This window comes from Pseudomonas veronii (assembly GCF_001439695.1).
GTDB lineage: Bacteria > Pseudomonadota > Gammaproteobacteria > Pseudomonadales > Pseudomonadaceae > Aquipseudomonas > Aquipseudomonas veronii.
In genome coordinates, this window is record NZ_JYLL01000002.1 from 170,523 (window position 1) to 227,060 (window position 56,538).

A 56,538-nucleotide genomic window follows, 5' to 3' on the forward strand; every position below is an offset into this window, starting at 1 on the left:
GCCTGCCGATATTCCGGGGTCCATGCGCGTTCGCGGTCCACCAACAATTGTTGCATTTTCTGCGCAAAGTCAGGGGCGTGGCGTTGTTGCACAGCGTCGATGAACTGCGCCTGCCAGCGGGCGCGGTTGCCGATCCACTGTTGGTTCTGGTCACCCAGCTCCGCAGACCAGGCCACCACCCGTTGCTGCTGGCTGGCGCTGAGCGGCCCGATCCACGCATCGAGGCGCTTGCTCATGCGCTCGGCGCGCGCCTGGATCTGTCGCGGCAGGGGCGGTTTCAGGTATTCGTCCTGGCGCTTGCGCAGGTCTTTGGCCAGGGCGTCGTTCATGTCCTTGACCTGCTGGTCGTCCAGCCCGCGCAGCAAGTGGACCGCCGACGGCGTGATCGCGCGCGCGATCTCGCTCACCGCCTGTTTGGCTTCGTCGGTACGGCTCTGCAAGGCGTTGTCGCTGACCTGATGGTTGTCGACCATCTGTTGCAGGCGGTCGAGCCAGTCCAGATAACCCGGTAACTGCGTGGTGCAATGCCAGGCCAGGTGTTGCTGGAGGGTGTCGTTGAACCAGCGCTTCTGCCCGGCGTTCATGTCCAGGTAGTCACTGAGGGTCCACGGGATGATCACGTCGAGATTGCGGTAGGCCAAACCCACGCGGTTGCAGCCGCCAAGCACCAGGCTCAGGATCACGAATGGCAGCAGAAAATTGAGCCGGCTCAGCATGGGCGGGTCCTTGCGCAGAGGGGGTTAATGCATGTGAACCCGCGCTGGGTGCGACAGTTCAGCCCATCAATAAAACGTCCGCGCTGCCTTCAAGGTCAACAGCCCATCGCATTGCGAATTGTGTCCGGAGTAGGCCGAGCAGTCGCCGCCGTTGAGGCTGGAGTCGCTGTAGATCAAGTCAAGGTCAACGCCCATCCACGCCCGTGAGAATTGCACCGACCAGTCGCTGAAACTGCGGATCGAACCGCCGTCCACCGAGACCGGGCTGCCCAGTTGATGCGTGGTGTACTTCATGCTGACGCCGATGCCGAACGGCTGTGTGCCGCCAAGGTCGGCGAACAGGGTGCTGTCCTGGCGGTCGGGGTCGTTGCTGAAGGACGCGCCGAAGCGATTGCCCAGCAGGTTCAGGCCGCCATAGAACTCCTGGCTGTCAAGGGGGCTGAGCGAGGGATAGCTGTAGTGGATCAACCCTACTTCGTAGCCGAGCGTCTGGTCGAAGGGGTGTTTGAACCCCATGTACGAGTCGATTTCAAGGTTGCTCGCCGAAGACAGGCCCATGTTCGGTGAGAACTGGCCGACGTACAGGCCGCTGTCGTGGCTCAGGTCGAGGCCGCCGTGGAAGGCGTCGCTGCCCGGCGATGTCGGCTTGACCAGGCCCTGGGCCATGCTGCGGCTGGGCGTGGTGCCCAGTTTCAGATCGAAGTCGCCCAATTCGCGCTGGAAAATCTGCGCTTCGGCCAAAGGGCTGGCGGCGAGGGCGGCGATCAGGAAAATACAGGTTTTGAGCATGCTTCACTCCATGAAAAGCGAGGAGCAGTAACGGAAGGTATCAGGCAGATGCCCGTGCTAGACGTGTGCAAGCATACCGGCGAATGCCAGGCGGTGAGGTCCGTTGGTCGATTTTGTGTCGCGGGAGAAGCAATGGGGTGTTTCGGGCTCTAGTCCTAGCGCCTTGCTGGCAAGACGCTTAGGGACCAGGTGTGTTGCGCGGTCAGCTTACTTTTTGCCCAGGCTGATCTGCTTGGACGGGCCGAAAGTCTGGCCGCTGACGCCCTTGGCAATCTGCTGGATTTCGCCACCGGACTTGAGGAACGCAGCGATCTGGCTGTTGATCGACTCGCTGGTTTCGACGGCGGGAGCTGGCTTTGCTTTGCTGTTGGATGCTTTTACGCGCATGGCGGCCACTAACCTGTAGAAAATTAACTTGGCCAGGCATCGTACAGGAAATGCTTGACAATTGCTTGGTAAATATCCCCTTGTATTTGGTGCGCTGGCTGAAACCGGCAAAGTTCGTCGTCGAAATAAGCCTCTAACTTACTGTTTTAACTCGAAACCACGCGGTCTGTCGGGCGCCGCCGGCGCGGCGGAATTCAGCCGATTGATCAGACGAGCGGGGCGGTGCCGGTAGAATGCTATGCGAACCCGCGAATTTTCAGGCGTGCGCGCGTGCCGGACGCAACTCGGGTAGAATGCCGCCCACGCAATGAGGGTATTGGAAATGGCTTTAGTCGGGCGCTACAACAGCTTGCAAGTGGTTAAACACACTAACTTTGGTTTGTACCTGGATGGTGCGCAAGACGGTGAAATCCTCTTGCCTAATCGGTATATCCCCAAAGATATTCCCAGTGAAGATGAAGACTGGCTTAACGTATTCATTTATCTGGACAGCGATGACAAACTTATCGCCACCACTGAAAAACCAAAAGTTCAAGTTGGCGAATTTGCCAGTTTGAAAGTTGTGGAAGTCAACAGCATCGGTGTCTTCCTCGATTGGGGCTTGCCCAAGGATCTGTTGCTGCCGTATTCGGAAGAAAAGCGTCAATTGACCGCTGGCGAATATTGCGTGGTGCATGTCTATCTCGACAAGCACACCAAGCGCATCACCGCCACCGCGCGCCTTGACCGCTACCTGGACAAGACGCCCGCCAACTACCAGGTTGGCCAGGAAGTCGACCTGCTGGTGGCCGAGGCCACGGACATGGGCTTCAAGGCGATCATCAACAACAAGCACTGGGGCCTGATCCACAAGAACGAAGTGTTCAAGTTCCTGCGCCCGGGCAAGGAAGAGAAAGGCTTTATCAAGGAAATCCGCGCCGACGGCAATATCAGCCTGAGCCTGCAACCGGTCGGCCAGGAAGCGGCTTCCAGCCTCAACTCGAAGATCCTCGCCAAGTTGCGCGAAAACAACGGCAGCCTGCCGGTCAGCGATAAAAGCGACCCGGCGGTGATCAGCAACTTGTTCGGCGTCAGCAAAGGCAACTTCAAGAAGGCCATTGGTGCGCTCTACAAGCAAGGCCAGATTGTGATTCATGCCGATCGCATTGAACTGAGCTGAGTGCGGTTTGCTCTTCTGTAGGAGCGAATCGCTCCTACAGAAGCTGTGCCGATGCCCCGTAAATCCTTGTTCTGTCGGCCTACGGCGCAGATGACCTGAGCAACTTGAACACATTCCTCAGCGCCGCCTAGTGCGCAGTCAGGCACCTGTGTGCACAACGGGTGTGCAAGTGATTGTGTACAGGATTAAGGCGTGCACCGTTGCTGAGCGGTATACACCGATCTAACTCTCGATACATCCTTTGGTACCCCGGCCAGTGGGGATTGTGTGCCATTGGCACGCATTCTGCTGACTCTTTCGTATACAAACCGTGCCGCCTTCCGTATGCATCCCGTTACGGCAGCGCAGGCGGGTATTTCGAGGAGCCAAGCGATGACCGAACAATTGCCCAAAGGCTACAGCCCGCGCCTGTACAACCAGGACCTGGGCCCACTGCCGCAGAAGTGGACCTGGTACAACATCTTTGCCTTCTGGATGAGCGACGTACACAGCGTCGGCGGCTATGTCTTCGCCGCCAGCCTGTTCGCCCTCGGGCTGGCCAGTTGGCAGGTGCTGATTGCGTTGCTCGCGGGCATTTGCATCGTGCAATTGATCGCTAACCTGGTGGCCAGGCCGAGCCAGCAAGCGGCCGTACCGTACCCGGTGATCTGCCGACTGGCGTTTGGTGTGTTCGGTGCGAATATTCCGGCGGTGATACGCGGCTTGATCGCGGTGGCGTGGTACGGGATTCAGACGTATCTGGCGTCGAGTGCGCTGATCATCGTGGTGCTGCGCTTTTTCCCACAGATGGCCGTGTATGCAGAGCCGCACTTCGCGGGCCTGTCCTACCTGGGCTGGTTTGGTTTCCTCAGCTTGTGGGTGGTGCAGGCGGCCGTATTCTGGGCGGGCATGGAGTCTATCCGGCGCTTTATCGACTGGGCCGGGCCGGTGGTCTATGCGGTGATGTTCGCCTTGGCCGGCTGGATCGTGTGGAAGGCGGGCTGGGCGAATATCAGCTTTACCCTGGCGGAAAAGTCCTTGTCGGGCTGGCAGGCTTTTGGCCAGGTGATTGTGGCGACGGCGTTGGTGGTGTCGTACTTTTCCGGGCCGACGCTGAACTTCGGCGATTTCAGCCGCTACTGTCGCAGCATGCAGGATGTGCGTCGCGGTAATTTCTGGGGGCTGCCGGTGAATTTCCTGGCGTTCTCCCTGGTGACCGTGGTGATCGTCTCGGGCACCTTGCCGGTATTCGGTGAAATGCTCCACGACCCGATCGCCACCGTGTCGCGTATCGACAACAGCATGGCCGTGTTGCTGGGCGCCTTTGCTTTTGTCACGGCCACGATCGGCATCAATATCGTCGCCAACTTCGTGTCCCCGGCGTTCGACTTCGCCAACGTTGCGCCGAGCAAAATCAGCTGGCGCGCCGGCGGCATGATTGCAGCGGTGGCTTCAGTCTTTATCACCCCGTGGAACCTGTTCAACAACCCGCTGATGATCCACTACACCCTGGACATCCTCGCCGCGTTTATCGGGCCGTTGTTTGGGATTTTGCTGGTGGATTTCTACCTGATCAAAAAACAGCAGATCGACGTGGATGCGCTGTTCGATGACAGCCCGAGCGGGCGTTATTACTTCGACGGCGGCGTGAACTGGACGGCGGTCAAGGCTCTGTTGCCGGCGACGCTGGTGGGTGTCGCGATCACGTTCACCCCGGCCTTGCAGGGCATGGCCAACTTCGCTTGGTTCACCGGTTGCTTCCTGGGTGGGCTGTTTTTCCTGGTGCTCGCTCGGCGCGAACAGGCTCGCGTGCCAACGCCGCTGATGGCTGGCTGACTGCCGCGGCCGGGCGCAGCAACAGCGCGCCGGCCAATAACAACCCGCAACCGGCGATCACCAGCGCCGGTTGCAGGCCGCCGCTCAGGTGGCTGCTCACCGACGCGAGCAATGGGCCGCTCAGTTGTCCGATGGCAAAGCTCGCGGTCAGCACCCCAGTGCTGCGCTGGTAGCCGTGGGGCGCCACCTCGCGCAAGCGTGCCATCACCAACTGCATACACGCCAGAAACGGTGCGCCGCAGAGCAATACGCCCAGCGCCAGGCCCCAGCCGTTGCCGAGCAAGCAGGTAAATACGCCCGCCGCTTGCAACCATAAGGTTGTCATCAGCCAGCGGCGGGTTGTGTTCGCGGCCTTGCGGCGCAGGCTCGCCACGACCACCCCGAGCGCAGCCGCCAGGCCAAAGCATGGCCAGAACAGGTCTGCCTGCCAGGCGCCCTTGAACTGCGCGCTGGCCATCTGGGACAGAAAGGTCGCCGGGATGATGTAGCCGAGGCCGTAGAGGAAATAAACCCAACCCAGGTGCGCGATGCTCGCATTGCTGCTCGCGTCGCTGACGGGCGTGTCAGTGACGCTCGGTTGAGGCAGGAAAGGCAGGATCGCCAGCAGCATCAGCAGCGCCACCCCGCCGTAGACCAGCCACAGTGTTGCGGAGCTTTGTCCCAGCAGGTTCGAACCCAGCGCGAGCAGGCCGGTCAACAGAATCCCCAGGCCCGGCCCGGCAAACACCAGGGCGCCCAAGCGCGGCCGCCCGGCGGCAATCGCCAGCGGTTGGCTGAGGCTGGTGATCATCACCAGCGCCCAGGCGCTGGCCACGCCGGTGCCGAAGCGCAACAGCAGGTGCGGCCAGAACCCATGGGCCCAGTACGACGCCAGGGTCAGCAGCACGCACAACCACAACCCGCCGTACAAGCGACCGCGTACAGGGTGATGGCTGCGCGCGAAAATCGAATCCACCGCGCCGACGAAGTAGCCCAGGTAGTTGGCGGCGGCGATCAGCCCGGCACCGGTCAGATCAATCTGCCCCTCGCTGAGCAGATGTGGCATTTGCGGGGTGAGGGCGAAGCGGCCAATGCCCATGGCCATCATCAGGGCGATAAAGCTGGCGAGGAGGCGAGTCAACGGCGACATGTGCAAGGTTTCCTGCGGGAAAGCGAATGACATGCAGGCTAAGGCGGATTGACTTTCTGTAAAAATGAATAATAGTGAGCAACTTGTTCAGTTTTGGAGAAAGGTATGGAGTTCAGTCAATTGCGCATTTTCCAGGCCGTGGCGGAAGAGGGCTCCATCACCCGCGCTGCCGAGCGCTTGCACCGCGTGCCATCGAACCTGTCGACCCGGCTCAAGCAGATGGAGGAGCAACTGGGCGTCGAGTTGTTCGTTCGTGAACGTCAACGCCTGCAGCTTTCCCCTGCGGGCAAAGTGTTGCTGGACTACAGCACCCGTCTGCTGGCGCTGCACGACGAAGCCCACGGTGCCGTGCAAGGCGGGCAACCGGCCGGTGACTTTGTGCTGGGCAGCATGTACAGCACCGCCGCGATTCACTTACCGAAACTGTTGGCGCGCTATCACAAGGCGTATCCGATGGTGAATCTGCAGGTGCAATCGGCGCCCAGCGGCGAGCTGCTCGAAGGCTTGATCACCGGGCGTCTCGACGCGGCGCTGGTCGACGGCCCGCTGACTATCGCGTCCCTGGACGGTGTGCCCTTGTGCGACGAAAAGCTGATGCTGATTTGCGAAGCCGACCACCCGCCAGTACTCGGCCCTCAGGATGTTGCCGGCCGCGCAGTGTTCACCTTCCGACGCAGTTGTTCCTATCGCCGACGTTTGGAGACGTGGTTTTCCCACGAGCACGTGGCGATGGGCCGTGCCATTGAGATCGAGTCTTATCAAGGCATGCTCGCCTGCGTGATCGCCGGTTCCGGCGTGGCCTTGATGTCCGAATCCATGCTCGACAGCCTGCCAGGCAAGGACAGCGTGTCCGTTCATCCCCTATCTGAGCCTTTTGCCACTGCGACCACCTGGCTGATGTGGCGAAAGGGTATGCTCGGCGCTAATCTCAACGCATGGATCGAACTGCAGCGCGAAGGCCAGGCAGGGTTCCTGCAAGATAGCCGGGCGATCGCCTGACCGATCTGTCGTATTTGCATGAATTTGGTAATAGTTCGTTGTGGTTTCGTTCATGCAATGTGTAGGAGTTAGGGCTACTATTTGTAGGAAGAGGCGAAAGAATTTCCGCCGACCCGCACTACCCTCAAAGGGGGCAATCATGAAAGAGAAAATCCAAACCTGGCTCCACGACCTTGGCGTTGCGCTGGGCCTGATCGAGCCCCCGCTGCAGCCGGTGCCCATTCGCACGGATGATGAGCAGCGTCGTCCACGTCGGCGTTGAACCGCAGTCGTCGGAACACCGCAGAATCTGTGTAGGAACGGGCTTGTGTGGGAGCAAGCAAACCCGTCCTCGCGATGCTTGGTACGCCACGCAAAAAAAAACGAGTGCGACATCCGACGTCGCACCCGCTGAAGAAAACCTGATTTCCCGCGTGCTTGTTCAGGCGGCTCGCGCCGGTTCCGTTTCAGGTCGGCGCGACAACAGGCTCACCCCGACAAAACTCACCAACGCCACCGCCAGGCTGTAGTAGATCGGCGTGTTCGCGTCCAAGCCGTCCTTGAACATGAACACCAACGCCGTCACGAAGCCCAGGGTCATGGACGTAATCGCCCCCGAAGTCGTCGCGCGCTTCCAGAAAATCGCCCCGATCAGCGGGATCAGCATGCCGCCCACCAACAGGTTGTAAGCCAGGGTCAGGGCACTGATCACATCGTTCACCACCAGCGCGATGCCCAGCACCGCGATACCGGTCAGCAGGGTGAACAGGCGGTTGATGTTCAGGCTCGACTGCTTGCCGCCGCGCAAACGTGGCAGCAGGTCCTCGGTCAACACGGTGGACGCCGCCAGCAAGCCGGCGCTGGCCGTCGACATCATCGCCGCCAACGCCGCCGCAATCACCAACCCACGAATGCCATCGGGCAGCGACACTTTGACGATCGCGGCGAACGCGTTGTTGACGTTATCCAGATCGGGAATCAGCACATGGGCCGCCATGCCGATCAACGCACAGGCCAGGCCGTAGAGAATGCAGTAGAAACCGGCGAAAGTGCCTGCGTACTGGGCGACCTTTTCGTCACGGGCGGTGAACACCCGTTGCCAGATGTCCTGGCCGATCAGGATGCCGAAAAAGTAGATCATGAAGTAGGTGATGATCGTGTCCCAGCCGATCGCGGTGAAGCTGAAGTTCGACGCCGGCAGCTTGGCCACCAGTTCGTCCCAGCCGCCGACGCGGTACAGGCAGATCGGCAGCAGGATAAACATCAGGCCGACGGTCTTGATCACGAACTGCACGATGTCGGTCAAGGTCAGCGACCACATGCCGCCGATGGTCGAGTACATCACCACCACGCCACCGCCGAGCAGCACCGAAATCCAGAAGGGCAGGCCGAACAGCACCTGCAGCACGGTGCCGATGGCCAGGATCGAGGTCACACCGATCATCAGCGCGTAGGCCAGCATGATCACCGCGCTCGCCTGGCGGGCCATGGGGTTGTAGCGCTTTTCCAAGACCTGGGTGACGGTGAAGATTTTCAGCTTGAGCAACGGCTTGGCCAGGAACAGGTTCAGCGCGATGATCCCCATGCCCAGCGCGGCGCACAGCCAGAAGCCGGAGATGCCGTGGACATACCCCAGGCGCACGGTGCCGACGGTGGACGCGCCGCCCAATACCGTGGCGGCCATGGTGCCCATGTACAGCGACGGGCCGAGATTGCGCCCGGCGACCAGGTAGTCTTCGTGGGTCTTGGCGCGGCGCATGCCGTAATAGCCGAGCACGAGCATGCCGGCGGCGTAGATGAGTACGACGAATAAATCCAAAGCCATGACGGCGGGTCTCCGATTATCTTTTTTATGGAAATCAGGCGGCTTTTTGCAGCGCCGGTTCAGCGTGCACGTCCGTGCGTTCGCTGCGTGGATCGGTAGGGCCGTACACGGCAGCCGGTTCCGGGAACAGGCGCAGCAAGCTCAGGTACACCACCGAGGCCAGCCCCAATGTCACCGGCAGGCTGATATCGATGCCCTCGGCGAGGTTGCCCAATGGCCCGACAAACTGCCCCGGCAGGTTGACGAAGCACAGCCCCACCAACGCGCTCGGAATCCAGGCCCCCAGGCCGCGCCAGTTCCAGCCGTGGCTGAACCAGTAGCGCCCGCCGCGTTCGCCGCGGGTAAATACTTGCAGGTCGTCCGGGCAGTAGAAGCCGCGACGCACGATCAGACCGATGATCATCATCACCATCCACGGGGTGGTGCAGGTGATGATCAGCACCGCGAAGGTCGACACGCTCTGCACCAGGTTGGCGGCGAAACGTCCGATAAAGATGAAGGCGATAGACATCACCCCGATCAGCAGCGTGGCCTTGACCCGCGACAGCAGGCGCGGGAACACGCTGGACATGTCCAACCCCGTGCCATACAGCGACGTGGTGCCGGTGGACATGCCGCCGATCACCGCGATCAGGCACACCGGCAGGAAGAACCAGCTCGGCGCCACCGCCAGCAGACCGCCGACGTAGTTGTTGGCCGCGATGTAGTCCGGTGCCCTGACCGCGACGATGGTCGCCGTGGCCAAGCCGAACAGGAACGGGATCAAGGTGGCGATCTGTGCCGCGACCACCGCCAGCATGATGCGAATTTTCGGCGTTTCACGCGGGATGTAGCGCGACCAGTCACCGAGGAACGCGCCGAAGGAGATCGGGTTGCTCATGGCCACCAGCGCCGCACCGATAAACGCGGCCCAGAAACCGCTCTGGCCGAGGGCCACGCTGCCGGCGAAGTGGCTGTCGAAGGTCGGCGCGAACGCGAAGATCCCCAGCAGAAACAGCAGGCTCGCCGCCCACACCGCGATGCGGTTGACCCACAGCATGAAGCGAAAGCCGTAGATACAGACCGTCAGCACCAGGATGGCAAACACGCCGTAGGCCAGGCCCAGGGTCAGGTCGGTTTCCGGCAGGCCGATCAGCCGCTTCGCACCGCCGACCAGCGCATCGCCCGAACTCCACACCGACAGTGAGAAGAAGGCAATCGCCGTCAGCAATGACAGAAACGAGCCGACGATCCGCCCGTGGACACCGAAGTGCGCCCCGGACGACACAGCATTGTTGGTGCCATTGATCGGCCCGAACAGGCCCATGGGCGCCAGGATCAGCGCACCCACCAGCACGCCCAGCACAATCGCCCAGACACCGGCCTGGAACGACAGGCCGAACAGCACCGGAAAGGCACCCAGCACCGCTGTGGCAAAGGTATTGGCACCGCCGAAGATCAGGCGAAACAGGTCCTTGGGCCCGGCGGTACGTTCATGGTCCGGGATCTGTTCGACCCCGTTGGTTTCTATCTTGCGAATACTGTTTTCGTTGTTTTTATTATTCATGATCAGCTCCGATCACATTGGCTAAGGGGGCGGCAGCCCTTCCGGCATAGCGGACAAATGTTCGTGACAGGCCAGCCACAGGCCTTGTTTTTGTTGTACGTCCAACCCTTGCCGTCTGAAGACAATGGTCTCGCGTTCCTGGCTATTGAATTGCTCCCCGTTCATGCGCAGCTCGGTGGCCACGTCATGCATAAAAATCGCCACATCACCCTGCAGGCTGACAACGGCGTTGCTCGAGACGCAGGACAGCACCTCGAACCCCTCGTCCCGACGCCAGCTGTCCCACAATGCCTGGTAGGCATCGCGACTGAGCAGCGGCTGGGGCAGGGTGTAGAACACGAAGCTGGCATCGGCGCTGAATGCGCCGAAGTAAGCCTCGCGGTCGTTGCGTGCGAAGGCCGACACTAGGTCGGCCGCCGCTTTCAACACCTCATGGGTGCTCATCAGCGGTGCGCCACGCCGGGCAGTACGCAGAGCATTTCGTACAGCAGGTTGGCGCCCAGCAACGAGGTGTTGCCGGTGGTGTCGTAAGGCGGCGAAACTTCTACCAGATCGCAACCAATCAGGTCGAGGCCCTGGCAGCCACGGATGATTTCGATCGCCTGGATAGTGGTCAGCCCGCCGATTTCCGGGGTGCCGGTGCCGGGCGCCCAGGCCGGGTCGATGCCGTCGATGTCAAAGCTCAGGTACACCGGGCCGCCACCGACTTTTTCGCGCACTTCGGCCATCAACGGCGCGAGGGAGTGGTGCCAGCATTCTTCGGCCTGCACCACGCGAAAGCCTTGCTTGCGGCTCCAGTTGAAGTCTTCGGCGGTGTAGCCCTGGGCGCGCAGGCCGATCTGTACCACGCGGTCGCAATCGAGCAGGCCTTCTTCCACTGCGCGGCGGAAGGTGGTGCCGTGGGCGATCTTCTCGCCGAACATGTGGTCGTTGACGTCGGCATGGGCATCGATGTGGACCAGCCCGACCTTGCCGTGCTTTTTGTGGATCGCCCGCAGGATCGGCAGGGTGATGGTGTGGTCGCCGCCCAGGGTCATGGGGATGACGTTGTGTTCGAGGATCTCGTCGTAGGCTTCTTCAATGATCCGCACGGCGTCGAGCAGGTTGAAGGTGTTGATCGCCACGTCGCCGATATCGGCCACCGACAGCGAATCGAACGGCGCGGCACCGGTGGCCATGTTGTACGGGCGGATCATCACCGATTCGGCGCGGATTTCCCGGGGGCCGAAGCGGGTGCCGGCGCGCAGCGAGGTGCCGATGTCCAGCGGCACGCCGATAAAGGCCGCATCCAGGCCCTTGGCCGATTGCAAATGGGGAAGACGCATCATGGTGGCGATGCCGGCGAAGCGCGGCATTTCGTTGCCGCCCAGTGGTTGGTGGAAAATCTTGTCCACGGGATTGCCTCATCGTGTTGTGTTTATTAGCGGCCGATTCTGCGAAAAGCCCGGGGTGGGAAGAATCGGCAGAGGCAAATACTTAGTTCAGATTTTTCTAAACTAATGCCGGCAGGTAGACTACTGCGATCACCTCCCCGGAGCCGACCATGGCCAACGCCTTGCCTGACCTGAAACTCCTGCGCATCTTCGTCAGCGTCGTGCGCCACCAGGGGTTCGCCAATGCGCAGCACGAGCTCAACCTGTCGACCTCGGCGATCAGCACCTATATGAGCCAGCTCGAATCGGCGTTGGGCCTGGTGCTGTGCCACCGTGGCCGGGGCGGGTTCAGCCTGACCAGCAAGGGCGAGTTGTTCCATCAGGAGACCCTGCGGCTACTGGGCGAACTGGAAGGTTTCGAGCAATACGCCGCCGCGCTCAAAGGCGAGCTGCGCGGCACGCTCAAGCTCGGCGTGCTCGACTCCACCGTCAGCGACAAGGCCCTGCCGTTCGCCGAGGTGATCGGCGCCTACAGCCTGGAACACCCGGCGGTGCACCTGCATTTGTCGGTGCTGAGCCCTTACGAACTGCAACTGGGCGTGCAGGACAACCGCCTGGACCTGGCCATCGGCGCGTTCTCCAACCGCATGAGCGGGCTGATCTACATGCCGCTGTACCGTGAACAACACTGGTTGTATTGCAGCACCCGGCACCCGCTGTTCAATGAGCGGCGCATCCCCGAACAGGTGATCACCCAGCAGCGCATGGTCGGGCGCGGCTACTGGAGCCAGGCGGAACTGGCGCGCCACGGCTTCAAGCACAGCGCCGCCACCGTGGAAAGTATGGAGGCGCAACTGATCCTGGTGCTGTCCGGCGCCTACATCGGCTACCTGCCCGAACACTACGCCCAGGCCTGGGCCGACAAGGGCGACCTGCGCGTGCTGCTGCCGGCGACCTTCGGCTACCAGGCGCCGTTCTCGATGATCATGCGCCGTGGCCGTAGCCGCGAGCCGCTGATCCAGACGTTTCGCGACTTGCTCAAAACCCAGCTCAACCAGGCCTGAAAAACCATGTCCAGACCCCAGTGTTCCCGTTGCCTGCGGCCCGCCACCCATTGCCTGTGCGCGCTGATCCCCAGCCTCGACAGTCGCACCCGCGTGTTGCTGCTGCAGCACCCGAGCGAGGTCAACCATGCGCTCAATACCGCGCGGTTGGCGGCGTTGGGCTTGAACAATGCGCAGTTGGTGGTGGGCGAGGTATTCGACGATCTGCCGAGCTTGCTGAACCCGCCCGGCTATCAGGCGCGCCTGTTGTTTCCGGCAGACGATGCCCAGCCGCTGCAGGCTTATGGGCCGAGCGACGAGCCGTTGTTGCTGGTGGTCCCCGACGGCACCTGGCGCAAGGCGCGCAAGCTGTTGCACCTCAACCCGCTGCTGGCGGCGCTGCCCAGGGTGACGCTGGCCGCGGGCGCCGTCTCGCGCTACCGGCTGCGCAAGGCGCCGGGCCCCGGTGCCTTGTCGACGGTGGAGGCGATTGTGCAGGCGTTGCAGGTGTTGGAGGCGCCCACTTCTTTCGAGCTGTTACTCAAACCCTTCGATGCGTTGATCGAGGGCCAGATTGCGGCGATGGGGCCGGCGGTTTTCGACAAGAACCACGGCTGATCCATGGCGCTACATAGCTACCTGAGACGCTGACGGCGAGGCGATAGGCTGAGCTTTTCAGGAGCAGAGCCATGAGCGAGCCGATTACCCCCACACCGCAGGACACGCTGAGCGCTTTTATCGCGCAGCAGCGCGCACCCTTGATGGCCGGCCTGGAGTGGTCAGTCCTGCAAGCCCTGGATGGCTTGAGAGCTGAGTTCGACGGCCTTCTCGGCGGGCTCGATCTTGCCGAAAAACGTGAGTATGTGCGCCTGCAAAGGGCCTGGATCGATGCCCAGCACACCATGGAGCAGGGCATCCGCCAACTCACCGAAGCGTTCGAGCTACATGCCCTGGAGTCGTTGCGCAGCGCGTTGATGACCCTGACCGGCCAGTACATCGACCCCAAGGTGGCGAAGATCAATACCCGCTACCTCAAGCACTCCGGTCGCGTCCGGCGCGAATTGAAAGGCGATGAGATCAAGATCTCTAGCGTGACCTTATGGGACGCCGCCTGTATGAACTATGACGGCCTGACCGGCTGGAGCTACCCCGGCCGCACCGGCCTGGCCGATGCCAGTTACCTCGACAGGAACATCAACGCGACCGCCGGCGAATTCATTGCGCTGGTGCGCCGGCTCGATCTCGGCGGGCAACTGCGTCGCCGTCTCGACCAGGCGCTGCAGGCCAACGCTTCGCTGGGCAGCAGCATCATGCAGTTGGCGAATGCCGAGTTTGAGTTCGCCCTCATCGAGGCCTTGAGAAACACCGAAGCCAGCCGCGTCGACCGGGACAAATACCAGCAGGTGAAACGTGCGCTGGCGGGAGAAGCGCGCTGGGAGCGCGTAGAGGAAATGCTGCTTTTCGTGCCCCATGGGACGGACAACATCAGTTGGTTACCACAATCGATCGGCTTGGTCGGGCATTACGCCGGCCAGCCTCCCGGCGACAGCTTGAGCATTCCCCACATCGTTTTTTCCGTCAGCGGTTGCAAGGGGGCTTTCAGTTTTATCCCGAATCGCCCCGGCGGGTCGCTGCGTCATCATGCCAGCCATCGGCAAGCCTGCGAGGTGTTTCATGCGGAGTTCCATGCGGCCTACCGCGCGGGGCGGGTCGATTGGCTGTATCAGATCATGTGGCTGCGTGACTGTGCGCGACTCAAGCAAATCGGTAAAACCGCGCAGCCGCGTCGCGACCTTGAGGGGTTGGAAAAACTGGTCGACTGGCTGGCCCGTGTCATTCCGAGCGTCAACATCGTCGATAAAGTCGGCTATGTGCGCAACGTCGTGCAAAAGTCCCCGGCGCTGAGTCTGAACGATTTCTATCGCGAACGCAGTCGCGCCAATCTGCAGGAGTTGGCGCACCAGACGCCCGGTTTCATGCCCACCATGATCGAGCTGTTCCAGACCCTGATCGGGGAAATCCTCGATGTGCTGCTGATCCCGGTGCCGGGGGCGTTAAAAGGGTTGGGGCGGGTGAGGGCGTTTGCGATGTTCATAGCGATGGAGCAAGCGTTGGTCGAAGGGGGGCGGCAGGCGCTGCTCGGCGAGCCTGCCGAATTGCTCCAGGGGTTTGCCGACCTTGCCGATTTACTGATCAGTGGTCGATTGCATACGCGTTTGGGGCGCAGCGTGCTGCGTCGCCATCAGCACTTGTATCAACGCTTGTCCCAGCGCTACAGCGCCGTGCCTGAACACCGGCATCTGTCGAGCCCGCAGGTGCTCGAAAGAATGCTCGGCAGCCAGGACGTATTGCCACGGCAAATCGAGATTTTACTCGAAACGAGCGCGACCTCGGCACAGACCTTGAACCAGGTATGGGAGGGCGCGCCGGCGTCGGCGTCTTTGGTCGACGCCGTGCATCGGTTGCGCGCCGACCGGCTGATCGATTGGCTGGCCGCAGACGCCGACCCCAGCCGCCCCGCGCCCGTCGACGCGCTGGACGTCATGGCGCCGCTGCTCACTCAATTGGAGGGTTGGCCGGCGGGAATGTCGTTGAGCATTGAAGACCATCAGGGCCTGGAGGTGCGTCGCTACAACAAGGAGGCAACGCGTGCGACAACCGCAGTGGTTACGCTGACCGCGCTGGAAAATCATGAGTTCGCCTATGCCACGCCGCGCCGCTTCACCGCCCATGTGGCACAGGCCATTGTGGCGTTGGTGCCGACGCTTGTTTCGGGTGACGCGCAGTTGCTTCGCCAGCAATTGGCGACGAAAGCCAAGGCCTTGAGGATCGACCTGTTTGAAGCGCTCACGCGGTTTGCCGACACCTGCCGTGCTGACGCGGTGGGTGCCAGTGCATCGGTACTCAAATTGTTGCCCGAGCGCGTCAGCCCCGACCAGCCCATACCGGCGGTGATTACCCAACTACGGGCCTTGCACCCCGAACTGAGCATGGCGCGGTTGCTCGAGGTGTTGCGCGAACACCCGTTATCGGAGCATCAGCAAACCCAGCTGCTGCAGTCGCAACTGCAACCCGAGGCGCTTTATGACGCATTGCGCGCCGCACGCCTGGTGACGCGCCGCGAAGCCATCGTCGATGGGCTTTTTCATCCGCGCCGATTTGACCGGCAAACCCAGGATTGGGCCGCGCATTTCGCCCACAGCGTACTGCGCGACGGCAGCGCCCAGGCGTTGCTCGTCAGCCCGGCCACGCAAGCGCTGCCCTATGTTTCGCAGGGGGCACAGGACCGCAGCGTGGTGGTCATTGATCAGGGCCAAGGGCGATTTTCGCCGTATTACCACCGTGAGTCGCGCACCGGCGCCATGCTGAGTGGCGCCAACGGTTTCTATCTGGCGATCATGCGCCAGCTGTCCGACGATGACCGGCGTCTACTCGGCTTGAGCGCGGAGCACAGCGTTGCCGACTTTCGGCGTCAGGTCGCTCGCGCCCTGTTGCGCCATCGTGCGCCGGATGGCGCGTTTTATCCCGACCGGCGCGAGATCGCGCACTACGTCAGTCACGTCGATACCGCCCGTATCGCCGCAGAGCCCGATGCCCTTGGCCTTTACCACTTGGGGGCGGAGCGCTACCTGTGGCTGGACGATGCTTATTTCAAGGTGGCGGAGCAGCCATGGCGCCTATTGCACCCGTCCCTGAACGATGCGTATGCCCCGCTGTTGAGCCACAACGGTGCCGGCGCCTGGCGGCACGAATGGGAAAACCCGCTGACGTGGGACGGCGCCAAGGCGTTCCAGCGCCTGGGGCCGTTTACCCGCGCAGTGCCGGCGGATGCCATCGAGCAGATTCAGCAGATAAGCGGGGTGACAGCGGACGTCCTGCGCCGGATACATCTGCGCAATGAGCGCGCGCCGGCAATCGTGGTGGAGACCGTCGAGCGCTTCATGCGGCATCAACGGATCAACACCGGCGTGGATACGGGGCGGGATTTTTTCGACAGGCTGCTCGGCGAGGTCGGTGTCGACAGCGCCGAAACGTTGGTGGGGCCGGCGGCGACCACCCGCGCCGAGCAGGTCGCGGTGCTCGAGGCCGAGGTCGCGCGCAACCGGCCTCACATGGAGCGCCTGTTTTTCAAGGCGCTGGGCCAAAAACAGCAGCCATCGGGCGATCCATTGGCGCAGGTGCTGCAGCGCGATTTTCCCAGTTTGACGGCGGCACTCGCCGAAGAGCTGGTGCGCGACGTCACCGCGCAGGAGCGCCTCAGCCTGCAGGCCGGCCGCATCCCCTTGAGCCTGATGTCGGCCGCGCGTTGGCGGGTGAGCGTCGCGCGCAAGATCAGGGCGCTGGAGGGATTGTATCTGCCGGCTGCAGCGAGTGAAGACACCTCGAGACTGATCCTGCATACATTGCCGGACATCGACGGATGGCCGAACCACCTGCGGGTCGAGGTGTGGGAGCGCGGTCGCCTGATCGATAGCATCGGCCCGGTCGACGGCGCGCTCAGACGGATACTGGAAGCGGTCGACGTGGATTATCAGGCCTACATTCTTCAAGCGAACGGTGAACGGCAACCGACCGGGCGTCCCGGGGCGTTCCTGGCGGTGCTGTTGGACGCGTTACCGTCGATTGAACGTGAAGCGCTGCACTACACCCACGATGCGCTGCGCCGGGAGATCGAACAGCGTTCGCAACGCGCCCTCAGCCTGTTCGACCCACAGCGACGCCCCTGGTACGTCCCGCCACGGCGCCTGGCGGATGGGCGCATGGGTTACCCGTTGAGCGGCGGTGATCATTGGGGTCCGGTGGACCGTGAACACGTCGCCAAGCTGCGGCAGCTGTTTCCGGCGAAAACCGATGAGCAGGCCTTTGCGCTGCTCCAGGGCCTGAGTGATTCCGTCCGAGAGCGGGAAAGCGCGATCAACTTCATGTTCAGAGAGCGCGCCGTCTTGAATGCCAACCTTGAACGATGGTGCCGACAGGGTAAGCCCGAGGACTTGCCCGCACAACGTGAGGCGGCTGCGCGCATTCAGCGCTGCTGGGCTAAAGAAGACTCCGTTCGCGGGGTACCGTATGAACTCATCCTGGATGACTTGGCATTAAATGATTTGCCGCCGCTGGGCGCCTATTTCGGTCATGTAAAACTGTTGAGCCTGAAAAACAATCGGCTGGAAACCATTCCAACCAGTTTTTTCAGGTGTTTTCCGCAGCTTCGCTGGGTGTTTTTCAACGGTAATCATCTGCAGCGCCTTCCCGTCGGGTTGGCACAGCTGGGCTATTTATCGCTGCTCAACCTCTCGAATAATCGGCTCAAGCTTCAACTGGGGGACGTAATACTGCTCGCTGAAATGACCAGCCTGGTGACACTGGATTTATCGGTAAACCCACTGAGACTGGGGCAGCGCTTGAAGCTGCATGGGTTGAAGAAGTTGCGCGTGCTTAACCTGCGCAATACGCAAATTGAAAGCCTGCCCCTTGGCGCCGCCATCTTGCGATCACTGGAGGTCTTTGATTTGCGTGACAATCGAATATCGATCTTGACCAGCCTCGATTTGTTCATTTACCCGAATGTTCATCGAGCGATGAATTTGCAAGGCAACCCGCTTTCACAGGGCTCCCTGCAAATGATGCGCCGCTACCGTGAGTGGCCGGGGCAGGCGGATATCGATTTTGGCCTGGGCGCCCAGCCCGCAGCGGCATCCACACGCCCCGACACATGGTTGGCGGTGCTGCCTTTCGCTGAGGTTCCCCACTACCAGGCACTTTGGGCGCAACTGCAGCAACGCCCGATGTCTGATCGCTTTTTTGAGCTGCTGGCATGTATCGCGGCCTATCCGTCGCTCATCGCCACCGGCTTTCGGGCGCTGCGAGAAGACCTGACGCGCCGCGTGTGGCAGTTGATCGAGAGTGCAACCCATAACGAGCAGCTGGCCGTGATCCTGTTTCAGCACCGCTTCGAGCTCAATCGCGGGGTGGATGGCTGGCTGTTATCACTCAATGCGCTGGAGCTTGAGTTCCTGCCGATCGAACTGCTCGCCCGCGACACGGACGGTGATGCCGCGCCACTCTTGAATTACTTTCGAGCCCTGAAACGGTTGCAGGCCATTGATGAGATGGTGTTGCGTTTCGACCGCCATCAAACGTGGGATGTGGTGAGCAGCATGATCCTTGCCAGCCGCATTGCGTTGGCGCACAGCCTGGATTTACCCCTTGGATTCGAAGAGCGTTTGGCCAGGACACTGGGTGGCCCCAATGCGAACTCAATCACCAGGATGCACGGAATGATCGTGGCCGCCGAAGCTCAGTTCGACTGGCCGGCTTTATTGGTGCAAGCAGAATATTGGCGGCAGTTTCTGGCGCGTAAATACCGATCGAGGTTCGACGCGCGCCTTGGGCAATACGATCGAGAAATGGAGCGTGCGCAGGCGCAAGTCGAAAGTGCGGAGATGAGCGAAGGCGCGTACCTGCTGCTGGTGCGTAAGGTGCAAGCCTTGAGGGCGCACGACGAGGAGCAATTGATTGAGCAACTGACGCGCGAGGAATGGACTCGCTTCGTGACCGGCTGATTGCGTGCTTATGCCTTTAAGCCATAAGCACCGCACTTTGCGTGATATGGCGCGCCAGGCTTTCCCGGTATGATGTTCGCCCCGCAGTCTGGATTGCGAATACGCCATGACCTTGCAGTACCCTACAATCGCCGATTGCGTCGGCAACACGCCCCTGGTCCGCTTGCAACGCATGGCGGGTGAAACCAGCAATACCCTGTTGCTCAAGCTCGAAGGGAACAACCCGGCCGGTTCCGTCAAGGACCGTCCGGCGCTGTCGATGATCACGCGCGCCGAGCTGCGCGGGCAGATCAAGCCGGGCGACACCCTGATCGAAGCCACCTCCGGTAACACCGGGATTGCCCTGGCCATGGCCGCGGCGATCAAGGGTTACAAGATGGTGCTGATCATGCCCGACAATGGCAGCGCCGAGCGCAAGGCCGCGATGACCGCCTACGGTGCCGAATTGGTCCTGGTCAGCCAGGAAGAAGGCATGGAAGGCGCCCGCGACCTCGCCGAGCGCATGGCCGCCGAAGGCCGTGGCCAGGTGCTGGACCAGTTCGCCAACGGCGACAATCCCGAGGCGCACTACACCACCACCGGCCCGGAAATCTGGCGCCAGACCCAGGGCACGATTACCCATTTCGTCAGCTCCATGGGCACCACCGGCACCATCATGGGCAACTCGCGCTACCTCAAGGAGCAGAACCCGGCGATCCAGATCGTCGGCCTGCAACCGATGGAAGGCGCGTCGATCCCCGGGATTCGCCGCTGGCCCGAAGAGTATTTGCCGAAGATCTACAACGCCACGCGCGTGGATCGCATCATCGACATGGCCCAGCGTGAAGCCGAAGACACCACGCGCCGCCTGGCCCGTGAAGAAGGCATCTTCTGCGGTGTGTCCTCCGGCGGCGCCGTGGCCGGCATGTTGCGATTGTCCAAGGAAGTGGAAAACGCGGTGATCGTCGCGATCATCTGTGACCGTGGCGACCGTTACTTGTCGACCGGCATTTTCGACGAACCCAACTGATGGCCAAGCACGAGAGAGGCCTGCGCTTCCAGCCGACGGGCGGCAGCCGTACCCCACAGATTCCGGTGGGCAAGAAGCAACGCCTGACCATCGAGCGCCTGGCCAATGACGGCCGTGGCATCGTGTTCTTTGAAGGCCGCACCTGGTTCGTCAACGGTGCGCTGGCCGGTGAAGAGGTCGAAGCGCGGGTATTGGGCGCCCACGGCAAAGTGGTCGAGGCGCGCACCGAGCGTGTGTTCAAGCCCAGCGAACTACGGCGCCCGGCGCCGTGCGCGCACTTCGGTCGTTGCGGCGGTTGCAGCGTGCAGCACCTGCCCCATGCTGAACAACTTGCCCTGAAACAGCGCATGCTCGCCGAGCAATTGTCGCGTGTGGCAGGGGTCGAACCGCAGGCGTGGGCGGCACCCTTGAGTGGCCCGGAGCTGGGCTATCGGCGTCGCGCCCGCGTGGCGGTGCGCTGGGACGCCAAGGCCAAGACCCTGGAAGTGGGCTTTCGCGCCGTGGCCAGCCAGGACATCGTCGCCATCGACGATTGCCCGGTGCTGGTACAGGCCTTGCAACCGATCATGCAGCGTTTGCCCAACATGCTGCGGCGCTTGAGCAAACCGCAGGCATTGGGGCATGTGGAGCTGTTCAGCGGGTCGTCCATCGCCGTATTGCTGCGCCATATGGCGCCGTTGTCCGACGCCGATCTGCTGATCCTCAAAGAATTCTGCGCCTTCCATGAGGCCCAGTTGTGGCTGCATGGCGAGGGCCAGCCGGAGCCGGTCGAGCCTGACCAGGCCCTGGGTTATCGGTTGGAACCGTGGGATCTGGAGCTGGCGTATCGGCCGGGCGATTTTGTCCAGGTCAACGCCGGGGTCAACGCGGCGATGGTGGCCCAGGCCCTCGAATGGCTGGCGCCGCAAGCCGATGAGCGCGTGCTGGACCTGTTTTGCGGGCTGGGCAACTTCGCCCTGCCACTTGCGCGCCAGGTGCGCGAAGTGGTCGCGGTGGAAGGCGTGCAGGCCATGGTCGAGCGTGCGGCGCTGAATGCCGTCAGCAATAATTTGCATAATGTGCAGTTTTTTCAGGCCGATTTGTCCCAGTCGTTGACTGACGCGGAATGGGCCAAACAGGGCTTTTCTGCGGTACTCTTGGACCCACCTCGCGACGGTGCCCTGGAGGTTGTGCGCAAGCTCGCCAGCCTGGGGGCCAAGCGCCTGGTGTACGTGTCCTGCAATCCGGCGACGCTGGCGCGGGACACGGTTGAGTTGGTCAAGCAGGGTTACCGGCTAAAACGTGCCGGGATCCTCGACATGTTTCCGCAAACCGCGCATGTCGAGGCGATGGCGTTATTTGAGGCGGGCTAGGATGCCCGTTTAATCCGACTGGCCTGCATTCTCCTGGGCCGTGACCTGCCAGGGAGTGTGTGAGCTTTAGTGATAAAGCAGGTCAGCGATGATTTTTGGCGCATCGAAGGTGCGTCGTAGGGAAGGTAAGCAAGATGGTACAGGTGAGAGCACACCAGCCGATCAACACCGACGGCAGTATCAATCTCGAGGCATGGCTGGATCATGCCATCAGTGTCGACCCGGCACTGGACCGTGAAGCCTTGAAAGCAGCCTGCGAGTTCGCTCGTGAGTCTGAACAGCAAGACAATGCGGCCAAGAACCTGTGGGCCGAAGGCACTTCGAGCTTTCGCACCGGCTTGGAAATCGCTGAGATCCTCGCCGATCTCAAGCTCGACCAGGATTCGCTGATCGCTGCCGTGCTCTATCGCGGCGTGCGTGAAGGGCATATCCCGTTGGCCACCGTGGGCCAGCGCTTCGGCTCCGTGGTGGCCAAGCTGATCGACGGCGTGCTGCGCATGGCCGCCATCAGCGCCAGCCTCAGCCCGCGCCAGTCCATGGTGCTGGGCACCCAGGGCCAGGTGGAAAACCTGCGCAAGATGCTGGTGGCGATGGTCGACGACGTGCGCGTCGCCTTGATCAAGCTGGCCGAACGCACCTGCGCGATCCGTGCGGTGAAAACCGCCGACGACGAAAAGCGCAACCGCGTGGCCCGCGAAGTCTTCGACATCTACGCACCGCTGGCGCACCGCCTGGGTATCGGTCATATCAAATGGGAGCTGGAGGACTTGTCCTTCCGCTACCTCGAACCCGACCAATACAAACAGATCGCCACGCTGCTGCATGAGCGCCGGCTCGACCGCGAGCGTTTCATCACCGACGTGATGGGCCAGCTGCGCGCCGAGTTGCAGGCTACCGGCGTCGACGCCGACATCAGCGGCCGCGCCAAGCACATCTATTCGATCTGGCGCAAAATGCAGCGCAAGGGCCTGGCCTTCAGCCAGATCTACGACGTGCGCGCCGTGCGCGTGCTGGTGCCGGAAATGCGCGACTGCTACACCGCGCTCGGTATCGTCCACACCCTGTGGCGGCACATCCCCAAGGAGTTCGACGACTACATCGCCAACCCCAAGGAAAACGGCTATCGCTCGCTGCACACTGCGGTGATCGGCCCCGAGGGCAAGGTGCTGGAAGTGCAGATCCGCACCCACGCCATGCACGAAGAGGCGGAGCTGGGGGTGTGCGCGCACTGGCGCTACAAGGGCACCGACGTCAAGGCCGGGTCCAACCAATACGAAGAGAAGATCTCCTGGCTGCGCCAAGTGCTGGAGTGGCACGAAGAACTCGGCGACATCGGCGGCCTGGCCGAACAACTGCGGGTGGATATCGAGCCGGACCGGGTCTACATCTTCACCCCCGACGGCCACGCCATCGACCTGCCGAAGGGCGCCACGCCGCTGGACTTCGCCTACCGCGTGCACACCGAGATCGGCCACAACTGCCGGGGCGCCAAGATCAACGGGCGCATCGTGCCGCTCAACTACAGCCTGCAGACCGGCGAGCAGGTCGAGATCATCACCAGCAAGCACGGTACGCCGAGCCGCGACTGGCTGAACCCGAACCTGGGTTACATCACCACCTCGCGGGCGCGGGCGAAGATCGTCCACTGGTTCAAGCTGCAGGCGCGCGACCAGAACGTCGCCGCCGGCAAAAGCCTGCTCGAACGCGAACTGGCGCGCCTGGGCCTGCCTCAGGTGGACTTCGACAAGCTGGCCGAAAAGGCCAACATGAAGATCGCCGAAGACATGTTCGCCGCCCTCGGTGCCGGCGACCTGCGCCTGGCGCAACTGGTCAACCTGGCCCAGCAACTGGTGGAGCCGGAACGCGGCAACGAACAGCTGGAACTGATCCCGCGCAAAGCCACCGGCTACAAGCCCGGCAAGCGTGGCGATATCCAGATCCAGGGCGTCGGCAACCTGATGACGCAAATGGCCGGTTGCTGCCAGCCGCTGCCGGGCGACGCCATCGTCGGCTACATCACCCAGGGCCGTGGCGTGAGCATTCACCGCCAGGACTGCGCCTCGGTGCTGCAACTGGGCGGGCGCGAGCCGGAGCGGATCATCCAGGTCAGCTGGGGCCCGGTGCCGGTGCTCACCTATCCGGTGGACATCATCATCCGTGCCTACGACCGTTCCGGTCTGCTGCGCGACGTGTCGCAAGTGCTGCTCAACGAGCGGATCAACGTGCTGGCCGTCAACACCCGCTCGAACAAGGAGGACAACACCGCGTTGATGTCCCTGACCATCGAGATTCCGGGGCTGGACGCGTTGGGGCGGTTGCTGGGGCGGATTTCCCAGTTGCCGAACATCATCGAGACGCGGCGCAACCGTACCCCATGAGCATCTGGATGAACACAGTCTGAAAGGTGGGAGGGGGCTTGCCCCCGAAAGCGGAGTGTCAGGTACCAGATTCTTGGTTGATCCACCGCAATCGGGGGCAAGCCCCCTCCCACAGTTGATCGGCGGTGTTCATACCTGATCGGAAATAGAATGATGTATTCACTTGAAGACCTGCTGCACCTGATGAATCGCCTGCGCGACCCGCAATACGGGTGCCCGTGGGACATCAAGCAAACAGGAGGACAACACCGCGTTGATGTCCCTGACCATCGAGATTCCGGGGCTGGACGCGTTGGGGCGGTTGCTGGGGCGGATTTCCCAGTTGCCGAACATCATCGAGACGCGGCGCAACCGTACCCCATGAGCATCTGGATGAACACAGTCTGAAAAGTGGGAGGGGGCTTGCCCCCGAAAGCGGAGTGTCAGGTACCAGATTCTTGGTTGATCCACCACAATCGGGGGCAAGCCCCCTCCCACAGTTGATCGGCGGTGTTCATACCTGATCGGAAATAGAAAGATGTATTCACTTGAAGACCTGCTGCACCTGATGAATCGCCTGCGCGACCCGCAATACGGGTGCCCGTGGGACATCAAGCAAACCTACGCGAGCATCGTCCCGCACACCCTGGAAGAGGCCTACGAAGTCGCCGACGCCATCGAGCGCGGCGACTTCGATCACCTGCAAGGCGAGTTGGGCGACCTGTTGTTCCAGGTGGTGTATTACAGCCAGCTGGCACAGGAAGAAGGGCGCTTCGAGTTCGCCGGGGTGATCGACAGCATCACCCGCAAGCTGATTCGACGTCATCCCCATGTGTTCCCCACCGGCGATCTGTACGCGCCGCTGGATATCCCGCAACTGAGCGAAGAGCAGGTCAAGACGCGTTGGGAGCAGATCAAGGCCGAGGAGCGCGCGGAAAAGTCCGACGCCCCCGAGCAACTGTCCCTGCTCGACGATGTGCCCACCGCCTTGCCGTCGCTGTCCCGTGCCGCCAAATTGCAGAAGCGCGCCAGCCAGGTCGGTTTCGATTGGCCCGCTGCGTTGCCGGTGGTGGATAACGTGCGCGAAGAGCTGGATGAAGTGCTCGAAGCCATGGCCGATAACGATGCAGTGGCCATCGCCGATGAAGTCGGTGACCTGCTGTTTGCCGCGGTCAACCTGGCCCGTCACCTCAAGGTCGACCCGGAAACCGCCTTGCGCGGTGCCAATGCCAAATTCGAGCGACGTTTCCGATTTATCGAACAGGCATTGCGCGATACGCGTCAATCCATGGAAGATTGCACCCTCGAAGAGTTGGACGCCCTGTGGGGCGAAGCCAAACGCCAGGAAAAGAACGTGTCCAGCTGCGGTTGAGCAGTTGCCTAAGTGAGTAAGCACCATGAGCCTTTCCCTTCGCGACCAGTTGCTCAAAGCAGGTCTGGTCAACCAAAAGCAGGCCAAGCAGGTCGGCAAAGAGAAACAGAAACATCAACGTCTGGTCCACAAAGGCCAGGCCGAGGCCGATGACACCCAGGCACGCCTGGCCCAGGAAGCCATGGCCGAGAAGGTCAAGCGCGACCAGGAGCTGAACCGCCAGCAGCAGGAGAAAGCCGAGGCCAAGGCCCGCACGGCCCAGGTCAAGCAACTGATCGAGACCTCGCGCCTGCCCAAGCTGACCACCGAGGACTACTACAACTTCGTGGATGACAAGAAGGTCAAGCGCCTGTCGGTCAACACGCTGATGCGCAACAAGCTGAGCAACGGCTCCCTGGCGATCGTGCATCACGCCGGCGGTTACGAGGTGATCCCGCGCGAAGCGGCGCTGAAGATCCAGGAGCGCGCGCCGGAGCGTATCGTCCAGCTCAATATCCTCACCGAAAGCCAGGTGCCGGATGAGGATGATCCTTACGCCGCCTACCAGATCCCGGATGATCTGATGTGGTAAGGCTGTAAAACAATAAACCCCGCTCACCGGCGGGGTTTTTGTTTTCAGGCAACCAGGCTGCGTGGGCCTGGCGCCTGAGTCTGGCAAATAGTCAGGAGCTTTGTGCCTGGCGTTTCATCTCAAGGGTTTCGAGCTCGTTTTTATAGTTATGAGCGTCGCTCTCGTTATGAAACATGCCGACCAGCAGGTCTTGTTGGTGTACGTCCCAGATGTGAATCCCATGGCCCAATGCTTCGTGGGACATATGTTCGTCGTCGCGCTCAGTCACTTTTACAGTCATCTGCTTGCTCCAATCTCTGGTTGATCTGCGGCAAGTCGTCGCAGGCATTTGTTATATGTTTTGTTAGCTTGCTAAGTAAACCGATTTTTCCTGCAACAGTCCTTTACAGAAATAGCAACAATTGTGCAGGCCGCGTAAACCGCGACATTGCGCCACAGGCGGCTGGGTTTTATGACAAAAGCTTCATGATTGCGTCAGGCAATAACGGCCTTGCCTGAATATTCCAGGCGAAAAAAAGCCCCGCATTGCGCGAGGCTCTTTTCCAACGTATCAGTTCAATCAGCTGCCTTTGACAGGCTGACCGTCAACCGTGCCGTCTTGCAGCATGATGTTGTATTCCTTGCCGTCGGTTTCCACCTGACGCAGGGCAACCAGGATGCCGCCCCAGTCCTTGGCAAACCACATCTGGGTGATGCGCTTGCTTTGGGTCGGGTCACGCACGCGCTCGACCTTGATCGCGTCGATGGAGCCGGCTTTGGTCTGGACCTTTTCCGGGCCGATCACGCGAAAGTCGTAGGTGTCGACGTCGGTGCCTTCAACCACGTTGTAGCTCATGCTCTTCTTGCCGGCCGCGACATCGCGCTGCAGCGCCAACTGGTAGGTCGACTTGTCGAGCATGCCGCTTTGCAGGGCAACGTTGACCGGGTCTTTGTTTTCAAAGCCGGTGACTTTCTTGGCGGTCTGGTCGAAGTCCAGGTTGATCCTTTTCGCCTTGCCCAGGCCGCCGCGTTCGAAGGTGTAGCTCTTCGGCTGCAGGGCGTCCTTGTCGAATTGGATCACGCTGGTTTCGGTGAGGCTGGCAATCATCATGGAAGCCTTGAAGTTCAAGGTCCAGGTGCCATCGCCATTGTGGGTCAGGCTGCGCTCGGCCGAACCGCTCATGGGCAACTGTTTCCAGTCGGCGGTGTAGCTGGCGGAGAAAGGATGTAAATCTGCTGCTTGCACCGCAGGCAAGGCGAACAGCGCAAAAGCGAAGAGCAAGGCGCGACGCATAAAATCTCCTAGGTTCGAATCAAGTGGCCGCTGGCCGCGAGTAACTGACCGTCCAATAATGCACCCTGTTTACCAAGAATCAACCGCCCCTCGGCAAACCAGCGAACAGCCAGCGGGTAAATCCTGTGTTCCTGCGTATGAACCCGTTGCGCAAGCGTCTGCGCCGAGTCGTCAGACTCTACCGGAACCACTGCCTGTACGACCAGAGGCCCGCCATCGAGTTCCTCGGTGACAAAATGCACGCTGCAGCCATGCTCGCTGTCGCCCGCGTCGAGGGCGCGCTGATGGGTGTGCATGCCTTTGTACTTGGGCAGCAGGGAAGGGTGGATATTCAACAGCCGCCCAGCGTAGTGCCGCACGAAATCAGCGCTGAGGATACGCATGAAGCCGGCCAGTACCACGAGTTTGGGGTTGAAGGCGTCGATCAGTTCGACCAGGGCGCTGTCGAAGGCCTCGCGACCTTCGAAAGCCTTGTGATCCAGGGTGCGCGTGGCAATGCCTGCCTCCCTGGCGCGTTGCAGGCCATAGGCGTCGCTGCGGTTGGAGATCACCGCAGCGATGCGCGCCGGGCTGTCGCCGGTGCGCGTGCTGTCGATCAGGGCCTGCAAGTTACTGCCGGTGCCGGAGAGCAGCACCACGACATCACAGGTTGCAGACATCAGTGCGCCTTAAGGTTCTTCAGTTCAACCTGAGCCGCGCCTTCGGCGGCAGCAGCGATCTGGCCGATGACCCAAGGCTGTTCGCCGGCTTCGCGCAGCACGTTCAACGCGCTTTCCACGTGCTCTTGCGCCACGCAGATCACCATGCCCACGCCGCAGTTCAGCACGCGGTGCATTTCGGTTTCGTTGACGTTGCCTTTCTCTTGCAGCCAGTCGAATACCGCAGGACGCTGCCAGCTGGCCACGTCGACAATCGCCTGGGCGCCTTTGGGCAGGACGCGCGGGATGTTGTCCAGCAGGCCGCCGCCGGTGATGTGGGCCATGGCTTTGACCGCGCCGGTGTCCTTGATCAGCTTGAGCAGTGGCTTGACGTAGATGCGTGTCGGCGCCATCAGCAGGTCGGTCAGGGGCTTGCCGTCGAGCTGGATGTTCTCGATGTCGGCGCCGGACACTTCGATGATCTTGCGGATCAGCGAGTAGCCGTTGGAGTGCGGGCCGGACGACGGCAGGGCGAGCAGGGCGTCGCCGGCAGCCACTTTGGAGCCGTCGATGATCTCGGCTTTTTCGACCACGCCGACGCAGAAGCCGGCCAGGTCGTAGTCTTCGCCTTCGTACATGCCTGGCATTTCAGCGGTTTCGCCGCCGACCAGAGAGCAACCCGACAATTCGCAGCCGGCGCCGATGCCGGTGACCACTTGGGTCGCGGTTTCGACGTTGAGCTTGCCGGTGGCGTAGTAGTCCAGGAAGAACAACGGCTCGGCGCCGCACACCACCAGGTCGTTGACGCACATGGCGACCAGGTCGATGCCGATGCTGTCGTGTTTGTTCAGGTTCAGGGCCAGGCGCAGTTTGGTGCCCACGCCGTCGGTGCCGGAAACCAGCACGGGCTGTTTGTAGCCGGCCGGGATTTCACAGAGGGCGCCAAAACCGCCCAGGCCACCCATGACTTCGGGGCGCGCAGTGCGCTTGGCGACGCTCTTGATGCGTTCGACCAATGCTTCACCGGCGTCGATGTCTACACCGGCGTCCTTGTAGCTCAGGGAGGGTTGCTTGCTCATGATCCAGGCCTTTAGGGGGGATTCAGGGGTAACGACCGATTGGGCAAGGGCTCTTGTGAAAAGGCCCAGCCATTGACGGTCTGCGAAGGCGCGCGATTTTATCAGGCTTGAGGGTCAGCGGCCATCCTCGGGCCGACGGGCAGAGCCACATAGATAAAAAAGCCGGTTAAAAAAATGCTAATCGGGTCTGCCCAGCTCCGTATTAAGGTATAGCCTTGAACCCGCTATCGTTATGACAGTAGGAAAACTTACCGAGACCCCGTGAATGTTTTACCGATCGCTGTGGTCACAGCCTTGGCAAACCGAGATCACGCGGTCTGTTCCAGCCGCTAATTTTGTCGTTCGGGAATCTTCCATGCGTCTGTGTAATGTGTTTTTTGTAGGCTGCTTGTCGTTGGTCAGCCTGGCGAGTCATGCCGAAACCCTCAATGGCCTTTATCAAGTACTGGAGCCGGTCAGCAGCCAGTCACCGCAAGAACGCGACCAGGCGACCCAGCGCGCCGTACAGACCCTGGTGATCCGCCTCACTGGCGACGCCAAGGCCGCCGAAGGCCCCGGCCTGGCGGCGGTGCGCAAGGACCCGCAACAAATCATCACGCAATACGGCTACGACGCCGGCCCGCCGGAAAGCCTGCAAGTGGATTTCGACCCCGTCAGCACCGATCGCGCGTTGCGTGAGGCCGGCTTGTCGATCTGGGGCAGCAATCGGCCGTCGATCCTGGGTTGGTGGCTGAATGACTCTACCGACGGCAGCAACCTGGTCGGGGATGGCCAGGCCGTCGCGCAGGCGCTGCGCCGTGCGGCGCAACATCGCGGCTTGCCGCTGCGCCTGCCGTTGGGGGATTTGGATGAACAGGTGGTCGCCACCGCGCCCAACCTCGAAAGCGCGGACGCCACGCCGTTGCGTGCAGCCTCGGAACGCTACGGCGCCGATGCGATGCTCGCAGTGCATGCGCGCCAGGAGGGCAGCCAATGGCAGGCCAAATGGCGCCTGTGGTTGGGCGACAAGAGCGAGCAGGGCACCGCGCAAGGCGCCGACACCGCGGCCGTGGCCGATGCCGTGATGCTGGCGGTCAGCCAGAAACTGGCGCCGCGCTTTGTGGTCAAGCCGGGCGCGAGCACCGAGCAATTGCTCGAAGTGCAGGGCATGACCCTGGAGCGCTACGCCGCGTTGGGCCACTTGCTCGAGCCGTTTGGCGGCCAGCCGCAGCGCGTGGATGGCAATCGTATTGTGTATCGCGTCAATGGCAGCGCCGATCAGTTGCGTACTCAACTGAGCCTGGCCAGGTTGCAGGAGATTCCCCCGGGTGAAGCACTGGCTGCGCAACCGCCAGTGGACGGCACGCAGCCGGTCGCCGCCCCTGAGCCGCAGGCGCAACTGCGTTTTCGTTGGTAAATGTTCTGCTTTATATAGCAGCCGATAAAAGATGGAGTGGTGTATGGCGGATACGCGTCGTTGGGTGTGGCTTGGCGGGATCGCCCTGCTGTGCGTTTTTGTGTTCTTGCTGCATTCGATCCTGACGCCGTTCCTGGTCGCGCTGTTGCTCGCCTATCTGTTCGATCCCGTGGTGGATCGCCTGGAGAAAGCCGGCCTGTCGCGGACTTTGGGGGTGGTCACGGTGTTTGCGCTGTTTACGCTGATCATCACGGCGTTGGTGCTGGTGCTGGTGCCGATGCTGGCCAAGCAGTTGTTCCGTCTGTATGAACTGGCGCCGCAGATGCTCGACTGGCTGCAGCACACGGCGATGCCGTGGGCCCAGGCCAAGCTGGGGCTGGCGGATGGCTTCTGGAAGTTCGACAAGGTCAAGGCTGCGATCAGCGAGCATATGGGCCAGACCACCGACATCGTCGGCGTGGTTCTCAGCCAGGCCACGGCATCCAGCCTGGCGCTGATCGGCTGGCTGACCAATCTGGTGTTGATCCCGGTGGTGGCGTTCTACCTGTTGCGGGACTGGGACATCATGATGGCCAAGATCCGCAGCCTGCTGCCGCGTGACCGTGAAGCGCGCATCGTGTCCCTGGCCGGGGAGTGTCATGAGGTCTTGGGGGCGTTCGTGCGCGGCCAGCTGCTGGTGATGCTGGCCCTGGGGATTATCTATGCCGCCGGCTTGATGGCGATCGGCCTGGAGCTGGGCCTGTTGATTGGCTTGATTGCCGGTCTGGCCGCGATCGTGCCGTACATGGGCTTTGTGATCGGTATCGGTGCGGCGCTGGTGGCCGGGCTGTTCCAGTTTGGCGGTGACCTGTACCCGATGCTCGGGATTGTCGCGGTGTTCATGGTCGGCCAGGCCCTCGAAGGCATGGTGCTGACCCCATTGCTGGTGGGTGATCGCATCGGCCTGCACCCGGTCGCGGTGATCTTTGCGATCCTGGCTGGCGGTGAGTTGTTCGGCTTTACCGGCATCCTGCTCGCGCTGCCGGTGGCGGCGGTGATCATGGTGCTGGTGCGTCATGTCCACGATCTGTACAAGGATTCGGACATGTACGGGGGCGTTGAAGACCCCGATTTGTAATCGCAGCGTCACAAACCCGGCCCAGGCCGGGTTTGTTGTTTCTGGCGCTGTGGCGTCAAACAATTTGCGTAAATCCAACAAGTTAACGCAAACCTTTGATTTTGCTTATGGTCTGCTGCATTGTGCGCCCGGCGTCACGGGTATAAACTTTGCAAACTTTTCACAGAGGCCACTAACGGTTCGATCGGAGCCGTTCAGTCAGCATGAAACCGATTCAGCTGCCCTTAGGTGTGCGTCTGCGTGACGACGCCACCTTTATCAATTACTACCCAGGCGCCAACGCCGCAGCACTCGGCTATGTCGAGCGGCTCTGCGAAGCCGACGCCGGGTGGACTGAAAGCCTGATCTACCTGTGGGGCAAGCAAGGCGTGGGGCGCACCCACCTGTTGCAGGCCGCGTGCCTGCGCTTCGAGCAGATGGGCGAACCGGCGGTTTACCTGCCGTTGGCGGAGTTGATGGACCGCGGGATCGGGATTTTCGACAACCTCGAACAATACGAACTGGTGTGCCTGGACGATCTGCAGGCCGTCGCCGGCAAGGCGGATTGGGAAGAGGCGCTGTTTCATCTGTTCAACCGCCTGCGCGACAGCGGGCGCCGCCTGCTGATCGCGGCTTCGACCTCGCCCCGTGAGTTGCCGGTCAAGCTGGCCGACCTCAAGTCGCGCCTGACCCTGGCGCTGATCTTCCAGATGCGCCCGCTGTCCGACGAGGACAAATTGCGTGCCCTGCAATTGCGTGCATCCCGTCGCGGCCTGCACCTCACCGACGAGGTCGGGCACTTTATCCTCACCCGCGGCACCCGCAGCATGAGCGCATTGTTCGATTTGCTCGAGCAGCTCGATCAGGCCTCTTTGCAGGCCCAGCGCAAGCTGACGATTCCCTTCCTCAAGGAAACCCTCGGCTGGTAGCCGGCCCTTGTGTTTCGGGGGCTTCGGCAAATTTCAGGCGCCAGGAAACCTGCGTTTTGGCCGGCTTGACCACGCAAAACACGCGCAAAGGGTATTAAGGGCTTAGATGTCATAACGCAAACAGTAAGTCACATGGATCACGATTGAATTTGCAAATCGATGTGATAGAAGGCATAGTCTCGACTTCTTTACACATCAGCCACGGTCGTGCCCATGCTAAATCGCTTCGCACCCCTCGTGCCTCTCGCACTTGTCGCTCTGTTGTTTGGTTGCGCCTCCCACCCTCAACAAGTGGCCGAGCAGCACAATCAACAGTATAAAAATCAGGCAAAATTCGTTGCTGCGCAGTCTTCCACTGTTTATGAGGAAGAGCTGGCAACCGAAAAAGAACTGGCCGCCTTCGCTGGCAACAAGCCTTATCAGCTTCCCGTTCTGGCCGACAGCATCCTCGAACGCGGCATGTCCCTGATCGGGACCCGTTACCGTTTCGGCGGTACCTCTGAAGCCGGTTTTGATTGCAGCGGTTTTATCGGTTACCTGTTTCGCGAAGAAGCTGGCATGAACCTGCCACGCTCCACCCGCGAAATGATCAACGTGAATGCACCGTTGGTCGCGCGTAACAACCTCAAGCCTGGGGATCTGCTTTTCTTCAGTACCAGTGGCCGCGGTCGCGTCAGTCACGCCGGTATCTACCTGGGCGATAACCAGTTTATCCACTCCAGCAGCCGCCGCAGCGGTGGTGTTCGAGTCGACAGCCTGGGCGACAGCTACTGGAGCAAAACCTTCATCGAAGCCAAGCGCGCACTTGCCATGGCCCCGACGACGATTACCGCTAGCAAGTAAAGTTAAAGTGATACTTGAAGTTTGACGTGTAAGCGCTAGAATCTCTGGACATTGTTGTAATCCGTTCGCGCAAGCCATGCTTGCGCGTTCTGGTTTTCAGCGTTCGGCAGCGAAAGCCGCATCCAGACCAGGATTGTTCTGCACATGTCGACCTCGGCCCGCCTGATTCTTATTGTTTGCGCCGCGCTGCTCAGCGCCTGCGCAAGCCGCCCGCAGCCTGCGCCCGTAGCGGCCAAGCCTAAACCAGTGTTCAACTATTCCAGCCAGAGTTCGCCTGTCGCTGAAGACGTGCTGTTCCGCGCGCTGGGCCTGGTCGGTACGCCTTATCGTTGGGGCGGCAATACGCCGGACTCCGGTTTCGATTGCAGCGGGTTGATCGGGTTTGTCTACCGTGATGCCGCGGGTATCTCTCTGCCGCGCACCACGCGCGAACTGATCGTGATGCGCGCCCAGGACGTCAGCGCACAGAACCTGCAAACCGGTGACCTGCTGTTCTTCGCCACGGGTGGCGGCTCGCAGGTCAGCCACGCCGGGATCTATGTCGGCGAAGGGCGCTTTGTGCATGCGCCGCAGACGGGCGGTACGGTGAAGCTGGACACCTTGTCCAAAGCCTACTGGCAGAACGCCTACCTGAGCGCCAAGCGCGTGTTGCCGGCTGAGCACTTGGCCCGCAACCCCTAAGCCAAAGCAGGATCCAAATGTGGGAGGGAGCTTGCTCCCGATGAGGGCGTGTCAGTCCATGCATTCAGTGACTGACCCACCGCTATCGTGGGCAAGTCGAATCGTCGCACCGCCCCTCCCACATTTGTAATAGTTACTTAGCCGCAGAAACCCGCCACACCTTATTCCCCACATCGTCCGCCACCAGCAAATCACCCTGCTTGTCGATGACCACGCCAACCGGTCGTCCCATGGCTTGTTCTTCGCTGTTGAGGAACCCAGTCAGCACGTCCGCTGGCGGCCCCTTCGGTTTGCCGCCCTCGAACGGTACGAAGATCACCTTGTAGCCGCTGTGCGGCTTGCGGTTCCACGAGCCGTGCTGGCCGATAAACGCGCCGTTGATAAAGGGCGCCGGGAGTTTGCTGCCCTCGGCGAAGGTCAGGCCCAGCGAGGCGGTATGTGGGCCTACGGCGTAGTCCGGCGCAATGGCTTTGGCCACCAGGTCCGGGTTCTGCGGTGTGACGCGTACATCCACGTGCTGCCCGTAATAGCTGAAGGGCCAGCCATAAAAGGCGCCATCCTGGACCGAGGTGATGTAGTCCGGCACCAGGTCGCTGCCGATCTCGTCGCGCTCGTTCACTGCCGTCCACAGCTTGCCGCTCTGCGGTTCCCAGGCCATGCCGTTCGGGTTGCGCAGGCCGGAGGCGAAGATACGGTGCTGGCCGCTGGCGCGGTCGACTTCCCAGATCGCCGCGCGGCCTTGTTCCGCTTCCAGGCCGTTCTCGGCGACGTTGCTGTTGGAACCGACGCTCACATACAACTTGCTGCCGTCCTTGCTGGCCACCACGTTTTTCGTCCAGTGATGGTTGATGCTGCCCGCTGGCAGGTCGATGACCTTGCTGCCGGCGGCCTTGATCGCGGTTTCGCCGGTCTGATAGGGAAAGCGCAACAGCTTGTCCGAATCGGCCACGTACAGGTCATTGCCCACCAGCGTCATGCCGAAGGGCGAGTTGAGGTTTTCCAGGAACACGGTGCGGGTCTCCGCGACCCCGTCATGGTCGGCATCGCGCAGCAGGGTGATGCGGTTCGGGCTCGGCACACCGGCACCGGCGCGGCCCATGACTTTTTGCATCACCCAACCCCGCAGGCCTTTGGCGTCGTCCGGCTTGGGCGGCGCGTTGGTTTCCGCCACCAGCACATCGCCATTGGGCAGTACATACAGCCAGCGCGGGTGGTCCAGGCCTTCGGCGAACGCCGCCACTTGGGTGCCGGCGGCGGCCGTGGGCTGGGTGCCCGCCGGCCAGCCGATGGCCGGAGCGATGTTCACGGTGGGGATCAGGGTCTTGTTCGGCTCCGGCAGCTGCGGTGAAGGCCCGGTGCCATCGGACACCTTCAGGGTCGAGCTTTCCCCGCAGGCGGCGAGGGTGCCCGCGAGCATGATCAGTAAGGCGAGTCTTGTTTTATGCATGGTTTTCTCCTGGATGCCTGTAAGGGTAGAGGCGCCCGATGCGGCGATGGTTCAAGTGCAAGGCCAGCTTTAATTGACGCTCCACCCCCAACCCACTAACCTTCGCCGCTTGTTCCAGGTGCTCTGTGACCCACGGGTCGACTGAGTGAAACAGGGAAGCCGGTGAGTGAGCGCACTTGTACACAGTGCTGCCGCGATTCCGGCGCTGCCCCCGCAACGGTAAATGAGTCAAGACGGTGCTGTTTGCCACTGTATCGCCTGCGATATGGGAAGGCGCGCCGTCGGCGTGCGCTCTAGCGCGCCACTCATGAGCCCGGAGACCGGCCTGGATCATCCAACAGCATCACGGTGGGCGATGCTTGGCTGTCTGTTGTTGTTTTTTCCTGCCCGCCGTTTTTTGTCCAGCCCCAACGGAGAGCTGCCATGACCGATTCCCCCGAGCGCGACGAACGCCATCTGGCGCGCATGCTGCGCAAAAAAGCCGTGATCGATGAACGCATCGCCAATTCCCCGAACGAATGCGGCTTGCTGCTGGTGCTGACCGGCAACGGCAAAGGCAAGAGTAGCTCGGCGTTTGGCATGCTGGCCCGCGCCATGGGCCACGGCATGCAGTGCGGCGTGGTGCAGTTCATCAAGGGGCGCAACAGCACCGGCGAAGAACTGTTCTTCCGCCGTTTCCCCGAGCAAGTGCGTTTCCATGTAATGGGCGAGGGCTTTACCTGGGAAACCCAGGACCGCCAGCGCGATATCGCGGCCGCCGAAGCCGCCTGGGCGGTGTCCCGCCAATTGTTGCAAGACCCGAGCATCGGCCTGGTGGTGCTGGATGAGCTGAACATCGCGCTCAAGCACGGCTACCTCGACCTCGATCAAGTCCTCAGCGACCTGCAGGCCCGCCCGCCGATGCAGCACGTGGTGGTCACCGGCCGTGGCGCCAAACCTGAACTGATCGAAATGGGCGACACCGTCACCGACATGGGCATGCTCAAGCATGCGTTCCAGGCCGGTATCAAGGCACAGAAAGGCGTCGAACTTTGAATCAGCCCCGCCATTGCCCGGCTGTCTTGATCGCCGCACCGGCGTCCGGCCAGGGCAAAACCACGGTCACCGCCGCGCTGGCGCGCTTGCACCGCAACCTGGGGCGCAAGGTGCGTGTGTTCAAATGCGGCCCGGACTTCCTCGACCCGATGATCCACGAGCGCGCCAGCGGTGCGCCGGTGTATCAATTGGACATGTGGATGGTGGGCGAGCAGGAAAGTCGCCGCCTACTGTGGGAAGCAGCGGGGGAGGCGGACCTGATCCTGATCGAAGGCGTGATGGGGCTGTTCGACGGCACACCTTCCAGCGCCGACCTGGCGCGGCACTTCGGTGTGCCGGTGCTCGGCGTGATCGATGGCACGGCCATGGCGCAGACCTTCGGCGCCCTGGCCCTCGGCCTGGCACGCTATCAGCCGGACTTGCCGTTCGCCGGCGTGCTGGCCAACCGCGTCGGCACCCTGCGCCATGCGCAATTGCTCGAAGGCAGCCTCACCGAAGGCCTGCGCTGGTATGGCGCGCTGTCCCGCGAGACCGCTATCGAATTACCCAGCCGCCACCTGGGCCTGGTGCAAGCCAGCGAACTGAATGACCTCGACCTGCGCCTGGACGCCGCCGCCCAAGCGTTGGGCAGCAGCTGCGAGGTTGCGTTGCCGCCGCCGGTCACCTTTGCCGCACCGCCGGTAACCCGCACTGAACCGTTGCTGGCTGGCGTGCGGATCGCCGTCGCGCGTGACGAAGCCTTCGCCTTCACTTACGGTGCCAGCCTCGATCTGCTACGGGCGATGGGCGCCGAGTTGAGCTTCTTCTCGCCGATCCATGATCGCCAATTGCCAGACGCCGACAGCCTCTATCTGCCCGGTGGTTACCCGGAATTGCATCACCAGGCACTGTCGGAAAACACCGCGATGCTGGAGGCGATCCGTGTCCATCACGCTGCCGGCAAACCGCTGCTCGCCGAGTGTGGCGGCATGCTCTATCTGCTGGATTCGCTCACCGATGTCGACGGCCTCCGCGCCGGACTGGTCGGCCTGCTGCAGGGCGCTGCGGTGATGCAAAAGAAGCTCGCGGCGCTGGCTCTGCAAAGCGTCGAATTGCCCGAGGGCGTGTTGCGTGGGCACACCTATCACCACTCGCTGACCAGCACCGACTGGGTGCCCATTGCCCGTGGCGTGAGCCCCAATGGCGGGCGCGGGGCCGAGGCGGTGTATCGACAGGGGCGGCTGACCGCTTCCTACGTTCACTTCTACTTCCCCTCCAACCCCCGGGCCGTGGCCGCGCTGTTTGCGCCCGAGCGAGTCGCACCGCACGCTACGCCACAGCACGAATCCACGGTGGGAGCGGGCTTGCCCGCGATAGGCTCATGACCGACAACGCTTTCCCCCAGGCCGAGCGCGACGCCGTCTACCGTGCCATCGCCGAACGCCGTGACATGCGTCACTTCAGCGGCGGTGACGTGGCTCCCGAACTGCTGCAGCGCTTGCTCCAGGCCGCACACCAGGCGCCGAGCGTCGGCTTGATGCAGCCGTGGCGTTTTATCCGCATCAGCGACCGCCTATTGCGTGGGCGGATTCAACAGTTGGTGGAGGAAGAACGCATACGCACCGCCGAGGCCTTGGGCGAGCGTTCCGATACGTTTATGAAGCTCAAGGTCGAAGGCATCCACGACTGCGCCGAAGTGCTGGTGGCGGCGCTGATGGATGAGCGCGAGCGACATATCTTCGGCCGGCGTACCTTGCCGGAAATGGACATGGCCTCGCTGTCCTGCGCGATCCAGAATCTGTGGCTGGCCGCGCGGGTCGAAGGCCTGGGCATGGGCTGGGTGTCGTTGTTCGAACCGCAGGCCCTGGCCGACCTGCTGGGCTTGCCGCCCGGCGCGAAACCCTTGGCGGTGTTGTGCCTGGGGCCGGTCGAGGCGTTCTATCCGGCACCGATGTTGCAGCTCGAAGGCTGGGCCGAACCGCGCCCGCTGAGTGACATGTTGTATGAAAATACCTGGGGAGTGCGTCAATGAGTGTGGCCTTGCTGTGTGTCGCTGCGGTGGCGCTGGATGCGCTGCTGGGCGAGCCCAGGCGCTGGCATCCGCTGGTGGCGTTCGGCAACTTCGCCGCGCGCATCGAGCAGCGTTTCAACAGCGGTGGCCGTGGCTGGCGCAGCCACGGCGTGACCGCCTGGTTTATTGCGGTGGTGCCGTTGACGCTGTTGGCCACCGCGTTGTCGTGGGCGCCTTACATCGGCTGGGTGCTGGAGATCCTCGCGTTGTACTGTGCCCTCGGCATGCGCAGTCTCGGCGAGCACGTGATCCCGGTGGCCCAGGCCCTGCGCGGCGATGACCTGGACGAAGCCCGGCGGCGCGTGAGTTACCTGGTGAGTCGCCAGACCAGTGAACTGGATCGCACTGAAGTCGCTCGCGCCGCCACCGAATCGGTGCTGGAAAACGGCAGCGACGCGGTGTTTGCCGCACTGTTCTGGTTTGTCGTCGCGGGTGTGCCGGGCGTGGTGCTGTACCGCTTGAGCAACACCCTCGACGCCATGTGGGGCTATCGCAACGAACGCTTCGAGCGTTTCGGATGGGCGGCGGCCAGGATCGACGATGTACTGAACTATATTCCGGCACGCCTGGTGGCGTTGACCTACGCCGTACTCGGTAAAACCAGGCTGGCCATCAAATGCTGGCGCCGTCAGGGCCCGACCTGGGACAGCCCCAACGCCGGTCCGGTGATGGCGGCGGGGGCAGGTGCCTTGGGCGTCGAGTTGGGCGGTGCCGCGATCTATCACGGTGAGCTGCACCAGCGTCCGCCACTGGGCGAAGGCCCGGCGGCGGATGCGGACGCCATCGACCGCGGCTGGCAACTGGTGCAGCGCGGCGTATGGTTGTGGCTGCTGATCCTATGCGTCGGGGGGCAATTGTATGCTTGAGCACGGTGGCCGGCTGCGTAAGGCGGCGATTGAATATGGGATTGCCGAGGCCGAATGGCTCGACCTGTCCAGCGGCCTGGCGCCCTGGCCGTGGCCGGTCCCCGAGATTCCGTTGCGCGCCTGGGCGCGTCTGCCGGAAACCGACGACGGTCTGGAGCAAGCCGCCAGCGAATACTATGGCACCGCGCATTTATTGCCAGTGCCGGGTTCCCAGGCGGCGATCCAACTGCTGCCGCGCTTGCGCCGGGGCGGCAAGGTCGGCGTGCTGTCACCTTGCTATGCCGAGCACGCCGAGGCCTGGCGTCGCGCCGGCTACGTGGTGCGCGAAGTGCAGGAGCAGGAGGTCGACTTCTTTCTCGACAGCCTGGACGTGCTGGTGGTGGTCAACCCGAATAACCCCACGGGCCTGAGCCTGACCCCGCAACGGCTGCTCGACTGGCATGCGCGGCTGGCCCAGCGCGGCGGTTGGCTGGTGGTGGACGAAGCGTTCATGGACGTCACGCCGCACCTGAGCCTGGCCGGCCAGGCCCATCAGGTCGGCCTGATCGTGCTGCGTTCGTTCGGCAAGTTCTTCGGCCTGGCCGGTGTGCGCCTGGGGTTTGTGCTGGCGGAGCGCAAGTTGCTCAAGCTGTTGGCCGAACAGGTCGGGCCGTGGGCGGTCAGCGGGCCGACGCGGGTGATCGGCCAAGCGTGTCTGCGCGATACCGCCGGGCACACCCGGCAACGCAACCGTTGCCTGGAAGCCGGCCAGCGCTTGTTCGATTTGCTTGAGCGCCAAGGTTTCCAACCCCAGGGCGGCTGCGCCCTGTTTCAATGGCTGATCACCCCTCACGCCGAACGCATGCACAACTTCATGGCCCAGCGCGGCATTCTGCTGCGCCTGTTTGTCCACGACAGCAGCCTGCGTTTTGGCCTGCCCGACACCGACGCCGATTGGCAGCGCCTGGAACAGGCCCTGATCGCCTACAAGGACGCGGTATGAGTACGCTGATGGTGCAAGGCACGACGTCCGATGCCGGTAAAAGCACCCTGGTCACCGCCTTGTGCCGCTGGCTGGTGCGCCAGGGCGTGGCGGTGGTGCCGTTCAAGCCGCAGAACATGGCGCTCAACAGCGCGGTGACGGCCGAAGGCGGCGAAATCGGCCGCGCCCAGGCGGTGCAGGCGCAGGCCGCCAACCTGGCGCCGCACACCGACATGAACCCGGTGCTGCTCAAACCCAACAGTGACACCGGCGCCCAAGTGATCATCCATGGCCGCGCCGTGACCAGCATGAACGCAGTGGCCTATCACGACTACAAAGCCATCGCGATGCAGGCGGTGCTGGCGTCCCACACGCGTTTGAGCGACGCCTACCCGGTGGTGATGGTGGAAGGCGCAGGCTCCCCGGCGGAGATCAACCTGCGTGCCAATGACATCGCCAACATGGGCTTCGCCGAGGCCGTGGATTGCCCGGTGCTGCTGATCGCCGACATCAATCGCGGCGGCGTGTTCGCGCATCTGGTGGGCACCCTTGAATTGCTTTCGCCGACCGAACAGGCGCGGGTCAAAGGCTTCATCATCAACCGCTTTCGCGGCGATATCGCCTTGTTGCAGCCAGGGCTGGATTGGCTGGAAGCGCGCACCGGCAAACCGGTGGTTGGCGTATTGCCCTACGTGATGGACCTGCACCTGGAGGCCGAAGACGGCATCGACCAGCGTCAGATCGACAAGGCGGCCGAGGTGCTCAAGGTGGTCGTGCCGGTGTTGCCGCGCATCAGCAACCACACCGACTTTGACCCGCTGCGCCTGCATCCCCAGGTGGACTTGCAGTTCATCGGCCCGGGCCAGCCGATTCCCGCCGCCGACCTGATTATTCTGCCGGGCTCGAAAAGCGTGCGCAGTGACCTCGCGTACCTGCGCGCCAATGGCTGGGACACTGCGGTGGCGCGGCACTTGCGCTACGGCGGCAAGGTGCTGGGAATTTGCGGCGGGTTGCAGATGCTCGGCGAGCAGGTGCATGACCCGCTCGGGCTCGAGGGGCCGGCCGGCTCCAGTGACGGTCTGGGGCTGCTGGCGTTCAGTACGACGCTGGCGCAAGAGAAGCAGTTGCGCAATGTGCGTGGGCGCCTGTTGCTGGAGGACGCCGAGGTCAGTGGGTATGAGATCCATGCGGGCGTGACGTCCGGCGCGGCTCTGGAACGTCCTGCTGTGTATCTGGACGATGGCCGACATGACGGCGCCCAGAGCGCCGACGGGCAAATCCTCGGGACTTATCTGCACGGTGTATTCGAAACCCCGGCCGCGTGCAGCGCCTTGTTGCGCTGGGCCGGTGTGCAGGCGGTGCAGGAGGTCGATTACCACGCCCTGCGCGAGCGCGACATCGAACGGTTGGCCGACCTGGTGGAACAGCATCTGGATACCGCGCTGTTGCGCAGGTTGTGTGGGATTTGAGGGCTTGCCTGAGACACCGAGGTGCCTGCATCGCTGGCACGCCAGCTCCCACCGTTGACCGAGCCCGGCTCGAATACCGAGGTGCCATCCCATGCTCCAACTGATTCTCGGCGGCGCCCGTTCCGGCAAGAGCCGCCTGGCGGAAAAACTCGCCAGCGACAGCGCGTTGCCCGTCATTTATATCGCCACCAGCCAACCGCTGGACGGCGAGATGAACCAGCGTGTCGCCCTGCATCGCCAGCGCCGCCCGGATCACTGGGGCCTGATCGAAGAACCGATCGAACTGGCACGGGTGCTGCGCGAAAACGCCGCGCCCGAGCGCTGCCTGCTGGTGGATTGCCTCACGCTCTGGCTGACCAATCTGCTGCTGCTCGATAACCCCGAGCGTCTGGCTTTTGAGCGTGACCAATTGCTCGAAAGCCTGGCCTCATTGCCAGGTGAAATCCTGTTTGTCAGCAACGAGACCGGTTTGGGTGTCGTGCCGCTGGGCGAATTGACTCGCCGCTATGTGGATGAAGCCGGTTGGCTGCATCAAGCCTTGGCCGAACGGTGTCAGCGCGTTGTCCTGACCGTTGCCGGCCTGCCCCTGACTTTGAAAGGTACTGCGTTATGACGGAAACCTGGTGGCTCAACCCGTGCAAGGCCAGCGACGCTTCGGCGTATCAACACGCCTTGGCGCGCCAACAGCAATTGACCAAGCCGGCCGGCTCCCTCGGCCGCCTGGAAGCGTTGGCGGTGCAGTTGGCCGGCCTGCAAGGCCGGGTCAAACCGGCGATGGAGCAGGTGTGGATCGCCATCTTTGCCGGCGACCACGGCGTGGTGGCCGAAGGCGTGTCGGCGTATCCCCAGGCAGTCACCGGGCAGATGCTGCATAACTTTGTCGCCGGCGGTGCGGCCATCAGCGTATTGGCGCAGCAACTGGCGGCGCAGTTGGAAGTGATCGACCTCGGCACGGTGACGCCGTCGCTGAACCTGCCCGGCGTGCGTCACTTGAATATCGCAGCGGGCACCGCCAACTTCGTCAACGGCCCGGCGATGACCGAGGCGCAAGGGCGGCTGGCGCTGCAGGCCGGTCGCGACAGCGCGCGCCGTGCGTTGGCGAGCGGCGCACAGCTGTTTATCGGCGGCGAGATGGGGATCGGCAACACCACCGCCGCCAGCGCGTTGGCGTGTGCCTTGCTCGATTGCCCGGTGAGCGATTTGACCGGGCCGGGTACCGGCCTGGATGCCCGGGGTGTCAGCCACAAAGTCACCGTCATCGAACGCGCACTGGCGGTGCATGCCGCGCAACGCGGTGATGCGCTGCACACCCTGTTCAACCTCGGCGGGTTGGAGATCGCGGCGTTGGTCGGTGCCTATCTGGCCTGCGCCCAGGACGGCATCGTGGTGCTGGTGGACGGCTTTATCTGCAGCGTTGCCGCGTTGGTCGCCACGCGGCTGAACCCGGCGAGCCGGGAGTGGCTGGTGTTCGGCCATCGCGGCGCCGAGCCTGGCCATCGCCACGTGCTGCACTGCCTCGACGCGCAACCGTTGCTCGAACTCGGCCTGCGGCTCGGCGAAGGCAGCGGCGCGGCGTTGGCGGTGCCACTGCTGCGCCTGGCCTGCGCGCTGCACGGGCAGATGGCGACATTCGCCGAAGCCGCCGTGGCGGACCGCCCGGCATGACCTTGCACCTGGACCTGTTGCGCCACGGCGAAACCGAATTGGGCGGTGGCCTGCGCGGCAGCCTCGACGATGCGCTCACTGAAAACGGCTGGGCGCAGATGCGTGCTGCGGTGGCCGGGCAGGGCCCATGGGACCGATTGATCAGTTCGCCGCTGCAACGGTGTGCGCGGTTCGCGCAAGAACTGGGCGCAACACTCAAGGTGCCGGTGAGCCTGGAAAAGGCCCTGCAGGAACTGCACTTCGGCGCCTGGGAAGGGCAGAGCGCGGCGGCGTTGATGGAGACCGACGCCGACGGGCTGGGCGCGTTCTGGGCCGACCCCTATAGCTTCACGCCACCTGACGGTGAACGTGTCAGCGACTTTTCCGATCGGGTTCTCGGCGCGGTCTCACGCTTGCATCAGGCTTATGCCGGACAGCGTGTGTTGTTGATCAGCCACGGTGGCGTGATGCGTCTGCTGCTGGCCCGGGCGCGCGGTTTGCCCCGAGCGCAGTTGCTGAATGTCGAAGTCGCCCATGGCGCACTGTTCAGCCTGCAGGTTGCGGCCGACGGCGCGTTGAAGGAAGGGCGCTGAACATGCTGCCGTTCTGGATCGCCTTGCAGTTCCTGAGCAGCCTGCCGATTCGTCTGCCGGGCATGCCGCAACCCCAGGAACTGGGGCGCTCACTGCTGTTTTATCCGCTGGTGGGCCTGTTGTTCGGTCTGCTGTTGTGGGGCCTGAACCTCGCGCTGGCGGGCGCGCCGTTGTTGCTGCACGCCGCGTTGTTACTGACGGCCTGGGTGTTGCTCAGCGGCGGCTTGCACCTGGACGGGCTGGCGGACAGCGCCGACGCCTGGCTCGGTGGGTTCGGCGATCGCGAACGCACCCTGACCATCATGAAGGACCCGCGTAGCGGGCCGATCGCCGTGGTCACCCTCGGCCTGGTATTGCTGCTCAAGTTCACCGCCCTGGTGGCGCTGATCGAGCAGCACAACGGCGCGGCACTGATCCTCGCGCCGCTGATCGGGCGTGCGTCGATGCTCGCGCTGTTTCTCACCACGCGCTATGTGCGTGCCGGAGGATTGGGCCAGGCATTGTCGGACCACTTACCAAGGATTGTCGGCCAGCAGGTGCTGATCCTCAGCGGCCTGGCCTGCCTGCTGATCGGTGGTTTCAGCGGTGGGATCGCGGTCCTGCTCGCGGCGCTGTGTTTTATCGGCTTGCGTCAGTTGATGGTCAGGCGTCTCGGCGGCACCACCGGGGACACCGCTGGCGCCCTGCTGGAGCTGCTGGAAGTGGCGGTTGTGGTCGGATTGGCGCTGTAACACTTGCTTGCATTTCCTTAATCGCGGGTATATACACGTTCCATGCTTGCCTCCCAATGTTTATGCACCAACCTGCGACGTGCCGCCCGTGGCGTCAGCAGGCATTACGACGGCGCTCTCGACGGCTTCGGGATCAACGTCGCCCAGTATTCTCTGCTGTGCAATTTGCAGCGTCTCGATCAACCGAGCATTTCCAGCCTGGCCGACGCCATGGGCCTGGATCGCAGTACCTTGGGGCGCAACCTGCGCGTGCTGGAAGGCGAAGGCCTGGTGCGGTTGGTCGAAGGCGACGATCTGCGCAACCGCCTGGTGCTGTTGACCGAAGCCGGTGCAGAACGACTGGCCGCAGCGTTGCCAGCGTGGGAGGCGGCGCAGCAGAAATTGATTGATCGGCTGGGCGCGGAAAAACGCGAAACCCTGTTGGCCTTGCTGGATGAACTTGCCTGAGCGCGGGTTTGTCCGACTACAAGCGGGTATATACCCGTAAATGGAGAATAAGAAATGACTTCGATGTGGCGCACCAGTGGCTGGATTCTTGTGGGAAGTGCGCTGATCCTGGCGTTGTCGCTGGGTGTACGGCATGGCTTCGGTCTGTTCCTGGCACCGATGAGCGCCGAATTCGGCTGGGGCCGTGAGACGTTTGCCTTCGCTATCGCCCTGCAGAACCTGATCTGGGGCCTGGCGCAGCCGTTCACCGGCGCCCTGGCCGACCGTTTTGGGGCGAGCAAGGCCGTGCTGGTTGGCGGGGTGTTGTACGCCGTCGGCCTGGTATTGATGGGCATGTCCGACTCGGCCTGGTCACTGTCGTTGAGCGCCGGTTTGTTGATTGGTATCGGCCTGTCCGGCACTTCATTCTCGGTGATCCTGGGTGTGGTCGGCCGTGCGGTACCGCCGGAAAAACGCAGCATCGCCATGGGCATTGCCAGCGCCGCCGGTTCTTTCGGACAGTTCGCCATGGTGCCGGGCACCCTGGGTTTGATCAGTTGGTTGGGCTGGTCGGCGGCGCTGCTGGCGTTGGGCTTGATGGTGGCGCTGATTCTGCCGCTGGTGAGCATGCTCAAGGATCGGCCGCTGCCCGTCATGGCCGGCCAGCAAACCTTGCGTGAAGCACTGAAGGAAGCCTGTTCTCACTCCGGGTTCTGGTTGCTGGCGTTCGGTTTTTTCGTCTGCGGTTTCCAAGTGGTGTTTATCGGCGTGCATCTGCCGGCCTACCTGGTCGATCAGCATTTGCCGGCGACTACCGGCACCACCGTATTGGCCTTGATTGGCCTGTTTAACATCGCCGGCACCTACACCGCCGGCTGGCTCGGCGGGCGCATGTCCAAGCCGCGCCTGCTGACCGCTTTGTATCTGTTGCGCGCGGTGGTGATCGTGCTGTTCCTGTGGGCGCCGGTGACTGAAGTCACGGCCTACCTGTTCGGTATGGCGATGGGCTTCCTGTGGCTGTCCACCGTGCCGCTGACCAACGGCACGGTCGCCACGCTGTTTGGTGTGCGAAACCTCTCGATGCTCGGTGGGATCGTGTTCCTGTTCCATCAGCTCGGTTCGTTCCTCGGTGGCTGGTTGGGCGGGGTGGTCTATGATCGAACCGGCAACTACGATTTGATCTGGCAAGTGGCGATTCTCTTGAGCCTGCTCGCCGCGGCGCTGAACTGGCCGGTGCGCGAGCGGCCGGTGGCGCGGTTGCAGACGCAGATGGAGGCGGCATGAGTTCCAATGGGTATTGGTTCGTTGGGGCAGCGGCGGCAACGCTGCTGCTGCTTCTGGCATGGTGGGGCTGGCAGCGCGGTGGGCTGGCGTTGATGCAACTGGGTATGTCGATCTGTTAAGTTCGTGGTCTGACTATTTTGAAGGACACACGACATGCAGATGCGCTGGCTTGCAGTACCCGTCCTGATGGCTGCTTTTAGCGGTGCGGCGATGGCCGCCAGTTGCCCGCCGTTGCTGGAGGGGCAGTTGCCCAAGTTGCGCGCCAAGGAATCCATCGACCTGTGCCAGCGCTTTGCCGGCAAGCCTTTGGTGATCGTCAATACCGCCAGTTTCTGCGGCTTTGCGCCGCAATTCAAAGGCCTTGAGGCTCTGTACCAGCGCTATAAGGACCAGGGGCTGGAAGTGATTGGTGTGCCGTCCGATGACTTCAAGCAGGAAGCCAAGACCGGCGAGGAAACCGCCAAGGTCTGCTACGTGAATTATGGCGTCACCTTCACCATGACCGAGCCGCAGGCGGTCAAGGGGCCGGACGCAGTGCATCTGTTCAAGGTGCTGGCGCAGCAGAGCAGCGCGCCAAAGTGGAATTTCTACAAGTACGTGGTGGATCGCCAGGGCAAGGTGATCGCCAATTTTTCCAGCCTGACCAAGCCGGACAGTCCGGACTTGCTCAAGGCGGTAGAGGCAGCGTTGGCGTCGAAACCCTGATCGTTACCCATTGAAAAGCCCCGCCTCCTTTACCGGAGAGCGGGGCTTTTTATGCGCAAGCAGGTCAGAACTTGTAAGTCACGCCCAGGCCGAAACCGTTGGCGCTGTTTTCGTATTTGGAGCTGTAGGAACCCAGTGCGTTGGATTTGTTGACTTTGACCGGCTCTTCCTTGAGGTAGGAGTAAGCCACGTCAACGGTCAGGTCTTCCGTCACTGCGTAACCCATACCAACACTGAAGATGGTCCGGTCACCGGTAGGAATGCGCGGCGAACGATCGGTGTTGTTGGTTGGCGACTGGTCGAAGGACAGGCCGGTACGCAGTACCACCTGCTTGGTGACCTGATACGAGGTACCCAAGGCGTAAGCCCAGGTGTCGTGCCAGTTCTGCGGTTCAGTGATAGTGCCGACAAGCGCAGGTGCCAATGCGCCTCCGCTAGCCGCTGTCACACCTTCGTTTTTGATGGTGATGTCTTTCAAGCGACTCCAACGAGTCCAGGTCGCACCCGCATACAGTTTCCAGGCGTCGCTGAGGTCTTGAGTCACCGACAGGTCCCAGGATTCAGGCGTGTCGACTTTCAATGAGGCGTCGTAGCGGTTATTGGCCAGCACTCGTGATGGAACCGTGGACGCTTTGGTGACGTCGGTGTGGCCTTCGAGTTTGTACTTCACTGCCGAGTGGTAGGTCAGGCCGACGCGAGTGGTATCGGTGGCTTGAACCAGGATACCGGCGTTAAAGCCCAGGGCGGTGTCGTCGCCTTTGACTTTGACTTTGTTGTCGCCTGGCATCCCCAGGCCAGCCAGGCTCGGCCGCGATTCCAGGGTGCCGTCGATACGGTTGATGGTCGGACCAAAACCGATGGACACGCGATCATTGAACGCGTAGCTGACAGTCGGTTGGAAGGTGATGACCGATACTTCGCTCTTGCTACCAAACCCGCGACCTTGGAAACCACTTTCGTAGTCGGTTTTCAGGCCGAACGGTGCATAAACACCGAAGCCGATAGACCATTGATCGTTGAGTTTGTTGGTGTAGAAACCGAAAGGTACGCCAGTGAAAGGCACCATGTCGCCTTTGTTGGTCCCGCTGGAACGGCCGCCGGCATCTTTGATATCGGTGGAGGCATCGATCACCGCGAAACCACCGGTAATTTGTTGGCCTTCCAGGCGAGCCATACCAGCAGGGTTACCGTAGACAGTGCTTGCGTTTTCGGCGGTAGAAGAGCGTCCTGCGAAGCCCGTACCCATCCCGGCGACGTCTTGTTCGTTAAGGGCAAAGCCACTTGCGAAGACGTGGGAAGAGGCCATGGCAACGGCGAGGCTAAGTGTGGTCTTGAGCATTACTTTTTTCATTATTAGAACTCCGTGTGATCACCGCAGCGGAAAGTATCAACAAATTACACATCGCGCTATAGGCTGTAACACAGGAGATAGAGCCGTTTTGTAGGACAATCCTACCAAAGTCGCCGCATTTTACCGGATTTTGTAAATTGCCCGATCAGCAGGTCACCTGATTCATGGATGAAACACAGGTTTTCCAGGCGTGGGTGAAATCGCGAAGACGGCCTTGAGGGTGAAATATTTCTTTCCAGATACGCGCCATGGCCAATATGTCACCCGGTTCGGGCAAGGCGGGGCGCTGTTGTTCCACCAGTAACCAGGCGATGGCGGTGGCATAACGCAGGTTGACGGTCAGCTCAAGCTGGGGCGCGCCAAGGAAGGCGTGCTGGCTGGCCAAGCCGCGTACCAGGCTGGCGCGTTCGGGGTCCAGCGCCAGGTAGGTGTCCCATAAGGCGCGGTGACGCTGGTCGGAGATGCTGTAGAGGCCGTGGCCGCGACGGTCGTGCAAGGCGGAGCCAAGTTCCGACTGGCTGGCGGCAATACCCAGCAGCAGGGATTCAGCGGTCTGGTCGTGGCGCCCGAGGTAAACAAGCGTCGGCCTGATCACATAACGACACAATTCGCTGGCAGCGATACCCATACTCGCCTCTATCCGTGAAAGTGGTCGACGAAGCCTGAGCGGGTGGGGGCTTGGCAGCGGTGGATCGGATCTCAGGCCCGTCGGAAGCGGATCATGCCGCTTGAGTTGAAGTGTAGTGTCATATTCGTGGTGTAAAGGACTGTTTTAAAAACATCTTCTTTATTCAGTTATAACGTTTATATCTATTCGTGCTGAGTGCAAATATTCAAAACCTGAATACCGGGCAATAAAAAACCCTGCTTGTTAAACAGGGTTTTTGGGTTTCAGCAACTTCGGTCGATCAGGCAATCAGTGCCTGACGGGTACGCTCGATCACGGCCTGCAGCGGCTCTGCGCTGGAGTATTGATCGGGGTACAGGCGTTCGCTGTGACGAGCGATGCCGTGTTCGTTGACCAGGGTGAAGCTGAAGCAGCCTTTGCGAGCGGCCATGATCAGGCAGTTCATTGGTGCAAAAGCGTTGGTGAGGGCGCGAATGGCGTCCTGAGTATGGATTTGAGTGGACATATTATGGGTGTTCCTACAAATGACACGGTTAAGAACCGCGCAACGTTAAAACGTTCCAGTGACGTCGATCACTATTGATCGAACGAAGAACCCGACTGGAACAAAGCAGCCAGTTTGAAGCGCTAATAGTTTAGGCGCGCTTGGGCTGGCAGGTAGGTACTTAGGAGGGCAGGCAACACAACAGGGGCTAAGGTTCTGGGCCCGGGGTGAAGATCCTGATCAATTGGCAGGTTGGTTCGGTCAGAGTATTGAGACTTCGCGACACCCTTTGCTAGTTCAAAGGCTGTGTCGTCGCAAGTGATACCTGGAAACCATCAAGGTGGTCGATCCCGTGTTGTTCAGGGGAGTTGTTCGACCAGAATTGACTTTCAGCTTGGTACTAACGCCGCGGATAGTAACGGATCGAAGCGGGGAATGGAAGCGTATCGGTAAAAAAACTTCAGTCAGCCCTCCAGCACCCCGTGATACACCAGCACCGTGACGGCTGCCGCCAGCGAGCAGCCCAGCGCATACGCGGCCAGGGTCAGGCGCAGGGACTGGCCGGTCTCGATCATTTTCATGACATCGCCCATGTCATTGATCCGGCCCTCGCCCAACTCGATGCACAGGCTGGCGGCGGTGAACGCGGCGGAGAGCAGGATCGCGATCGCAAACAATGCGCCGTCCGGCGAAGGCAGAGCGGCGTTGATTCCCAGGGAGGTCGCGCAAATGGCCAGCAGCAACACGGTGAATAACAGAATTCCTTTCATCGACCCGTACATGGTTGCGTTGTAGGTGCGGCAGTGTGGCGACCCGCATTGAATTTGAAAAGTCCCTGCCTGGCCGTGCCGGTAACATATTCAAGCCGTGTCGGATCAAAAAACCTTGGCGATATAACCGGAGCAAAGGGACTTGTACACATTGTTCACGGTATGTGTCACCGTTCTGTCAAGTGTTTCCATCGGGCCCCATTTGCCTGTAATGAAAATTTAAGTCAATGAAAAATATCGCTTTTTTTTATTGGTGAAAAAATCGTCAGTTTGACTGCGGCCCCCATTCCATGGGGCTTTGCGCGAGTTAAAGGTGGGTTGTCCACTGAGTTATCCACAGCTTCTGTGGATTGTCCCGAGCGCTTGCTCTAGCACGGGCGTGCAGGGTTTTTTCGGCTTTACCTGTACGAAAAAAAGAGTAGAGTGGCGCGCCTTCCGTTCTGTCCCGCAGTGCTTTATGAAGTTTCGCTCAGTATCATCTTCTGTTACCGACACCCCTCCGGTTGTTACCCCACCCAAACGTTTCTCCTTGAAAGTGGCCTTGTGGTTGCTCGACAGCCCGCGTCTTGGTCACAGCACCAACATCAAACATTTTGCCGGGCGCTTGCTCAAACAGCCGGCCCGTGATGGCGTGGTCGCAGCGCAAAGCCGACTCGGCCAATTGATGTGCCGCGAATGCGACAATGCCCGCGACCGCCGCATCGGCCACGACCTGCTGCGCCTGGCTGCCCGTGCCGGTGACCGCCGCGCCCAGCGTGAATTGGGCCAGGTCGAAGACTGAGCTGTCCTCAACCCCCTTGCTTGGTTAACCTTGCTCTTTTTCGGTGATGGCAGACATGGCTATGGCTTTTGACTGGACCAGTATTGCCCTGGGACTTGCTGGCGCGGCAGTGCCGTTATTGGCCGTGTGCTGGCAGCTTCAGCGCCGTCTGGCCGCGCGCATGGCCGGCTGGGAATTGCTTGAAGAGCGCCTGACCACCGCGCAACTGGCCCAGGAAGGGTTGGCGGCCCAACTGGACGCCAGCCGTGACGAAATCAGCGACCTCAGCCAGGCCAACGCCGCCAAGCAGGCAGACCTGGCCGCCGTGCGCCGCGAAGTCGAATTGCTGCAGATCGATCGCGACAATGCCCGCGACGCCGCCCACGCCTGGAACCTCGACCGCAGCGCCAAGGAAGCCGAACTGCGTCGCCTCGACGCGTTATCGGCGGCCTTGCGTGCGGAGCTGCGCGAGCAACAGGACAGCCATCAGCAACGCCTCGCCGACCTGCAGGGCTCGCGGGACGAATTGCGGGCGCAGTTCGCCGAACTGGCCGGGAAGATTTTCGACGAACGCGAGCAGCGCTTCGCCGAAACCAGTCAGGAGCGCCTCGGACAGTTGCTCGATCCCTTGAAAGAACGCATCCAGTCCTTCGAAAAGCGTGTCGAAGAAAGCTATCAGAATGAAGCCCGCGAGCGCTTTTCCCTGGGCAAGGAGCTTGAACGCCTGCAGCAACTGAACCTGCGTCTGTCGGACGAAGCCACGAATTTGACCCGTGCGCTGAAAGGCCAGAAGACCCAGGGCAACTGGGGTGAACTGATCCTTGAGCGCGTGCTGGAACACGCCGGCCTGGAGAAGGGCCGCGAGTACCAGACCCAGGTCAGCCTGAAAGGTCCGGACGGTGAGCGCTTCCAGCCGGACGTGCTGATCATGTTGCCCGGTGACAAACAGGTGGTGGTGGACTCCAAGGTCAGCCTGACGGCCTATCAGCAGTACGTGGCGGCGGACGACGAGGTGATCGGCCAAGCGGCGCTCAAACAGCATGTGCTGTCTCTGCGCAATCACGTCAAAGGCTTGGCCGGTAAAGACTACAAACGCCTGGAGGGCTTGCACAGCCTGGATTTCGTGTTGCTGTTCGTGCCGATTGAAGCCGCTTTTTCGGCGGCCTTGCAGGCTGAGCCCAACCTGTTCCAGGAAGCCTTCGACCGTCATATCGTCATCGTCAGCCCCACCACCTTGCTCGCCACCCTGCGGGTCATCGACAGCCTGTGGAAGCAGGAACGCCAGAGCCAGAACGCCCGGGAAATCGCGGAGCGCGCCGGCTGGCTGTACGACAAGTTCGTGCTGTTTATCCAGGACCTGGATGAAGTGGGTAACCGTCTGCAGCAATTGGATAAGGCTTACAGCGCAGCGCGGAATAAGCTGACAGATGGTCGCGGTAATCTGGTCAGCCGCACCGAACAGTTAAGGTTGCTCGGCGCCCGCGCCAGCAAAAGCTTGCCCGCCGACCTGCTGGAGCGGGCAATGACCGACTCCGACGGGGTGGCGCACCTGCCCGAATAGGTGGCTGATCAAAGGGGCAGATGCCGGCTGAGCAAGGCGCGCAACGCCGCCGGCTTCACCGGTTTGGCCAGATAATCCAGCCCCGCCGCATGCACTTGCGCCACCATCTCCGGACGACCGTCGGCGCTGATGACCACGCCGGGAATCGGCTCCGCCAACTGTGTGCGTAGCCAGCCCATCAACTCCGTGCCGGTTTCGCCGTGGTCCAGGTGGTAATCCACCAGCGCCAGTTGTGGGCGCACGCCGTCGGCCAGCAGCGCCGCGCACTGTGCCTGGTCGGTGGCGGTCCATACTTCGCAGCCCCAGCGCGTCAGCAGGCTGCGCATGCCTATCAGGATGCTTTCTTCGTTATCCACACACAGCACCCGCGCGCCGCTCAGGGGCAGACCGGTTTCCTGCGCGGTCTTGACCGGTGTGCTGGTCTGGTTGCGAGCCAGCGGCACGCGCACGCTGAATACGCTGCCCTTGCCCGGCCATGAGCGCACGCTCAGGCGATGGTCCAATACGCGACACAGGCCATCGGCAATCGCCAGGCCCAGGCCGAGGCCCTTTTCAGCGCGGGTCTGGTGGCTGTCCAGACGTTTGAACTCCTCGAAAATCACCTTCTGTTTATCCTGCGGAATGCCGGGGCCGCGATCCCAGACTTCCAGGCTCAACTCGCCCTGGTGTCGGCGTACACCCAGCAGCACTGGGCCGTCGGCATAGCGGAAAGCATTCGTCAGAAAGTTCTGCAAAATCCGGCGCAGCAACTTGATGTCACTGTCCACGCGCAAATGACTGCCGCGCAAGCGGAAGCGCAGGCCTTGTTCCTGGGCGAGCGCCTTGAATTCGGCGCCGAGGGTGTCGAACAGTTCGTTGAGCACGAACGGCTGGCGTTGCGGGTTGATCTTGCCGTTTTCCAGGCGCGAGATGTCCAGCAGGTCGCTGATCAGGTCTTCGGCGGAACGTAGCGAGCTGTCGAGGTGTTGCACCAGTTGCCGGGCTTCGTTCGACAGGCCGTCGTTCTGGTGGGAGAGGGCGGCGGAGAACAGGCGTGCAGCGTTCAGCGGTTGCATCAGGTCATGGCTGACCGCTGCGAGAAAGCGCGTCTTCGATTGGTTCGCGGACTCGGCCACGCCCTTGGCATCGGTGAGCGCCATGTTTAGCTGCGACAGCTCGTGTGTCCGCTCGGTGACCCGTCGTTCCAAGCCCTCGTTCGCCTCGGTCAGTGCGTGTTCGGCCTCGCGGAACGCGGTGATGTCGGTGAAGCTCATGACGAAACCGCCACCGGGCATCGGGTTGCCGATCAGTTCAATCACCCGTCCATTCGGGAACAGGCGTTCGGAGGTGTGCGCGCGGCCTTGGCGCATCCAGTGCAGGCGTCGCGCCACATGCACTTCGGCCTCACCCGGTCCGCACAAGCCGCGCTCGGCGTTATAGCGAATGATGTCGGCAATCGGCCGGCCGACGCTGATCAATCCCTCGGGGTAGTTGAACAGCTCCAGGTAACGGCGGTTCCACGCCACCAGCTTGAGGGACTGATCCACCACGCTGATGCCCTGGGTGATGTTTTCGATGGCGCCTTGCAGCAGGGCCCGATTGAATTGCAGCACTTCGGAGGCTTCGTCGGCGATCCGTACTACGTCCTCCAGCAGCATGTCCCGACCTTCAATCGCGGCCTTTACGACTGCGCGAGTCGAAGAGGCGCCGAGTACACCCGCCAGCAGGCGTTCGGTATGCGCGATCCAATCGTTATCGGCATTCTGGTTGGGGTTGAAGCCTTTGCCCTGGCGATAGGCGAAGCGGATAAAGCTCTGCTGCGCGCGTTCTTCGCCGACAAAGCGCGCGGCCAGGCTCAGCAGGTCGCTGATCTGGACCGACAACATGGAGCGAGTGCTGGCGCGTTGGCTGGTTTCCTGGCCGATGAAGCGCCCGGCCTGCCAGTGTTCGGACACCCGGGTACGCGAAAGCATCGAGACCCAGACGAACAGTGTGAAGTTGCCCGCCAGGGAGAACACGGTGCCCAGGGTCAGCGACGTGAGGGGCAAGCCGAGCGGGTGGGAATGCAACCAGGTCAGGCCGGGGAAAAGGCTGAGCGACCAGCCCAGGCTTTTCGCGGTAACCGGTAGGACCAAGGTGTAGAACCACAGGAACGTGCCTGCCGCCAAGCCGGCAAACACGCCGCGTCGATTCGCCTGTTTCCAATACAGCGCGCCGAGCATGGCAGGTGCCAGTTGGGTCACCGCGGCGAAGGCAATCTGGCCGATCGTCGCCAGGCTCGCGCTGGAGCCGAGCAATCGGTAGCTGACATACGCCAGCAGCAGGATGAGCACAATGCTGACGCGGCGTACCGAGAGCATCCAGTGGCGGAACACTTCAAACGGCCGTTCCGCGCTGGAGCGGCGCAACAGCCAAGGCAGCAGCATGTCGTTGGACACCATGGTCGACAACGCGATGCTCGCCACAATCACCATGCCGGTGGCGGCCGACGCGCCGCCAATGAACGCCAGCAGGGCGAGGACTGGATGGGCTTCGGCCAAGGGCAGGCTGATCACGTAGGAATCGGGTAGCACCGAGCCGGGCAAGAGCATTTTGCCGCCGAGGGCGATCGGTACGACAAACAGCGCGGCGAGGATCAAGTACGCAGGGAAAACCCATTTGGCCAGGCGCAAATCCTGGGGGTCGATGTTTTCCACGACGGTGACGTGAAACTGCCGGGGCAGGCAGATGATCGCCATCATCGCGACGCCGGTCTGTACCACCATCGTTGGCCAGTTGACGGTTTCGTTCCAGTATTCCTCCAGGCGTGGTGCCAGCATCGCCTGGCTGAACAAGTCGTCGAAACCGTCGTAGAGGCCGTAGGTCACAAACACGCCGACCGCGAGAAACGCGAACAGCTTGACCAGCGACTCGAAGGCAATCGCCAGCACCATGCCACGGTGGTGTTCGGTGGCGTCGAGGTTGCGCGTACCGAAGACAATGGTGAACAGCGCCAGCACCAGCGATACGATCAGCGCCGTGTCCTGGGCGCGGGTGCCGGTGGCATCCGCGCCGGCACCGATCAGCAGGTTCACCCCGAGTACGATGCCCTTCAGTTGCAGGGCGATGTAAGGCAACACGCCGACCATGCAGATCAGCGCGACCACCACCGCCAACGACTGGGATTTGCCGTAGCGTGCGGCGATAAAGTCAGCGATGGAGGTGATGTTTTCCTGCTTGCTGATCAGAATCATCTTTTGCAGGACCCAGGGGGCGAATACCAGTAACAGCACCGGTCCCAGGTAGATAGGTATAAACGCCCACAGTTGTTCGGCCGCCTGGCCTACGGCGCCGAAGAAGGTCCAACTGGTGCAATAAACGGCCAGCGACAGGCTGTACACCCAGGCACGCATGCGCGGCGGCAACGGCGCATGGCGGCGGTCACCGTAAAAGGCGATGGAAAACATAATGGCCATATAGGCCAAGGCAACGGCGGCGATCAGCCCGCTGGACAGCGTCATGGTAACTCCGGACAGAAACACGCCCAGGCATTTCGGGCCCGGTTGGACAGTCTCGCATGATGCCTGGGGATTAGTCAGTGTCGACCAAGGTCTTGTGAGCACTAATGTCGCAGGGCACGGTGTTAAAGAGGCTCAGCGCGGCGGCAGGGTTTTCTGGCGCAGGATGTAGATCGTCACCAGCACCGCGCTGGTCAGCATGAAGCCGCGGGCCCACGGCAGAGGCACCAGGTAGCAGGAAAAACCGATACTCAGCCACATCAGGCCGATAGCGTAGACCTTACCCTTGAGCGGGATGCCATTGCCGTCCAGGTAGTCGCGAATCCATGGGCCCGGGCGCGGGTGTTCCACCAGCCAGGCGTAGAAACGCGGGGAGCTGCG

52 protein-coding genes, 2 pseudogenes and 1 riboswitch (2 of these 55 running past the window's edge) are annotated in these 56,538 nt (G+C 61.9%); of the genes and pseudogenes, 35 read left to right on the forward strand and 19 right to left on the reverse strand.

Annotated features, from left to right (window positions below; genetic code table 11):
- The 3 genes from TU80_RS03280 to TU80_RS03290 form a co-directional block, all read right to left on the reverse strand.
- Positions 1-716, reverse strand: partial view of a DUF6279 family lipoprotein gene (locus tag TU80_RS03280; protein WP_046382472.1) — the 5' portion only. Its footprint begins 151 nt before the window's first position; only the first 716 of its 867 coding nucleotides appear in the window; its start codon is at positions 714-716; its stop codon lies off the left edge, out of view.
- Between the two features lie 66 nt (positions 717-782).
- Positions 783-1,505 carry a TorF family putative porin gene (locus tag TU80_RS03285; protein ID WP_046382473.1) on the reverse strand — a complete coding sequence of 241 codons (723 nt, stop codon included), beginning with the start codon at positions 1,503-1,505 and terminating at the stop codon, positions 783-785.
- Between the two features lie 207 nt (positions 1,506-1,712).
- Positions 1,713-1,892: a hypothetical protein gene (locus tag TU80_RS03290; protein ID WP_003193095.1), complete on the reverse strand. Its 180-nt coding sequence runs from the start codon at positions 1,890-1,892 to the stop codon at positions 1,713-1,715.
- Positions 1,893-2,214: 322 nt separating this feature from the next.
- On the opposite strand from TU80_RS03290, the gene TU80_RS03295 reads away from it, so the two are divergent.
- Entirely contained in the window at positions 2,215-3,051 is an 837-nt protein-coding gene (locus TU80_RS03295) for a CvfB family protein (RefSeq protein ID WP_028617391.1), read from the forward strand.
- Between the two features lie 372 nt (positions 3,052-3,423).
- The gene (locus TU80_RS03300) at positions 3,424-4,866 is read left to right on the forward strand and encodes an NCS1 family nucleobase:cation symporter-1 (protein WP_017845296.1); all 1,443 of its coding nucleotides are present in this window, start codon (positions 3,424-3,426) and stop codon (positions 4,864-4,866) included.
- On the opposite strand, the gene TU80_RS03305 is transcribed toward TU80_RS03300, so the two are convergent.
- Complete coding sequence (locus TU80_RS03305; RefSeq protein WP_057003841.1) at positions 4,778-5,995, reverse strand: YbfB/YjiJ family MFS transporter; 1,218 nt, start codon at positions 5,993-5,995, stop codon at positions 4,778-4,780. The genes TU80_RS03300 and TU80_RS03305 overlap by 89 nt on opposite strands.
- Before the next feature lie 105 nt (positions 5,996-6,100).
- On the opposite strand from TU80_RS03305, the gene ptrR reads away from it, so the two are divergent.
- Positions 6,101-6,994 carry a putrescine utilization regulator PtrR gene (gene ptrR / locus TU80_RS03310; protein ID WP_046382475.1) on the forward strand — a complete coding sequence of 298 codons (894 nt, stop codon included), beginning with the start codon at positions 6,101-6,103 and terminating at the stop codon, positions 6,992-6,994.
- Between the two features lie 139 nt (positions 6,995-7,133).
- On the forward strand, positions 7,134-7,256 hold the full coding sequence (locus tag TU80_RS33665; protein ID WP_017737772.1) for a PA1414 family protein: 123 nt from the start codon (positions 7,134-7,136) through the stop codon (positions 7,254-7,256).
- Between the two features lie 159 nt (positions 7,257-7,415).
- Here TU80_RS33665 and TU80_RS03315 read toward each other — a convergent pair whose 3' ends face one another.
- From TU80_RS03315 to speB, 4 genes are read right to left on the reverse strand one after another with little or no spacing between them, the layout of a single operon-like run.
- Positions 7,416-8,798 (reverse strand): sodium:solute symporter family protein, encoded by a 1,383-nt coding sequence (locus TU80_RS03315; protein WP_017845299.1) that lies wholly within the window; start codon positions 8,796-8,798, stop codon positions 7,416-7,418.
- Positions 8,799-8,832: 34 nt separating this feature from the next.
- Positions 8,833-10,344, reverse strand: coding sequence for a purine-cytosine permease family protein (locus tag TU80_RS03320; RefSeq protein ID WP_057003842.1), 1,512 nt, complete (start codon positions 10,342-10,344; stop codon positions 8,833-8,835).
- Positions 10,345-10,365: 21 nt separating this feature from the next.
- Entirely contained in the window at positions 10,366-10,788 is a 423-nt protein-coding gene (locus TU80_RS03325) for a YybH family protein (RefSeq protein ID WP_057003843.1), read from the reverse strand.
- Entirely contained in the window at positions 10,788-11,738 is a 951-nt protein-coding gene (speB, locus tag TU80_RS03330; protein WP_017845302.1) for an agmatinase, read from the reverse strand. Before speB ends, TU80_RS03325 begins: the two co-directional genes overlap by 1 nt.
- 149 nt (positions 11,739-11,887) lie before the next feature.
- On the opposite strand from speB, the gene TU80_RS03335 reads away from it, so the two are divergent.
- The 10 genes and pseudogenes from TU80_RS03335 (at position 11,888) to TU80_RS03370 (ending at position 25,981) form a co-directional block, all read left to right on the forward strand.
- Complete coding sequence (locus tag TU80_RS03335) at positions 11,888-12,781, forward strand: LysR family transcriptional regulator (protein WP_017845303.1); 894 nt, start codon at positions 11,888-11,890, stop codon at positions 12,779-12,781.
- A 6-nt stretch (positions 12,782-12,787) separates the two neighbouring features.
- A complete protein-coding gene (locus TU80_RS03340; RefSeq protein WP_057003844.1) occupies positions 12,788-13,378 on the forward strand; it encodes a tRNA-uridine aminocarboxypropyltransferase in 591 nt (196 codons plus the stop codon).
- Positions 13,379-13,449: 71 nt separating this feature from the next.
- The gene (locus TU80_RS03345; RefSeq protein WP_057003845.1) at positions 13,450-19,320 is read left to right on the forward strand and encodes an NEL-type E3 ubiquitin ligase domain-containing protein; all 5,871 of its coding nucleotides are present in this window, start codon (positions 13,450-13,452) and stop codon (positions 19,318-19,320) included.
- Between the two features lie 106 nt (positions 19,321-19,426).
- A complete protein-coding gene (cysM, locus tag TU80_RS03350; protein WP_017845306.1) occupies positions 19,427-20,329 on the forward strand; it encodes a cysteine synthase CysM in 903 nt (300 codons plus the stop codon).
- Positions 20,329-21,681, forward strand: a complete 1,353-nt coding sequence (gene rlmD, locus TU80_RS03355; protein WP_057003846.1) for a 23S rRNA (uracil(1939)-C(5))-methyltransferase RlmD — start codon at positions 20,329-20,331, stop codon at positions 21,679-21,681. The genes cysM and rlmD overlap by 1 nt, the downstream gene beginning before the upstream one ends.
- A 134-nt stretch (positions 21,682-21,815) precedes the next feature.
- Positions 21,816-24,059 (forward strand): GTP diphosphokinase, encoded by a 2,244-nt coding sequence (relA, locus tag TU80_RS03360; protein ID WP_017845308.1) that lies wholly within the window; start codon positions 21,816-21,818, stop codon positions 24,057-24,059.
- Positions 24,060-24,212: 153 nt separating this feature from the next.
- Positions 24,213-24,296, forward strand: a pseudogene (locus TU80_RS32580) (nucleoside triphosphate pyrophosphohydrolase); the annotation flags it as partial.
- Positions 24,289-24,423: pseudogene (locus TU80_RS33890) on the forward strand (ACT domain-containing protein); the annotation flags it as partial. The pseudogenes TU80_RS32580 and TU80_RS33890, both read left to right, overlap by 8 nt.
- Before the next feature lie 153 nt (positions 24,424-24,576).
- Complete coding sequence (mazG, locus tag TU80_RS03365; RefSeq protein ID WP_017845309.1) at positions 24,577-25,410, forward strand: nucleoside triphosphate pyrophosphohydrolase; 834 nt, start codon at positions 24,577-24,579, stop codon at positions 25,408-25,410.
- Positions 25,411-25,435: 25 nt separating this feature from the next.
- Positions 25,436-25,981, forward strand: coding sequence for a DUF2058 domain-containing protein (locus TU80_RS03370; RefSeq protein WP_017845310.1), 546 nt, complete (start codon positions 25,436-25,438; stop codon positions 25,979-25,981).
- Positions 25,982-26,072: 91 nt separating this feature from the next.
- Here TU80_RS03370 and TU80_RS03375 read toward each other — a convergent pair whose 3' ends face one another.
- The 4 genes from TU80_RS03375 to purM form a co-directional block, all read right to left on the reverse strand.
- A complete protein-coding gene (locus TU80_RS03375) occupies positions 26,073-26,261 on the reverse strand; it encodes a hypothetical protein (RefSeq protein ID WP_017845315.1) in 189 nt (62 codons plus the stop codon).
- A 279-nt stretch (positions 26,262-26,540) separates the two neighbouring features.
- A complete protein-coding gene (locus tag TU80_RS03380) occupies positions 26,541-27,254 on the reverse strand; it encodes a DUF3108 domain-containing protein (protein WP_046382480.1) in 714 nt (237 codons plus the stop codon).
- Between the two features lie 8 nt (positions 27,255-27,262).
- On the reverse strand, positions 27,263-27,913 hold the full coding sequence (gene purN / locus TU80_RS03385) for a phosphoribosylglycinamide formyltransferase (protein ID WP_017845317.1): 651 nt from the start codon (positions 27,911-27,913) through the stop codon (positions 27,263-27,265).
- Positions 27,913-28,971 (reverse strand): phosphoribosylformylglycinamidine cyclo-ligase, encoded by a 1,059-nt coding sequence (gene purM / locus TU80_RS03390; protein ID WP_017845318.1) that lies wholly within the window; start codon positions 28,969-28,971, stop codon positions 27,913-27,915. Before purM ends, purN begins: the two co-directional genes overlap by 1 nt.
- A 355-nt stretch (positions 28,972-29,326) precedes the next feature.
- On the opposite strand from purM, the gene TU80_RS03395 reads away from it, so the two are divergent.
- The 5 genes from TU80_RS03395 (at position 29,327) to TU80_RS03415 (ending at position 33,916) form a co-directional block, all read left to right on the forward strand.
- Positions 29,327-30,367, forward strand: a complete 1,041-nt coding sequence (locus TU80_RS03395) for a DUF2066 domain-containing protein (RefSeq protein ID WP_046382481.1) — start codon at positions 29,327-29,329, stop codon at positions 30,365-30,367.
- Positions 30,368-30,410: 43 nt separating this feature from the next.
- On the forward strand, positions 30,411-31,484 hold the full coding sequence (locus TU80_RS03400) for an AI-2E family transporter (protein ID WP_046382482.1): 1,074 nt from the start codon (positions 30,411-30,413) through the stop codon (positions 31,482-31,484).
- Between the two features lie 203 nt (positions 31,485-31,687).
- Positions 31,688-32,392: a DnaA regulatory inactivator Hda gene (hda, locus tag TU80_RS03405; protein WP_017845321.1), complete on the forward strand. Its 705-nt coding sequence runs from the start codon at positions 31,688-31,690 to the stop codon at positions 32,390-32,392.
- A gap of 213 nt (positions 32,393-32,605) precedes the next feature.
- A complete protein-coding gene (locus TU80_RS03410; RefSeq protein ID WP_046382483.1) occupies positions 32,606-33,235 on the forward strand; it encodes a C40 family peptidase in 630 nt (209 codons plus the stop codon).
- A gap of 144 nt (positions 33,236-33,379) precedes the next feature.
- Positions 33,380-33,916, forward strand: a complete 537-nt coding sequence (locus TU80_RS03415; RefSeq protein WP_017845323.1) for a C40 family peptidase — start codon at positions 33,380-33,382, stop codon at positions 33,914-33,916.
- A gap of 133 nt (positions 33,917-34,049) precedes the next feature.
- Here the strand turns inward: TU80_RS03415 and TU80_RS03420 are convergent, their stop codons facing one another.
- Positions 34,050-35,363, reverse strand: a complete 1,314-nt coding sequence (locus TU80_RS03420; protein WP_057003847.1) for a PQQ-dependent sugar dehydrogenase — start codon at positions 35,361-35,363, stop codon at positions 34,050-34,052.
- Positions 35,364-35,462: 99 nt separating this feature from the next.
- Positions 35,463-35,706: riboswitch (cobalamin riboswitch) on the forward strand.
- An 80-nt stretch (positions 35,707-35,786) separates the two neighbouring features.
- Between TU80_RS03420 and cobO the strand changes: the two genes are divergently transcribed.
- From cobO to TU80_RS03485, 14 genes are all read left to right on the forward strand, one after another.
- Positions 35,787-36,398 carry a cob(I)yrinic acid a,c-diamide adenosyltransferase gene (gene cobO, locus TU80_RS03425; protein ID WP_046382485.1) on the forward strand — a complete coding sequence of 204 codons (612 nt, stop codon included), beginning with the start codon at positions 35,787-35,789 and terminating at the stop codon, positions 36,396-36,398.
- Positions 36,395-37,762, forward strand: coding sequence for a cobyrinic acid a,c-diamide synthase CobB (locus tag TU80_RS03430; protein ID WP_057003848.1), 1,368 nt, complete (start codon positions 36,395-36,397; stop codon positions 37,760-37,762). The genes cobO and TU80_RS03430 overlap by 4 nt, the downstream gene beginning before the upstream one ends.
- Complete coding sequence (gene bluB, locus TU80_RS03435; RefSeq protein WP_017845327.1) at positions 37,759-38,409, forward strand: 5,6-dimethylbenzimidazole synthase; 651 nt, start codon at positions 37,759-37,761, stop codon at positions 38,407-38,409. The genes TU80_RS03430 and bluB overlap by 4 nt, the downstream gene beginning before the upstream one ends.
- Complete coding sequence (gene cbiB / locus TU80_RS03440) at positions 38,406-39,314, forward strand: adenosylcobinamide-phosphate synthase CbiB (protein WP_017845328.1); 909 nt, start codon at positions 38,406-38,408, stop codon at positions 39,312-39,314. Before bluB ends, cbiB begins: the two co-directional genes overlap by 4 nt.
- Entirely contained in the window at positions 39,307-40,296 is a 990-nt protein-coding gene (gene cobD / locus TU80_RS03445) for a threonine-phosphate decarboxylase CobD (RefSeq protein ID WP_017845329.1), read from the forward strand. Before cbiB ends, cobD begins: the two co-directional genes overlap by 8 nt.
- Positions 40,293-41,744, forward strand: a complete 1,452-nt coding sequence (locus TU80_RS03450) for a cobyric acid synthase (protein ID WP_057003849.1) — start codon at positions 40,293-40,295, stop codon at positions 41,742-41,744. Before cobD ends, TU80_RS03450 begins: the two co-directional genes overlap by 4 nt.
- A gap of 91 nt (positions 41,745-41,835) precedes the next feature.
- On the forward strand, positions 41,836-42,357 hold the full coding sequence (cobU, locus tag TU80_RS03455) for a bifunctional adenosylcobinamide kinase/adenosylcobinamide-phosphate guanylyltransferase (protein ID WP_017845331.1): 522 nt from the start codon (positions 41,836-41,838) through the stop codon (positions 42,355-42,357).
- A complete protein-coding gene (gene cobT / locus TU80_RS03460; RefSeq protein WP_057003850.1) occupies positions 42,354-43,409 on the forward strand; it encodes a nicotinate-nucleotide--dimethylbenzimidazole phosphoribosyltransferase in 1,056 nt (351 codons plus the stop codon). The genes cobU and cobT overlap by 4 nt, the downstream gene beginning before the upstream one ends.
- The gene (gene cobC / locus TU80_RS03465) at positions 43,406-43,981 is read left to right on the forward strand and encodes an alpha-ribazole phosphatase family protein (protein ID WP_057003851.1); all 576 of its coding nucleotides are present in this window, start codon (positions 43,406-43,408) and stop codon (positions 43,979-43,981) included. Before cobT ends, cobC begins: the two co-directional genes overlap by 4 nt.
- Positions 43,982-43,983: 2 nt before the next feature.
- Positions 43,984-44,712 (forward strand): adenosylcobinamide-GDP ribazoletransferase, encoded by a 729-nt coding sequence (locus TU80_RS03470; protein WP_017845334.1) that lies wholly within the window; start codon positions 43,984-43,986, stop codon positions 44,710-44,712.
- A gap of 42 nt (positions 44,713-44,754) precedes the next feature.
- Positions 44,755-45,159, forward strand: a complete 405-nt coding sequence (locus TU80_RS03475) for a MarR family winged helix-turn-helix transcriptional regulator (protein ID WP_017845335.1) — start codon at positions 44,755-44,757, stop codon at positions 45,157-45,159.
- A gap of 63 nt (positions 45,160-45,222) precedes the next feature.
- Complete coding sequence (locus TU80_RS03480) at positions 45,223-46,422, forward strand: MFS transporter (RefSeq protein ID WP_162231515.1); 1,200 nt, start codon at positions 45,223-45,225, stop codon at positions 46,420-46,422.
- A complete protein-coding gene (locus TU80_RS33670; RefSeq protein ID WP_017845337.1) occupies positions 46,419-46,541 on the forward strand; it encodes a hypothetical protein in 123 nt (40 codons plus the stop codon). Before TU80_RS03480 ends, TU80_RS33670 begins: the two co-directional genes overlap by 4 nt.
- A 34-nt stretch (positions 46,542-46,575) precedes the next feature.
- Positions 46,576-47,127, forward strand: coding sequence for a glutathione peroxidase (locus tag TU80_RS03485; protein ID WP_017845338.1), 552 nt, complete (start codon positions 46,576-46,578; stop codon positions 47,125-47,127).
- Positions 47,128-47,191: 64 nt separating this feature from the next.
- Here TU80_RS03485 and TU80_RS03490 read toward each other — a convergent pair whose 3' ends face one another.
- The 4 genes from TU80_RS03490 to TU80_RS03505 all read right to left on the reverse strand — a co-directional run bounded on the left by TU80_RS03490 (position 47,192) and on the right by TU80_RS03505 (position 50,360).
- Positions 47,192-48,478, reverse strand: coding sequence for an OmpP1/FadL family transporter (locus tag TU80_RS03490; protein WP_057003852.1), 1,287 nt, complete (start codon positions 48,476-48,478; stop codon positions 47,192-47,194).
- A 145-nt stretch (positions 48,479-48,623) separates the two neighbouring features.
- Positions 48,624-49,106 (reverse strand): hypothetical protein, encoded by a 483-nt coding sequence (locus TU80_RS03495; protein WP_046382493.1) that lies wholly within the window; start codon positions 49,104-49,106, stop codon positions 48,624-48,626.
- A 280-nt stretch (positions 49,107-49,386) separates the two neighbouring features.
- On the reverse strand, positions 49,387-49,611 hold the full coding sequence (locus tag TU80_RS03500) for a hypothetical protein (RefSeq protein WP_017845341.1): 225 nt from the start codon (positions 49,609-49,611) through the stop codon (positions 49,387-49,389).
- A gap of 443 nt (positions 49,612-50,054) precedes the next feature.
- Complete coding sequence (locus tag TU80_RS03505) at positions 50,055-50,360, reverse strand: hypothetical protein (RefSeq protein ID WP_057003853.1); 306 nt, start codon at positions 50,358-50,360, stop codon at positions 50,055-50,057.
- A 457-nt stretch (positions 50,361-50,817) separates the two neighbouring features.
- On the opposite strand from TU80_RS03505, the gene TU80_RS03510 reads away from it, so the two are divergent.
- Entirely contained in the window at positions 50,818-51,141 is a 324-nt protein-coding gene (locus TU80_RS03510; RefSeq protein WP_057003854.1) for an SEL1-like repeat protein, read from the forward strand.
- A gap of 175 nt (positions 51,142-51,316) precedes the next feature.
- Entirely contained in the window at positions 51,317-52,681 is a 1,365-nt protein-coding gene (locus TU80_RS03515) for a DNA recombination protein RmuC (protein WP_164887036.1), read from the forward strand.
- Positions 52,682-52,689: 8 nt separating this feature from the next.
- Here TU80_RS03515 and TU80_RS03520 read toward each other — a convergent pair whose 3' ends face one another.
- Both TU80_RS03520 and TU80_RS03525 read right to left on the reverse strand, forming a co-directional pair.
- Positions 52,690-56,160, reverse strand: coding sequence for a hybrid sensor histidine kinase/response regulator (locus tag TU80_RS03520; protein WP_057003855.1), 3,471 nt, complete (start codon positions 56,158-56,160; stop codon positions 52,690-52,692).
- Between the two features lie 132 nt (positions 56,161-56,292).
- Positions 56,293-56,538 carry the 3' portion of a YbaN family protein gene (locus TU80_RS03525; RefSeq protein WP_057003912.1) on the reverse strand. The gene runs 138 nt beyond the window's last position, so the window shows 246 of its 384 coding nt (coding positions 139-384); the start codon falls outside the window, past its right edge — the gene reads right to left on this strand; it ends in the stop codon at positions 56,293-56,295.

Coding starts and splice junctions, on each gene's coding strand:
- TU80_RS03285 (WP_046382473.1), bottom strand. CDS start 1,505: ATGCTCAAAACCTGTATTTTCCTGATCGCCGCCCTCGCCGCCAGCCCT.
- TU80_RS03290 (WP_003193095.1), bottom strand. CDS start 1,892: ATGCGCGTAAAAGCATCCAACAGCAAAGCAAAGCCAGCTCCCGCCGTC.
- TU80_RS03295 (WP_028617391.1), top strand. CDS start 2,215: ATGGCTTTAGTCGGGCGCTACAACAGCTTGCAAGTGGTTAAACACACT.
- TU80_RS03300 (WP_017845296.1), top strand. CDS start 3,424: ATGACCGAACAATTGCCCAAAGGCTACAGCCCGCGCCTGTACAACCAG.
- TU80_RS03305 (WP_057003841.1), bottom strand. CDS start 5,995: ATGTCGCCGTTGACTCGCCTCCTCGCCAGCTTTATCGCCCTGATGATG.
- ptrR (WP_046382475.1), top strand. CDS start 6,101: ATGGAGTTCAGTCAATTGCGCATTTTCCAGGCCGTGGCGGAAGAGGGC.
- TU80_RS33665 (WP_017737772.1), top strand. CDS start 7,134: ATGAAAGAGAAAATCCAAACCTGGCTCCACGACCTTGGCGTTGCGCTG.
- TU80_RS03315 (WP_017845299.1), bottom strand. CDS start 8,798: ATGGCTTTGGATTTATTCGTCGTACTCATCTACGCCGCCGGCATGCTC.
- TU80_RS03320 (WP_057003842.1), bottom strand. CDS start 10,344: ATGAATAATAAAAACAACGAAAACAGTATTCGCAAGATAGAAACCAAC.
- TU80_RS03325 (WP_057003843.1), bottom strand. CDS start 10,788: ATGAGCACCCATGAGGTGTTGAAAGCGGCGGCCGACCTAGTGTCGGCC.
- TU80_RS03335 (WP_017845303.1), top strand. CDS start 11,888: ATGGCCAACGCCTTGCCTGACCTGAAACTCCTGCGCATCTTCGTCAGC.
- TU80_RS03340 (WP_057003844.1), top strand. CDS start 12,788: ATGTCCAGACCCCAGTGTTCCCGTTGCCTGCGGCCCGCCACCCATTGC.
- TU80_RS03345 (WP_057003845.1), top strand. CDS start 13,450: ATGAGCGAGCCGATTACCCCCACACCGCAGGACACGCTGAGCGCTTTT.
- cysM (WP_017845306.1), top strand. CDS start 19,427: ATGACCTTGCAGTACCCTACAATCGCCGATTGCGTCGGCAACACGCCC.
- rlmD (WP_057003846.1), top strand. CDS start 20,329: ATGGCCAAGCACGAGAGAGGCCTGCGCTTCCAGCCGACGGGCGGCAGC.
- relA (WP_017845308.1), top strand. CDS start 21,816: ATGGTACAGGTGAGAGCACACCAGCCGATCAACACCGACGGCAGTATC.
- mazG (WP_017845309.1), top strand. CDS start 24,577: ATGTATTCACTTGAAGACCTGCTGCACCTGATGAATCGCCTGCGCGAC.
- TU80_RS03370 (WP_017845310.1), top strand. CDS start 25,436: ATGAGCCTTTCCCTTCGCGACCAGTTGCTCAAAGCAGGTCTGGTCAAC.
- TU80_RS03375 (WP_017845315.1), bottom strand. CDS start 26,261: ATGACTGTAAAAGTGACTGAGCGCGACGACGAACATATGTCCCACGAA.
- TU80_RS03380 (WP_046382480.1), bottom strand. CDS start 27,254: ATGCGTCGCGCCTTGCTCTTCGCTTTTGCGCTGTTCGCCTTGCCTGCG.
- purN (WP_017845317.1), bottom strand. CDS start 27,913: ATGTCTGCAACCTGTGATGTCGTGGTGCTGCTCTCCGGCACCGGCAGT.
- purM (WP_017845318.1), bottom strand. CDS start 28,971: ATGAGCAAGCAACCCTCCCTGAGCTACAAGGACGCCGGTGTAGACATC.
- TU80_RS03395 (WP_046382481.1), top strand. CDS start 29,327: ATGCGTCTGTGTAATGTGTTTTTTGTAGGCTGCTTGTCGTTGGTCAGC.
- TU80_RS03400 (WP_046382482.1), top strand. CDS start 30,411: ATGGCGGATACGCGTCGTTGGGTGTGGCTTGGCGGGATCGCCCTGCTG.
- hda (WP_017845321.1), top strand. CDS start 31,688: ATGAAACCGATTCAGCTGCCCTTAGGTGTGCGTCTGCGTGACGACGCC.
- TU80_RS03410 (WP_046382483.1), top strand. CDS start 32,606: ATGCTAAATCGCTTCGCACCCCTCGTGCCTCTCGCACTTGTCGCTCTG.
- TU80_RS03415 (WP_017845323.1), top strand. CDS start 33,380: ATGTCGACCTCGGCCCGCCTGATTCTTATTGTTTGCGCCGCGCTGCTC.
- TU80_RS03420 (WP_057003847.1), bottom strand. CDS start 35,363: ATGCATAAAACAAGACTCGCCTTACTGATCATGCTCGCGGGCACCCTC.
- cobO (WP_046382485.1), top strand. CDS start 35,787: ATGACCGATTCCCCCGAGCGCGACGAACGCCATCTGGCGCGCATGCTG.
- bluB (WP_017845327.1), top strand. CDS start 37,759: ATGACCGACAACGCTTTCCCCCAGGCCGAGCGCGACGCCGTCTACCGT.
- cbiB (WP_017845328.1), top strand. CDS start 38,406: ATGAGTGTGGCCTTGCTGTGTGTCGCTGCGGTGGCGCTGGATGCGCTG.
- cobD (WP_017845329.1), top strand. CDS start 39,307: ATGCTTGAGCACGGTGGCCGGCTGCGTAAGGCGGCGATTGAATATGGG.
- TU80_RS03450 (WP_057003849.1), top strand. CDS start 40,293: ATGAGTACGCTGATGGTGCAAGGCACGACGTCCGATGCCGGTAAAAGC.
- cobU (WP_017845331.1), top strand. CDS start 41,836: ATGCTCCAACTGATTCTCGGCGGCGCCCGTTCCGGCAAGAGCCGCCTG.
- cobT (WP_057003850.1), top strand. CDS start 42,354: ATGACGGAAACCTGGTGGCTCAACCCGTGCAAGGCCAGCGACGCTTCG.
- cobC (WP_057003851.1), top strand. CDS start 43,406: ATGACCTTGCACCTGGACCTGTTGCGCCACGGCGAAACCGAATTGGGC.
- TU80_RS03470 (WP_017845334.1), top strand. CDS start 43,984: ATGCTGCCGTTCTGGATCGCCTTGCAGTTCCTGAGCAGCCTGCCGATT.
- TU80_RS03475 (WP_017845335.1), top strand. CDS start 44,755: ATGCTTGCCTCCCAATGTTTATGCACCAACCTGCGACGTGCCGCCCGT.
- TU80_RS03480 (WP_162231515.1), top strand. CDS start 45,223: ATGTGGCGCACCAGTGGCTGGATTCTTGTGGGAAGTGCGCTGATCCTG.
- TU80_RS33670 (WP_017845337.1), top strand. CDS start 46,419: ATGAGTTCCAATGGGTATTGGTTCGTTGGGGCAGCGGCGGCAACGCTG.
- TU80_RS03485 (WP_017845338.1), top strand. CDS start 46,576: ATGCAGATGCGCTGGCTTGCAGTACCCGTCCTGATGGCTGCTTTTAGC.
- TU80_RS03490 (WP_057003852.1), bottom strand. CDS start 48,478: ATGAAAAAAGTAATGCTCAAGACCACACTTAGCCTCGCCGTTGCCATG.
- TU80_RS03495 (WP_046382493.1), bottom strand. CDS start 49,106: ATGGGTATCGCTGCCAGCGAATTGTGTCGTTATGTGATCAGGCCGACG.
- TU80_RS03500 (WP_017845341.1), bottom strand. CDS start 49,611: ATGTCCACTCAAATCCATACTCAGGACGCCATTCGCGCCCTCACCAAC.
- TU80_RS03505 (WP_057003853.1), bottom strand. CDS start 50,360: ATGAAAGGAATTCTGTTATTCACCGTGTTGCTGCTGGCCATTTGCGCG.
- TU80_RS03510 (WP_057003854.1), top strand. CDS start 50,818: ATGAAGTTTCGCTCAGTATCATCTTCTGTTACCGACACCCCTCCGGTT.
- TU80_RS03520 (WP_057003855.1), bottom strand. CDS start 56,160: ATGACGCTGTCCAGCGGGCTGATCGCCGCCGTTGCCTTGGCCTATATG.